The sequence below is a fragment of the Streptomyces sp. NPDC102437 genome, assembly GCF_044765565.1.
Lineage (GTDB): Bacteria > Actinomycetota > Actinomycetes > Streptomycetales > Streptomycetaceae > Streptomyces.
In genome coordinates this window covers 1-57,081 of record NZ_JBIWKI010000038.1, presented here as the reverse complement: position 1 = coordinate 57,081, position 57,081 = coordinate 1, and the positions used below count along the sequence as shown (strand labels likewise).

Genomic DNA, 57,081 nt, shown 5'->3' with positions numbered 1-57,081 from the left:
CTCGCGCTGCCCGACGACCCGCTGATCGCCGCCGCTGAGCAGACGATCCGCGAGGCGGAGGCCGAACCGGCCCCCGCCGCAGCCCCCGAGCCGGCCGTCGTCCCCGAGCCCGCCCAGGCGCAGGCCCCCGCGCAGGCCCCGGCCGAGACGGAGGCCGAGGTCACGATGCAGGTCCGGCTCCCGGTGGTGCCGGAGTCCGCGGAAGCCCCCCGGGCCAAAACCCCCGACTCGTACACCATCGGCCCCGACCGCCACGAGCGCACCGCGGACGGCGCCCCGGAGCCGCACCCCGCCGCCCCGGCGCACACCCCCGTGGCCGACGCCCTGCCCGGCCCCCGGCAGCCGGAGCAGCACCCTCAGCCCCCGCCCCGGGCCGAGCCCCAGCAGCCCGCCGAACGCGTCACCGACAAGGGGCTGCCCAAGCGCACCCCCAAGGTCGTCAAGCCCACCACAGCACCCACCGCCGAGCGCAAGGGCAGCCTGGACAAGGAGGCGCTGCGCCGCCGGCTCGGCGGCTTCCACCAGGGCGCGAAGGACGGCCGCCGGGACGTCGAGGCGGAGATCGCCGAGAGCACGCTCCCGGTAGCCCCCGTACCCGGTGCACGCCCCGCACAGACCGAACACCGTGAGGCGGCCGGCCTCCATGGCGGCCGGACCGATCGGACCGACGAGTCGGGGGACACAGTCGAGGAGGCACGCAGTTGACTGCGCCCAGCACATTCGGGCTGAGTACCGAGGCCCGTAACCTTCACTGGTTGCTGAGCAATCTCGTGGAGGAGGTGCCAGGGGTCCACTCGGTCACCGTCGTCTCGTCCGACGGGCTGATGCTGCTCTCCTCCGACCCCGGCCATCTGATCGCCCGGACCGACGGCCAGGGCGGCCCCAGGGGCTCCAGCGCCGACCTGGCGACGATCGTCTCCGGTATCGGCAGCCTCACCATCGGCGCCGCCAAGCTGATGGACGGCGGCGGCGTCAAGCAGACGATGGTCGCCATGGACGAAGGCAGCGTCTTCGTCATGTCGATCAGCGACGGCTCGCTCCTCGGCGTGCACGCCACCCCGGACTGCGACATGAGCGTCATCGCCTATCACATGGCGCTCTTCGTCGGCCGGGCCGGACACGTACTCACCCCCGAACTCCGCAGTGAACTGCGCAAATCGATGGAGAGCACCCAGTGAAGCCCGCTGCTGAAACCGCCCGCAGGCTCCCCGTCCGCGGGTCCGACCGAAGGCCCGCACGGGTCCGTCCGTACTCGCTCACCGGCGGACGTACCCGTTTCGGCCACGTCCTGCTCGTCGAGACGTTCGTCGCCGCGCTCGAAGCGCCCGAGGAACGCCGCGAGCTGACCAACGGCAACCTGGGCCGCATCATGCCGGAGCTCCAGGCCATCGTCGAAATCTGCCGTCGGATGCGTACCGTCGCGGAGATCTCGGCCCTGTTGAAGATGCCGCTCGGCGTGGTCCGGGTACTGCTCAGCGACTTGGCCGACCAAGGAAAGATCCGCGTGTACGGGACCGGTCACGGCACCGGCCAGCCCGACCACGCACTGCTCGAAAGGGTGCTCAATGGACTCCGCCGTCTCTGAGTCGCCGCTCTTCGCCCCGCGTCAGCCGGGCGCCAAGGACCAGGCCGAGGAGTCGCTCCAGGCCTGGCAGCTGGATCACACCAGGGCTCCCATCGCCACGAAGATCGTGGTCGCGGGAGGCTTCGGCGTGGGCAAGACGACCTTCGTGGGGTCGGTCTCCGAGATCACCCCGCTGAAGACCGAAGCGATGATGACCCAGGCCAGCGAGGAGACCGACGATCTCTCCGCGACGCCCGACAAGGTCACCACGACCGTCGCGATGGACTTCGGCCGGCTCACGCTCGACGACGACCTCGTGCTGTACGTGTTCGGCACACCGGGCCAGCAGCGCTTCTGGTTCATGTGGGACGACCTGGTGCGCGGCGCGATCGGCGCCGTGGTGATGGCCGACACCCGTCGGCTCGCCGACTGCTTCCCCGCACTCGACTACTTCGAGAGCTGCGGTCTGCCGTACATCGTGGCCGTCAACCACTTCGAGGGAACGCCCGGATTCGAGGCCGAAGATGTCCGGGAGGCCCTGACCGTCCCCTCGCACGTACCTGTTGTGATCATGGACGCGCGCAACAGGATCACCGTCGTCGAGTCGTTGCTGGCCCTGGTCGGCCACGCACTGGACGCCACCCCCGCCTAGCGTATTTCGTTTGGATCAGGCCGGATCAGGGCGCGGCACCGGGTGCACGCGAGCCCGGTGTGATCCAAACGAGAGGCCCTGGGCCGGGCCGTCGGACTGCCGCCTGCCGCGCGGCGTCCGGGGCACGCACGCTCGCGGCGTTGCCGAAAGGCCCCAGTAACTCCTTCCCCGAGTTCTCAACTGCGTTCGAGCAGGGGAGACCCCGTCCGAGGACCTTCCGGCGCCTTGCGACCGCAGGCACCGCACGCCGCCCGGCCGCCCTTCGGGCGACGGCGGCAGTCCGACGACCCGACCTAGCCACATACAACGGAGAACCGCGATGCGGAAGATACTCATAGTCGGAGCCGGCCAGTCCGGACTCCAGCTTGCCCTCGGACTGCAGTCCAAGGGGTACGAAGTCACCCTGATGTCCAACCGCACCGCCGACGAGGTCCGCTCCGGCCGGGTCATGTCGACGCAGTGCATGTTCCACACCGCGCTCCAGCACGAGCGTGACTACCAGCTCAACTTCTGGGAGTCCCAGGCCCCGCGCATCGAGGGCCTCGGCCTCTCCGTCGCGGCTCCGGACTCCTCGCGCGCCGTCGACTGGGTCGGCAAGCTGGACGGCTTCGCCCAGTCCGTCGACCAGCGCGTGAAGATGGCCGGCTGGATGGAGACGTTCGCCCAGCGCGGCGGACAGCTCGTCATCCACGGTGCGGCCGTCTCGGACCTGGACTACTTCTCCCGCACCTACGACCTGGTGATGGTCTCCGCGGGCAAGGGCGAGCTGGTCTCCATGTTCGGCCGGGACGCCTCCCGTTCGCCGTTCGACGCCCCGCAGCGCGCGCTGGCCGTCGCGTACGTCCACGGCATGGGCCCGCGCCCGGAGCACCCCGACTTCGACGCGGTCCGCTGCAACCTGGTCCCCGGCGTCGGTGAGCTCTTCGTGATGCCGACCCTGACCACGTCCGGCCGCGCCGACATCCTGTTCTGGGAGGGCGTCCCGGGCGGCCCGCTCGACGTCTTCAAGGGCATCAAGGACCCCTCCGAGCACCTGGCGAAGACGCTGGAGCTCATGGAGCGGTTCACGCCGTGGGAGTACGCCCGCGCCACCAAGGTCGAACTGACCGACGCCAACGGCACTCTGGCGGGCCGATACGCGCCGACCGTCCGCAAGCCGATCGGCCGGCTGCCCGGCGGCGGTCTGGTCCTCGGCGTCGCGGACGTCGTCGTCGCCAACGACCCGATCACCGGCCAGGGCTCCAACTCGGCCTCCAAGTGCGCCAACGCGTACCTGGACTCGATCATCGAGCACGGTGACCGGGAGTTCGACGCGGACTGGATGCAGGCCACCTTCGACCGCTACTGGGAGACCGCCCAGCACGTCACGAAGTGGACGAACGCCATGCTCGGCGTTCCGCCGGAGCACGTGCTGAACCTGATCGGCGCCGCCGGTCAGCTCCAGCCGGTCGCCGACCGCTTCGCCAACGGCTTCAACAACCCGGCGGACTTCGAGAACTTCTTCTTCGACCCGGAGAAGACGAACGCGTACCTGGCCGAGGTCTCCGGCGCGGCGTAAGCGCCCGACAGCCGCGGCAGGGCCGGGTGCCGTCGGACATCCGACCGGACCCGGCCCTGCCGGCGCTCCGTTCCGCGCCGTCTACTTCCTGGAGGCCGAGGAGGCCGAAGGGGCCGACGAGGAGCTGTACCCCGCGTCCGAGCCCGCCGAGACCCCTTGCGGGAGCCGCGGCGGCTTGTACGAGGACAGCGGCGCGTTCCGCGGGTCGGGCCGTACGGCGCCGAGCAGCGGATTCGACCCGACTGGCGAGACCTTCACCTTCGAGCCCGGCCGGGGCGCCTGCACCACCAGGCCGTTGCCGATGTACAGCGCCACATGGGTGGCCTTCGGGAAGTAGATCACCAGGTCACCGGGGCGCAGCGCGTTCACCGGGACCTTCCGCAGCTGCCGCCACTGCTCCTGCGAGGTCCGAGGAATGACCTGGCCGGCCTTCGCCCAGGCCCGCGAGGTGAGCCCCGAGCAGTCGAACGAGTCGGGCCCCTCCGCGCCCCACACGTAAGGTTTGCCGACCTGCGCGATCGCGTACTTCACCGCCTCCCCGCCCGCTTCGGACGGCGGCCGGGTCGAGGACAGGGCCCCCGAGGCGGCCAGGGCGCCCTGCGCCTTCTTCACGTTCCGCTGTTCGAGCCGGGACAGCTCGGTGAGCTGCGAGCCGGAGAGCTTGGCCAGCATCGACTCGACGGCCTTCAGCCGCGCCCGGACCGTGTCCCGCTGCTTCTTCTGCTTCGCGGCCAGCACCTGCTGCCGGTCGAGTACCTTGCGGGACTCGGTGGCCAGTTCGTCGGCACGCTTCTCGGCCCCGGTGAGCCGCTTCACCCTCGCCGCCCGTGCGGTCGCCGCACGCCGGATCACATGTTCCTGGTCCAGCAGGTGTTCGGGATCCCGGGACAACAGGAGCCGCATGTACGCGGAGAAGTCGGACCGCCCCTGATACTGCTCCCGGGCGAGCTGTCCGGCCTCGTCGTGGCTGTCGGCCAGCGCGGTCCGGGCGGTGACGAGCTCGGCGTCGAGCTTCTTCGCCTGCGCCGCGCGCTTCTTCAGTTCCGCGTTGGTCCCGTTGTACGTCTCGGTGGCCTCCTCGGCCTGCTGGTACAGCTTCCGCAGCTCGGACAGGAGCTGCGCGACGCTCCTGTTCGCACCCGCGGCCGGGCCCGGGGCCGGCGCCGCGGCGGCCGCCGGCGAGGCCGCGACGACTGCGGTCAGGGCCGCGGCACAGACCGAACGCAGGACTCCGCCCGACACGACATCACCTCCGATGACGGGGCGACCATGGGGCTACCCCATAAGTGAGCGCAACGTGACAATACGTTCACTCGGTCCCGGAAGATGCAAGAACTGCGTGGCGTGGCGGTGGCCGGGTTCGCCCGGACGCTCCACAAGGCGTCCCCAGGGCCTCTCGTTTGGACCATGCCGGGCTCGCGTGCCTGATCCGGCCTGATCCGAACGAAAGACCCTAAGGGCTGTCCCGTGATCCCTGGTGGATCAGCGTGCGGCGTCAGGCGCGGTGCACCGCAAGGCGGAGGGACGCCCGAATACTGGGTGTATTCGGGCGTTCCGACAACGCGGCGAGGTGCCGTGGCTGTCGTCGCACGCCCGCCCGGGATTACGGGACAGCCCTTAGGCGACCGGGAACGCGTAGAAGATCCGGTCGCGCTGTACGACGGCGGTCCGGCCGGAGGTCAGTACCCGGTACGGGGCGGTGACCGTGGGGCCCTTCGGGTCCTGGGTGCCGATGTCCTGGAACTTCCACAGTCGCCGGCCGTCCTCGGCCGCGAACACGGTGACCTGGGAGCCGTCCGAGGCCAGCAGCGTGCGGCCGGTCGTGCTGAGGGTGACGGCGGGCGCGGCGGTGCCGATCGCGGCCTCCGTCGAGCGGCGCCAGCGCAGCCGCCCGGTCTCCCGCTCGACCGCGCCGACTTCCTGGTTGCGGTTGGTGGTGTGCAGCACGGCGCCGGTGGCCACGGGGGTGCCGTACGGGGTCCCGCTGGTGCCGTTCAGCGTCCACTTCGGCTTGCCGGCCGGGGTCTCGAACGCCTGGAGGTCGTCGCCCACCGCCGCGTACAGGAGGCCCTGGTCGTCGCCCATGGCCGCCGCGTCCGGGGCGACGGTGCCGAACTGCTTGGTCCACAGCGCCTTGCCGGTCCTGCGGTCGAAGCTACGGAAGACGGCCTTGCCCTTGGCGGCCCTGACGTCGCCGGGGGTGAGGGTGGCCGGGCTCTGACGTACCACCAGGTCGTTCTCGCCGACCGCGATCAGCCGGTGGACGGGGGTGCCGGGGGCGCGTCCCGCGGGCACCGGGGCCCGCCACAACTGCTCGCGCCGCACGATGTCGTACGCGAAGAGATAGGCCCTGACCACCTGCTTGTCCTTGCCGCGCTTCTTGCCCTTCTTCGGCGGCGGGGCCTTGACGGTGACCGTCTCGGAGCCGGTGAACCAGATCACCGGCCCGGACGCGCCGACGAATGCCGGGGCGGACAGCTTCGGCGTCTGGGGGGACAGTGCCGCGTGTTCCACCCGGTGCGCGGGCTTCCCGTCCTTCGGCGACAACCAGAGGAAGCCGGAGGGGGTGGCGACGAAGCAGAGGTCCTTGCCGGCGGGGAGCGCGGCCTCTCCGCCGGCGGCGTCCGCGTTCTGCCAGGCCCGGCGCCCGGTGCGCAGGTCCACGGCGGTAGCGCCGTTCTTGCCGGTCAGCACGAGCAGCCGGTCGTTCCAGACGGCGGCGGTGAGCGGTGCCGGTTCCGCCGCCGGATGCGTGTACACCCAGCGCGGCTGCGGCGGCAGGCCCGCCACAGCGGGGCCGCCGTGGCTCGGCGCGGGCTTGGGGTCGTCGCTCGTCCCGTCACCTCCGCCCAGCGCGAGGGCACCGCCTCCGCCGGCGATCAGTCCGGCGGCCCCGGCGGCGAGCCCGATGAGCAGGGTGCGCCGGCCGGCGGCGGGGGAGGCGGGCCGTGCGGCGGAGAGCGCGGAGCGCCCTGCGGGGATCGGCAGTGGGGCCGGAGCGACCATCGGCGGGGGCACGGCGGGCACCCCGCCGGGGAGCGCCGAGGCAGGTCCGGCGGGTCCGGAGGGGAGGGGCCCCGGGGCGGGGTCGGCCGGGCGGCCGGTGAGCTCGGGCGGGACGGAGAGCTGGGTCGTCGGCCGGTCGGTCCCGGGGGCCCGGCGCGCGAGGTTCCCGAACTGGGCGGTCCGCGTGTCCGGGAGCGGGAGCGGCTCGACGGCCTCGGCCCCGTCGGCCGGTGCGCCCGGCGGGCTGTCCACCGGCTCGCCGGGCGGGGCGTCCACCGGGGCGTCTGCCGGGGCCACGGTACCTTCGGCCGATTCGGCGGGCGGCCCGTCCACCCCGGCCGCGACCGTCTCCCGGGCCCACGCCCCCTGCTCCGCCACCGCGGCCGCCAGCGCCTCCGGCAGCCAGCCGCCCTTCGCCAGGCCCGCCGCGCCCTCCAGGGCGAGTTCGGTCGCCACCGCCGCGGCGCTCGGCCGGTCGGCCGGGTCCTTCTCCAGGCAGCGGGCGATCAGGTCGCGCAACTCCTCAGGAACCGCGCCGAGTTCGGGTGCGGTGCGGGCGATCCGCTCGGCGCCCTCGGCGGCCGGGCCGTCGGCGAGCGGGGTCGTGCCGGTCGCCGCGTACGCCAGCAGCAGGCCCAGCACGAAGAGGTCGGAAGCCGGTCCGGGCTCCTCGCCCGTGACCTGTTCCGGGGTCAGATAGCCGAGTCGTACGGACAACTGGCCGCCGGACCGGGCCTCGGCGGCAGCCGCCGCGCCCAGCGGGCCGAACGCGGTGAGGCGCGGCCCCTCCCCGGCCAGCAGCACCGTCCGGGGGGCCAGGCCCTGGAGCACGGCTCCGGTGGCGTGGACCCGGGAGAGGGTCTCGGCGATCCCCGCGCCCAGTATCCGCACGGCACGCTCGGGAAGCGGTCCGGTGGCCTCGATCGCCTCGGCGAGCGTCAGCGCGGGTACGTACGGTCCCGCCGTCCACAGCAGGTCCTCGTCCGTGGCCTCGTCCGTGGCGTCTTCCGGGCCGACCGGCTGCGGCTGGACCCAGCCGCCGGTCAGCCGGTCCGCGGTGCGGGCCTCCGCCTGGAAACGGCGCCGGAAGGCGGGCAGCGCGGCAAGTTCGGGGCGGGCGGCGGTGATCACCACCGCGTCCGGCGAGGCCGCGACGTGCGCTAGGTACTGCACGGCGCTCGCGGTCTCGCGTACCCGTGCAAGCACGGTGTACGGGCCGAAGCGGCGTGGATCGTCCTGACGCAGCGCCTCCATGGCGCACCCCCTCGCTGACCGTGCCTGAGCACCAGAGCGTCGATCTTAGACCGAGTGACCGGTGCCCCGACGGACCGCATACCCTCAGTCCCGCTTCGACCAGGGCCACTTGGGGCTGTGCCGCTCTCGGCCGCCGGGGGCGTACTCGTACACCCAGCCGCGCGGCAGCCCCAGCCGCTTGCTGTGGCCGGCCGGTACCCTGCGGTACGCGTACACGGTGGCGGGAGCGCCGTCGGCGGCCGGTACCGGGACCTCGTACCACTTGGGCGGATGGCCGGTCGGGCCGACGAGTACGGGCAGTACCCGGCCGTCCAGGGGGCCGCCGGTGAAGGCGGTGTTCTCGCTTCGCACCGCCCCAGTCTGACCGATCAGCCGTCCTCGGGCAGCAGATGGGCCGCCTCGCCGAGGACCGGCACCAGCCGCTCGGCCAGCCGTCCGGCCGGACCCGCGGCGGTCTCCAGCGGCAGCAGTGCCGCCACCGCCGACGCGGTCTCCGGGTCCGTCGCCGCGGTGGCCGCCAGCAGCACCATCAACTGGTCGACCAGCCAGTCGCGCAGCTCGGCCGCGGCAGGCTGCTTCCCCTCGTCCAGCCAGATCAGCGACGCCGCCTCGACGGCCGCGATCCAGGTGCGCACCATCATCCGCAGCCTCGGGCCGGCCGCCTCGCCGCTGCCCAGGTGCAGCAGGATCTGCTCGGCCGCCGCGCGCCGCACCTCGTCGACGATCGCCGACGTACGGGAGGTCTCGACGACGCAGCCGCCGCGCAGCAGCGCGCTGAAACCGGTGTCGTGCTCGTCGACGAAGGCGAGGTAGCGGTCGAGCACCCGGGTCACCCGCTCGGTGGGCGGGCCCACCGGCGGCTCGGTGAAGCACAGGATCAGCTGCTCGGCGGCGGACCTCAGCGCCGCCTCGTACAACTGCTGCCGCCCGCCCGGGAAGTATCGGTACACGAGCGGACGGGACACCCCGGCGACCGTCGCGACCTCGTCGAGCGAGACCTCGTCGGGGGCCCGGTGGGCGAAGAGGGTGAGGGCCGCGCCGAGGAGCTGGGCGCGGCGCTCCTCGACGCCTAGCCTTCGGTACGCGCGGGCCGGCGGCGCGGTGGCGGCAGCAGGGGTCATATGCCGAAGCCTAGGCCCTTTCCCTCGTACCGGACCGGATCAGACCAGCAGCCCGGAGCTCTTCCACAGCCTGCGTCCCACACCGTTCAGCACACCGATGTCGTCGAAGAAGTCCGTCAGCCGCTTCGCGCCCGACTGCATGACCTCCGCCCGGTGGCCGCTCGCCTTCACCTGGGCGACCGCCTCGTGGCGGTCCAGGCCGACGTTCTCGTAAACCTGGGGGTTGATGAAGCAGACGGAGAAGACGCGGGCCGCTTCGCCGCAGCTCACCCGGGTCAGCTCGCGCTCCCAGCGCGGGGCGGTCACCATCTGGCGGCGCAGCTCCTCGCGGGCGTAGCGGACGTGCCGCGCCTCCTCGACCACATGGATGCGGGTCACGCCGCGTATCAGCGTCTGGACGCGCTCGTCCGGGAAGGTCAGCCGCTGCATCCAGTCCAGGATCTCCTCGCCGAGCAGGGTCGCGGCGAACGAACCGGGAGTGGTGGAGATGGTCTTCAGCACCCGCGCGAGGTTGTGATAGACGCGCGGCACCGGGTAGTCGGGCGAACCGCCCCACTTGATCATGCGGCCGAACATCATCGAGTGCCGGCACTCGTCGGCGATCTCGGTGAGCGCGTAGCGGACGTGATTGCTGGTCACCGGCCGGTCGTAGATGTGCCGGACCAGCAGCTGCATGAGGATGATCTCGAACCAGATGCCCAGCGAGGCGAGCGAGGCCGCCTCGTGCCTGGACAGCTCCATCCGCTGCTCCTCGGACATCTTCCGCCACAGCGGGGTGTCGTAGAGCGAGACCAGCTCGGGCGGCCAGAACCACTTGCCGTCCTCGACCGGCGCGTCCCAGTCGAGTTCCCTGTCCGGGTCGAAGGAGTGCTTGGCCGAGGAGTCGAGCAGCCGCTCGGCGATCTGTTCGCGGTCCCGGAGCGGGCCGAGTGCGTCGCGAAGCAGCTGGACGTCGCGTTCGCTCACTGTGGTCATGCTGGGGGCACCTCGCACATGGGTTACCGGCGGTCACTCCTTATGAGACTCCTCGTCAGCAGAGCCGTCAATCCCTTGCGTGCGACTTGTTGACCCGGTGTCTACCAACGTGTGAACCTGCCAACTGACGCAACCGCCAAGGGAATTGCCGGAACACGCCAGGCGAAGGAGCCGTCCGTGTCGACTCACGACCTCTACACCACCGCCCCCGCAGCGCCGTCGTGGCAGGTGCCCGCCTCCGGCGCCGCCCGCTTCAGCTGGGACTACGACGACGGCCGCGAACGCCTGCTCGCCCTCTACCAGAAGGGCAAGGACAAGCAGTGGGACGGCAACAAGCGCATCGACTGGTCCCTGGAGGTCGACCCCACCGACCCGCTCGGCACCCCCGACGAGGTCCTCACCCTGTACGGCACCCCGCACTGGGCGAAGATGACCGAGAAGGACCGGGGCGAGCTGCGCAAGCACTACACCTCCTGGCAGTTCAGCCAGTTCCTCCACGGCGAGCAGGGCGCCATGATCTGCGCGGCCCGGATCGTGGAGTCCGTCCCCGACATGGACGCGAAGTTCTACTCCGCGACCCAGACCATGGACGAGGCGCGGCACGCGGAGATATACGGCCGGTTCCTGCACGAGAAGGTCGGGATGCTCTACCCGATCAACGACAACCTCCAGGGCCTGCTCGACGACACCCTGCGCGACTCCCGCTGGGACATGCCCTACCTCGGCATGCAGGTCCTCATCGAGGGCCTCGCGCTGGCCGCGTTCGGCATGATCCGCGACACCACGACCAAGCCGCTGCCCAAGCAGATCCTCGCGTACGTCATGCAGGACGAGGCCCGGCACGTCGCGTTCGGGCGGATGGCGCTGCGCGACTACTACAAGCAGCTGAGCGACGCCGAACTGCGCGAGCGCGAGGAGTTCGTCATCGAGGGCTGCTACCTGATGCGGGACCGGCTCAGCGGCGTCGAGGTGCTGGAGAACTTCGGCATCGCCAAGCAGGAGGCCAAGGACCTCTCCGAGCACTCGGAGTTCCTCCAGCTCTTCCGGAAGCTGCTGTTCAGCCGGATAGTGCCGTGCGTCAAGGACATCGGCCTGTGGGGCGAACGGCTCCAGAAGGCCTACGTCGACATGGGCGTCTTCGACCTCGGCGACTCCAACCTGGACCTGCTGATGACCCAGGACGAGGAGATAGCCGAGCAGCTGGACCGGGACCGCTTCGCGGCGGAGGAGCAGGCCAGGGTCGCCGAGGTCGAGGAGGCGATAGCCCAGGGCGCACCCGGCGAGTGACCGGAAGCGGCGCCTTCGCGGGGGCCGGTCGTATGTACGCCATCGGTCCGGGCGGGGGAGTATGCCGGGCATGACGACCTCGACCACGTACCCCGCCGCAGGCCCCGCGGCCGCCCGCCGGAGCCTCGAAGGACTGTCCCTGGGCGACGCGTTCGGCGAGCGGTGGTTCCCGCTCTTCCGCGAGCCCCGCCGGGCGTTCCACGAGATCAAGGCGCGTCGCACCCCCGAGGAGCCGGTCTGGCACTGGACCGACGACACCGCGCTCGCACGGACCCTGATGCGCGTCGTCGAGGAGCACGGCCGGGTCGAGCAGGACCGCCTCGCGCTCTGCTTCGCTCTCGCCTTCGAGGCGGACCCGGCCCGCGGCTACGGCCACGGCATGCACATCCTGCTGCCCGAACTGCTGACCTCGCCGGCCGACTGGCGCACCCTGGCGCCCGAGCTCTTCGAGGGCGGCAGCCTCGGCAACGGCGCGGCGATGCGGGTCGCACCGCTCGGCGCCCACTTCCACCAGGACGTCGAACTCGCCGCCGCGCAGGCCGCACTCCAGGCGGCCGTCACCCACGCGCACCCGGAGGGGATCGCGGGTGCGGTGGCGGTCGCCGTCGCGGCGGCGCTCTCGGTGCGCGGAGAGTTCACCCTGGCCGCCGTCGCCGCCCGGACCCCGGAGGGGCTCGTACGGGACGGGCTGCGCCGGGCCGTGGACGTACCCTTCGCCACCGAGCCGTGGAAGGCGGCCGATCTGCTGGGCAACGGACAGCGGATCCGCGCCGACGACACCGTCCCGTTCGCCCTGTGGACGGCGGCCCGGCACCCGGAGGACCTGGAGGCGGCGCTCTGGGCGACGGCCGAGGGCCTCGGCGATGTCGACACCACCTGCGCCATCACCGGCGGCGTCGTAGGCGCGGTCACCGGGGTCGACGGGGTGCCCGAGACCTGGCTGAAGCGCCGCGAACCGCTGGGCTGAGGCCGCGCGCCCGCGTACGACCCGGTCAGCCCTTCGCGGTCAGCGCGTCCTCCACCGCACCGGCCACCCCGAGCAGCGGGACATCGGCTCCGCGCTCCGCGACCAGTTGGAGCCCGACCGGGCAGCCGTCCGCCGTGAACCCGGCGGGCACACTGGCCGCCGGGTGGCCGCTCAGGTTGAAGGCCCAGGTCAGCGCGGTCGAGTAGAGCTCGCCCGGACCGTCGTGACCGTGCGGGCGGTTGGGCGTGACCGGCGTGAGCAGCAGCGGCGTACGCGCGAACAGGGCGTCCAGCACCGTGTCGTTCGCGTGCCTGATCTCCTCGGCGCGCGGCGACGGCGACCCGCCCCGGACCGACAACCACGCCTCGCACGGGTCGAGCAGCTCGCACGTACGGTCCACCAGCCGCACCACCCCGGCCGCCACCAGCCGCTCCACCGCGCCCCGGACGACCGCCGCGACCTCCGGGTCGACATCCGCGTACCCGAGACCGGGGCTGAAGACGGCCGGTACGGGGAGGGCGGGCGGCACCGGCTCGTACACGTCCAGGACAGTGCGCAGACAGGTCCGGGCCCCGGCCACCGACCGGGTCAGCACCCCGGCGGAGGCCAGCCCGGTGCGGTCGGGGGAGGGCAGCAGACCGTTCGTCGTCTTCAGGCCGAACACCCCGCACCACGCCGCCGGGATCCGCACCGAACCCGCCCCGTCGCTGCCGGTCGCCAGCCCCACGAGACCCGCCGCGACCGCGACCGCCGAACCCGCCGACGAGCCTCCGGGGGTGCGGTCGGGGCGCCACGGATTGACCGTACGGCCGTGGGCGCCGAGGCCCCAGGTCTGCCAGGGGGTGCCGGGTCCGGGCACCGACGTCGCGCCGACCGGCACCGCACCGGCCGCGATCAGCCGCCGGGCCGCGTACGACCGGATGCCGGTACGCCCCTTGACCGCGAACGGCATCCCGGCCAGCGGCAGTTCACGGGCCCGCCCGGCGTCGGCGAGCGCCCGCTCGGGCCACACCTCGATGAAGGCGCACAGGCGGGGATCCTCCCGCGCGATGCGCTCCAGCGCCCGTCGCACCGCCCCGGCCTCATCCATCCGGTCAGTCTCGCAGGGCCGCCTCCATGACGGAACGGGCGATCGGGGCCGCGCTGCCGCCGCCGCTGATGTCCGCCCGGTTCGCGGCCGCGTCCTCGACGACCACCGCGACCGCGACCGCGGGCTGGGCGGAATCCGGCGCCTGCGCCCAGGAGATGAACCAGGCGTACGGCAGGCCCGAGTTGTCGACGCCGTGCTGTGCGGTGCCGGTCTTGCCGCCGACCGTCACCCCGTCGATCGCGGCGTTGGACCCGGTGCCGTACTCCACGACATCCACCATCATCTCCCGCAACTGCATCGCCGTGCGCGGGTTCATCGCCCGGTGGTAGGTGCGCGAACCGGTCTGGTGGACGGTCGAGCCGCTGCGGGTGGTCGTGCGGTCGACCAGGTGCGGGTACCTGAGATCACCGCCGTTGGCCACGGCGGACGCCACCATCGCCATCTGGAGCGGGGTCGCTGTCGTGTCGAACTGCCCGATCGACGAGAGAGCCAGCTGGTCCTTGGTCATGTCGGTGTCGAAGTTGCTCTTCGCCACCCCCGAGGGGATCCTCAGCCCGGTGTCGTTGAAGCCGAACTTCCGCACCGCGTCGACCATGCCTTCGAGTCCGACCCGCACCCCCAGTTCCGCCATCACGGTGTTGCAGGAGACCCGGATCGCCTCGGCGAGCGAGGCGTTCTCGCAGCCCCGTGCCTCGTTGGGCAGCGTGGTCGACGTCCCCGGCAGCACATACGGGGACGGGGTGTCCGTCTCCGCGTCCGGATCGGTGACGACCCTCGCGTCGAGCGCCGCCGCCGCGGTCACGATCTTGAAGGTGGAGCCCGGCGGATAGGTCTGCCGGATCGCCCGGTTGAGCATCGGCAGGCTCTTCGCCGAGTTGAGCCGCGCCCAGGCGTCGGTGACGGACGAACCGGTGCCCGAGATCTGCCCGGGATCGTACGAGGGGGTCGAGACCAGCGCCAGGATCTTCCCGGTGGACGGTTCGACGGCCGCGACCGCGCCCCGCCGGCCGCCGAGCCCCTCGTACGCGGCGCGCTGCATCGAGTCCTTGATGGTCGTGACGACGTCGCCGCCGGGCTGTTGGCTGCGGGTGATCTCGTTCCACAGCGGGAACGGGGCGAGCATCGAGTCGGTGCCGGAGAGGATGGAGTCCTCGGCGTTCTCGATCAGGGTCGTGCCGTACGTCTGCGAGGCGTAGCCCGTCACCGGCGCGTACAGCGGGCCGTTGACGTAGGTGCGCTCGTACCTGAGCTGTTCGCCGGTGTTCTTCGACCCGGTCACGGACCTGCCGCCGATCAGGATTTTGCCGCGCGGCTGGTCGTAACGGGCGATGGTGAGGCGGCGGTTGGCGGGGTTGTTGTCCAGGCTGTCGGCGTCGAGGACCTGGATGCGGGCGGCGTTCAGCAGCAGCGCCACGAGCAGCACCAGCAGGAGCCCGGCGGCCCGCCGGATGTAGCGGATCACCGCTCGTCCCGCGCGACCGGTGCGATGATCCCGGTCTCCGCCTGGCCGGGCTGGGGTCTGCGGGCCTGATCGCTGACCCGGATCAGCAGCGCCACGATGATCCAGTTGGTGACGACGGACGAACCGCCCTGGGCGAGGAAGGGCATCGCCATGCCGGTCAGCGGGATCAGCCCCATCACCCCGCCCGCGATCACGAACACCTGGAGCGCCAGGATCGAGGCGAGACCGATCGCGAGGAGGCGCCCGAAGGGGTCGCGCAGGGCGAGTCCGGCCCGGTAGCCGCGTGCCACCAGCAGCGCGTACAGCAGGAAGATCGCGGTCAGCCCGGTCAGTCCGAGCTCCTCGCCCGCGGTCGCCAGGATGAAGTCGGACTTGGCGGCGAAGCCGATGAGGATGGAGTGGCCGAGGCCGAGTCCGGTGCCCAGCATCCCGCCCGCGGCGAACGCGAACAGTGACTGGGCCAGCTGGCCGGGGCCCTGGCCGGCTTCGATGGAGGCGAACGGGTCGAGCCAGTCCTGGACCCGGCTGTGCACATGCGGTTCGAAGGAGCCGACGACGAACGCGCCCACCGCGGCGAGCAGCAGACCCACCGCGATCCACCCGGTCCGGCCGGTGGCCACGTACAGCATGATCACGAAGAGGCCGAAGAAGAGCAGCGAGGTGCCCAGGTCGCGTTCCAGGACCAGCACGCCGACGCTCAGCAGCCAGATCGCCACGATCGGGCCGAGCACCCGGCCGGTGGGGAGCTGCAGCTTCCAGATCCGGCGGCCGGTGTAGGCGAGCGCGTTGCGGTTCGCGGCGAGGTACGCGGCGAAGAACACCGCGAGCAGGATCTTGGCGAACTCGCCCGGCTGGAAGGAGAATCCGCCGACCCGGATCCAGATCTTGGCACCGTTCACCGCGGGGAAGAAGATCGGCACGATCATCAGGACCAGTGCGGTGGCGACCGAGAGGTACGCGTACCGCTGGAGCACCCGGTGGTCGCGCAGCAGGACGACCACCGCGATGAACAGCGCCACCCCGAGCGTGGACCAGATCAGCTGGGTGGGGGCCGCCTGGTCCTTCGGCGTCTCCAGGTCGAGCCGGTAGATCAGCACCAGGCCGAGCCCGTTGAGCAGTACGGCGATGGGCAGCAGCAGCGGATCGGCGTACGGGGCACGGAAGCGGACCGCGAGATGCGCGAGGAGGGCGAGCAGCCCCAGCCCCGCGCCGTAAGCGGCCACATCGGGCGGGACCGCGTTGTTCTTGGCCAGGCCGACGGCGGCGTAGCCGTAGACGGAGATGAGGACGGCCCCGATGAGGAGCAGCAGCTCGACTCCGCGCCGCTTGGGCAGACGTAGATCGGGCGGGGGTGCGTCCGCCGTCGTTGCGGTCATGCCAGGCAACGTAGCAAGAGCTGGTGACTATTTCCCTTATGTCGTAGTAGGTATGTCCGAAGGTGCAGTGGTGGACGGCCGCCCGGTGGGCGGCGGCGGTGTGCGGGGGCGGTCGGAGTGCGCTCCGGCGGGCCGTCATTCCTCGTGACGGGGTGCGGACTTCGTGCTGGTCCCGTCGTCCGGCGCCCCGGCGTCCGGTCCGGTGTACTCGGGCAGTGTCACCCGGGCCACCGCCCCGCCGTCCGGGGCGTTGCGGAACTCCAGGCCGGCGCCGATCACGGCGGCCTGCCCGGCGGCGATGGTCAGCCCGAGGCCGTGCCCCTTGCCGCCGGCCTCGGTGCGGAACCGCTGCGGGCCGTCGGCGGGCAGATAGTCCGGGAAACCCGGGCCGTGATCGCGTACGGTCACCACCGGTCCGTCGACCGTCAGCACCACCGGGGGCCGGCCGTGCCTGTGCGCGTTGGCGATCAGGTTGCCCAGCACCCGTTCCAGGCGCCGCCGGTCGGTCACGGTGCGCAGGTGCGCGGAGCCCTCCGGGTGTTCGACACGGATAGTGGTCGCCGTCCCGGACGCGCGCACCACCCGCTCCACCAGCGGCACCAGTTCGTACACATCGAGATCGACGGCTTCCGTGCGGGCGTCGAGCCGGGAGATCTCCAGCAGATCCTCCGTCAGCGCCCGCATCGCCCGGACCCGGTCCCGCACCAGCTCGGACGGCCGCCCCGGCGGCAGCAGCTCGGCGGCGGCCGAGAGACCGGTCAGCGGGGTGCGGAGCTCGTGCGCCACATCGGCGGTGAAGCGCTGCTCGGTCTGGAGCTTGCGCTGGAGCGTGGACGCCATCGTGTCCAGTGCCCCGGCGACGATCGCGACCTCGTCCTGCGGGGGCGAGGGATCCGCGGTACGAGGGTCGCCGACGCGGGCGTCCAGGTCCCCGGCGCTGATCCGGCGGGCCACCCGGGCCGTCTGGTGCAGCCGCCGGGTGACCCGGGTGACCGAGAAGGCGCCGACCAGCACGGTGGCGCCGATGGCCAGCAGGGAGGAGCCGAGGATCGCCCCGTCGAGGCTGTCGATGGTGCGGGCGCTCTGGGTGTAGTCCACCTGCGTGGCCAGCGCGCGGCCGTCCGCCGGGCCCGCCGCCCACATGGCCGGACGCCCGTCGTACTCACCGACCAGAGTGCCGCGATCGCCGCCGGCGGCCAGGGTGCGCAGGGCGGCGGGCAGTCCCGGGGGATCGATCCCGGCGTCCGGTGGCAGCGCCTCGCCGGTCTCGTACGCGGCGGTGACGTCCGCCAGCCGGGACAGGGCCTTCTCGCGGGCCCGGTCGACGGTCTGCCGGGTCACCTCGGTGTGGACCAGCGCGCCCAGCAGTGCGGCGAGCGCACAGCACATCACGGTGAGGAAGACGGTCGATTTCCAGGTGAGCGTCGCGGCCCAGGAAGGCACCCGGAGCCGGCGCGGACGCCGCCGCGTGCGCGGCCCGCCCGCGCCGGGCCGGTTCATCGGCGCTCCGCGGAGACACCGTCGGAAGGCGTCGCGGTGGGGCTGACAGGGCTGACGGGGCCGGTGGGTGCGACGGGGGCGGCGCTGGGCGGGGCGGTCGTGAGCTGCGGGCGCGGCGCTCGGGACGACGGGATGCGCTGGATCTCGTCCTGCGTCGGCAGCATCGCCCGCTGCCGGGCGTCCCAGGACCAGACGGTGCGGTACTCGTACCCGGTGATCGCGGACGGTGCCCGCATGATCAGGTCCCGCCCGGCCAGCTCGACGCTGATCACGGCGTCCGAGGTCGACAGGATCCGGGTCACCCCGCCCGCCTCCGGCATGTAGACCCGCACCGAGAGCTGGTGGTCGGGCAGCCGGATGCCGAGCACCAGATCGTCCCTGCCGTCGCCGGTCAGATCGCGGTAGTAGGGCCGGAGCACGGGACAGGCGTCCGGTTCGGTCCGGCAGGCGTTGATCTTCCGTACGGTGCCGGCGGGCAGGTCGGCCATGCCGCTGGACCGGTTGGGCCTGGCCCGCAGACCGGCCTGCACCACCGCCACCGGATCCAGCCGGTGCACATCGCCGTCCGGCACCTTGATCCCGGGGATGCGCGCGGTCTCGCCCTCGCCGTAGTCGTACGGCGCGGCGGAGGCGGGCGGCAGCTCGGGCCAGAGGCGGGCGGGACCGACGGCGGTCGGGGTCGGTCCGGCGCTCCGCAGCCCGCCGCCGTTGCCGCAGCCGGCCGACAGCAGCGCCATACCGGCGACGGCCCCGAGGGCCGCCGCAGTGCGGCACCGCACCCCGTGACGCGGACGCATGACTCCCTCCCTTCCCGAGGCCCAGATCTCAAGACCTTATTCGGAAGGAAGTCCGTAATGCCTATTTAATACGGGCAAGAGCGTACGTTTTTCGTGCCGGCAAGGGGCCTACCGGCTCGGGTCAGCTCTGGTACGGGTTCTGTCCCTGCCCGTTCGGCGCGTACCCCGGCTGCCCCTGCGGCTGCCCGTACGGATTGCCCTGCTGCGAGGCCGCGTGCTGGGCCAGCAGCTGCTCGGCCTGCTCCTTGGGGATCTGCTGCTCACCGCCGCAGAACGTGCACTGGGTCGCGAACTTCGTCGAGAACGGGAAGAGCGGCACGAAGAAGAGCGTGAACTTCGTGACCCTCTTGCGCAGCGTGTGCGCGGCCGGGTTGCCGCACCACCCGCAGACCAGCGTCAGTATCGCCAATTGGTACAGATAGCCTCGCGTACCGAAAATGATCACGTTGCGGGTCCCTTCCCCGTATTTGCCTGAAGCGCTCGCCGGCAGAGCGCCAGCAGCTTCTCGTCCTCGTATGTGTCATGGCTGCCGTACCCGCCGTCCATCGCGTTGTGACGGCGTACGGAGGCGAGTTCGGCGAGCAGCACATGTGCCGCGTCCGACCCTGCACCAGCGGCACCCATCCGCGCCAGGCCTTCCGCCGCCCGGACGCGCACATGACGGTTCTGCTCCCAGGCCGCCAGGAGCACCGGCACGGACTCGTCGGCCCGCCCGGACACCTCCCACAGCGCGATCGCCGCGTCCACCCGCAGCCACAGCTCGTCGTGGGCCAGCAGCGCGCGCAGCCTCGGCGCTACCACCGAGCCCCGCGCCCCGAGCCGGCCCAGCGCGTCGACCGCGGCCCGCAGCTCGTGCACGCGCTCCGCCCGCAGGCCCTCGACGAGCACCGGCAGCACGGCCTCGGCGTCCCCCTCGACCGCCCACAGGGCCTTCGCGACCTCGGTCGCCGAAGTGGCCCCCGGGCTCCGCAGCAGCGCACGCAGCTCCGGCAGGACGCCGCGCGCCGCCGGCCCGAACGAGCCGAGCGCCCGCAGTGCCTCGGTACGCACCCACTCGCCCCGGTACTCCGGCGCGCCGTGCAGCACCCGCAGCACCTCGGGCAGCGCCTCGTCCGCCCGCAGCGCTGCCAGGCCGGTGAGCAGCGGGCCCGCCCGGTCATGCACCCGCTCGTCGAGCGGGACCTCGCCGAGCCGGCGGCGCAGCACCCCGGCCAGCGGGGCCGCCGCCGCCCCCAGGCAGCCGATCGCGAACCCCACGTCGTGCGGCACCTCGGGCCGCTCCAGCGCGGCGGCCAGCGCGGGCACGGCACGGGCGTCGCCCAGCCTGGCCAGCGCCTTCACCGCGCTGCCCAGCGCCGGCGGCCCGCTCGGCCAGTCCCGCACCCAGGCCCCGGGATCCGCCGCCACCCGGGCCGCCAGCGCGTCCGCGGCGGGCGCGGCGAGCCCGAAGAGCTCCTCCAGCACGTGCGCGGCGGCCTCGGCCAGCCGTGGCTCGGGGGTGGCGAGCTGCTCACCGACCAGCCGGACGAGCTCCTCGTACGAGCCCCGCCAGGTCCGGATCATCCCGCCGCACATCCGCAGCGCTTCGATCCGCTGGCAGAGGTCCGGGCTGCGCAGCTGATCCGTCAGCAGTGCCGTCCGCTCGGCGACCCGGTCGTCGAGCCCCACGTGCAGCGTACGCAGCAGGTCTGCCGTCCAGGGCCCGGTGCGCACCGGCGCCTCCTCGTCGGACAGCGCCCGCAGCCGGCTCCCCCGGGCCACCGGCTGGGCCCGCTCCTCGGCGGGCGGTTCCCCGGCGGCGTCCGGGTAGGCGTCGACGGCCGCGACCGCCTCGCCCGCGGCAGACGCACCGGCCGGCGCGTCGAGGGCGGGGGCCGTCCCGGACCGGCGTCCGGGTACCGAGCGCAGCTGCCGCAGCAGCCCCGTCACCACCCGCACGACATCGCCGGGCAGTGCGTCCGGTGCGCACCTGGCCAGCTGGGCCAGCGCGGCCAGCCGCAGCCCGGGCGGGAACCCTTCGCCCGTCAGCCGGCACAGCCAGGCCGCTGCCTCCGCGGCCAGCAGCCGGTGGCGCAGGGCGACCCGTCCCGCGGCCTCGACCAGGGCGAGCCGCACCTCCTCGTCCGGCTCGATCGGCAGGCGTTCCCGCAGTAACGCGAGGACCTTGTCCGGATGGCCGTGAAGCGCGGCGAGCGCCAGCGGCGCGCTGAGCCGTACCCCCGGGTCCTCGTCGGCCATCAGCTCGAAGAAGACCCCGGCGCCCGCCGTGACGGCGGTCGCCGCCATCGCGTAGTTGGCCGCGCCCTCGATCTCGTCCTCGTCGATCTCGGCCTCGTCGTCCTCGTCCAGATCGATACCGCCGATGCTGGTGAGCAGTTCGACGATGCTGCCCCGGTCCTGGATGCCCGGATCCACGACCAGCTCGAAGAGGAACGGAATACTGGCCAGCGTGCAGGCGTAGACGTCCCCCTGATGGTGAACCGCCCCGTACATCCCGTCCAGCGCCGCCTCGCGCTCCGCCGGATCGGTGGACGCGAGACCCCGCAGCATCGCAGGCACATCACCGGCCGGCCCATAGGCGTGCTCCATCGAGGCCCAGTCGACCTCGTCGATCCCTGCGAACACCCCATCGCCTCCCCACGCATTTCAACGAAGCAGTGTCTGCGAGGAGTGTGCACCACGGGTCGGACGCTCCGCCCTCCACATGCGGTCTTTTCCTAGCGAGCATGACAAAGGTCTGTGCCATGCGCTATCGGCGGACCGGCGAGAATCGGCCGCTTCGGGTGACGGGACGACAGCCCGGGGGAGACTGCGGGGCGACGGGCAGGGGAGAGGGCTACGGGGCGACAGGCAGGGAGAGCGCTACGGGGCGACAGGCAGGCGGCCGGCCTGGTCCGGGTCGGCCAGGGGGCCGAGCAGATCCCCGTACCGCTCCAGCCGCGCCGCCATCCCGTCCGGCAGGAAGACCAGCTCCCCGGGGGCCCGGCACCCCTCGATCTCCGCCCAGGTGACGGGCGCGGACACGGTCGGTTCGGGCCGGGCGCGCAGCGTGTAGGGGGTGGCGGTGGTCTTCGCCGCCGCGTTCTGGCTGAAGTCGACGAAGACCTTCCCCGGCCGCAGCGCCCGCTTCATGCGGTGCACGACCAGGTCCCCGAGCTCCCGCTCCGCCCGGAGGGCCAGGCCCTTCGCGTACGCCGACACCCGGGCGGAGGGCGTCGGCTCCAGCGGTACGAGCAGATGCAGCCCCTTCGACCCGGACGTCTTCCCGTACGCGCACAGCCCGTCCGCCGCCAGCCGCTCGCGCAGCCACAGCGCCACCGCACAGCACTCCACGACCGTCGCGGGAGGTCCGGGGTCCAGGTCGAACACCATCCGGTCGGCGATCCCCGGAGCACCGGCCCGCCACTGCGGAGTGTGGAACTCCACCACCAGATTCGCCGCCCACATCAACGAGGCCAGATCCTCCACGACCACCTGTCTGGCCTTCTTGTCCTCGCGGTGCGGCATCGGAGTGGTCCGTACCCAGGACGGCGTACCGGGTGGCGGATTCTTGGTGAAGAAGCGCTGCCCGTCCGGCCCGTCCGGGTAGCGCAGGAAGGAGACGGGCCGGTCGCGCAGATGGGCGAGCAGGGGCCCCGCGACGGTGGCCGCGTAGTAGTGCAGCACCTCGCTCTTGGTGGTCCCGGTGGCTGGATACAGCACCTTGTCGAGATTGCTGAGCGCCAGCCGTCGCCCCTCCACCTCTGTGATCGGCGTCATACGATAAGAATCACATGATTTAAGAACGTACTGGTATTCATGCGGACACAAGGGGTGAACGGTGAGGTCCATCTGGAACGGCGCCATCTCCTTCGGGCTGGTCAGCATCCCCATCAAGCTGGTCAACGCCACGGAGAACCACTCGATCTCCTTCCGCCAGATCCACCTCGCCGACGGGGGCCGGATCCGCTACCGGAAGGTCTGCGAGATCGACGAGGAGGAGGTCACCGCCGCCGAGATCGGGAAGGCGTACGAGGAGCCCGACGGTTCGGTGATCCCGGTCACCGACGAGGACCTCGGCTCGTTGCCGCTGCCCACGGCCAAGACGATCGAGATCGTGGCCTTCGTGCCGGCCGCCTCGATCGACCCGCTCCAGATGGACGCGGCGTACTACCTCTGCGCCAACGGAGTTCCGGCGGCCAAGCCGTACACCCTGCTCCGCGAGGCGCTGAAGCGGAGCCAGAAGGTCGCCCTGGCGAAGTACGCGCTGCGCGGCCGTGAGCGGCTGGGCATGCTGCGCGTGGTCGACGACGTGATCGCCATGCACGGCCTGCTCTGGCCGGACGAGATCCGCAGCCCGGAAGGCGTCGCCCCGGAGACCGACGTCAAGGTCCGGGAAGCCGAACTCGACCTGGCCGACGCACTGATGGACACCCTCGGCGAGGTCGACATGGACTCGCTCCACGACGACTACCGCGAGGCGGTCGAGGAGCTCATCGCCGCGAAGGCGGAGGGCCGGACGCTGGAGCCGGCTCAGGCGGAGGACTCGGGCGGCAAGGTCATCGACCTGATCGCCGCCCTGGAGAGCAGCGTCCGGGCGGCGAAGGAGGCCCGCGGCGAGGAGAAGGCGGACGCTCCCGTCGCCGGGGTCACCTCCCTCGGCGGCCGCAGGAAGTCCGGCGGCACCGGGGCGAAGAAGAAGGCCACGGCCGCCGCCAAGAAGACGGCCGCGACCACGAAGAAGAAGTCCGCACCGGCCAAGAAGACCGCGGCGCGGTCGACGGCGAAGAAGGCCACCAAGTCGACGGCGAAGAAGACCACCGCGAAGTCGGACCCGAAGCCGGCGGCGAAGAAGGCGGCTCCCCGCAAACGGGCCTCGGCCTGAGCCCCCGGCACGCCCCCTCCGCACCCCCCTGCAAACGTGGCCGACGGCCGCCCCGGAGGCAGAGCCCCGGGATGGCCGTCGGTATCGGACCTACGCCGTCGGCACCGGACCGGTGGTGGCTCAGTGCCTGCGGAACGGGAAGCGGTACGAGTTCACGTAACCGGCCGCCGGAGTCCCGACCCCCGTCACGTCGTCGTACCCCTTGACCGCCTTCAGCGAGGCGTCCTTGCCGAGGCTGCGCAGCGAGGTCAGCAGACCGTCCGCCGCGTCCACGCCGTTGGCGTAGTCGACCCGGACGACCGCGAGATCGCGGTTCGCGCCCAGCGGGTGGTCGGTGACGTCGTGGTGCGCCTTCGAGTCGTACCGGGCGTAGATCGCCGGGTTGGCGAAGCCGATCGGCAGCCCGTGCCGGGCCTGCTGCGCCAGAGCCTGGACACCGGCGATGACCGGCGCGGCCAGTGACGTACCGCCGATGCGGTACTCGTCGTAGCCGAGCGATCCGTCGGGCATCGTCTGGGTCTGGCCGACCAGGAAGCCGGTGTTCGGGTCGGCGACGGCCGCGATGTCCGGGGCTGTGCGCATCCGTTGCTTGCCGTTGGCCTGCGCGAGCGAGTCGGGCACGACACCGCGCTGGTAGAACGGCTGCTTCACGGACGAGCTGGTGCCGCCGCCCGCGCCGGAGGTGTAGGCGCCGGGGAAGCCGGCCCAGCTCTTCCCGTCGTCGGAGAGGCTCGACTTGAGCGTGCCCCAGCCGGTCTCCCACTGGTACTTGTCGTTCTTGCCGACCGCCAGCGCGGTTCCGCCGACGGAGGTCACCCAGGCGGAGTTGGACGGTACGTCGATCTGCTTCGTGCCCGTCGACGCGACGTTGTCGCCGTCGTCGCCGGAGGAGAAGTAGAAGCCGATGCCCTCGACCGCGCCCATCTTGAAGACCTGGTCGTACGCAGCGGCGACGTCCGGGGTCTCGTTGGCCTCGATGTCGCCCCAGGAGTTGGAGACGATGTCGGCGAGCCGGTTGTCGACGATCTTGTTCAGCGAGTCCAGCAGATCGGCGTCGTAGCAGGAGGCGCCGCCCACGTAGACGATGTCGGCGGAGGGTGCGACCGCGTGCACGGCCTCCACGTCGAGGGTCTCCTCGCCGTACCAGCCGGAGGCCCCGCACTCCTCGGTCCTCGTGTAGTCGTCCGGCAGCACCTGGGTCAGCTGACCGCGACGGTAGGGCGCGTCGCCGTTGCGCTTGGCGTACTCGGCGGCGTCCTTCGCGATGGTCGGCGAGGCGTACGCGTCGGTGATCGCGACGGTGACGCCCTTCCCGGTCCAGCTTCCGGCACCGTAGGCGGCGCGCAGCTGCTTGCCGGTGTACCCCTTCACGGCGAACGGCGCCTTGGACCCGTAGGCGCTGGGCAGCGACGACGCCGTCTTCGAGCCGTAGTACGTGGAGAAGGGGCCGGAGTTGCGGAACACCCCGTCCGGCGGCGGCAGGGCCTCGTCGTGGCTCGACTTGTGCGGCGCGTTGTCCAGGCCGGAGACGGCGAGCACGGCGTCGCTCAGCGCGGCGGGCACGGAGGCGGTGGAGGCCGGGGCGCGGTAGGTGCGGCCGCCCTTGCGGTAGTTGCGCAGCTGGGTGCCGAACGCCTTCTCGGCGGCGGCGACCTCACCGGTGGCCGAGACGTAGTGCTGGTTGGTGCCGGTGACGGTCAGCCCGTTCGACTTCAGCCACGTGCTGACCTGGTCGATCTGCTGCTGCGTCGCCCCGAACCGGGCCTGCGCCCGACCGGCGCTCAGGTACTTCCCGTACGAAGCGGACTGCGGGTCGGAGACGGCGGCGGCGTAGGCGGCCAGCCCCTTCGCGTCCCGTCCGGCCAGGTGGACCCGGACGCTGACCTTGCCGCTGTCGGACGTGGCTCCCAGATCCGCCCCGGTGGTGGCCCAGACAGGCTTGGTGCCCTGCAGCGCGTCCCGCCCGCTCGGCGCGGAGTCGGCGCTGGCGTTCGGTATCCCGAGGGCGAGCGCGCCGGCCAGCAGCGGCAGCGTCGCTGCCATGCTCAGCGCGGCGCGACTTCTCGCGCGGCTGGTTCTCATACAACCCCCTGCGATGTGGGTCTACGCGTGTGGATTACATGCGCCGGATGATGTGCACATGTAATGCGCCACTCTGGCGAGGAACGCCTCATGTAAGGGGCATGCACTGACCAAGAATCGACCAAGTGAACCAATGTGCGGGGCAGTTCGCCGAGAAACCCACGAAATGCCCTGCTGGGGAACCCTCGTCGGCGACCCCGCGCTGTGCGGTACGGCCTACGCCGCGACACCGGCCGGTTCGACCTCGACGAGGTGCGCGACCTGGCCCGCGCGGAGCGCCCCCCGCGGTGGATCCCCCGGGCCGTCGAGGCCGCCCGCACCGGGGACGAGCCCGCGCTCGCGCGGGTGCGCGCGGAGGTGAAGGAGCCGATGGTCGGGTACCCGGCGCCGGGGCTGCCGGTGGGGTGACGGTCCCGCCGCGGTGACCGCATTGCCCGTTCGAGCCAGGGGTGCGAGCTACGCGAGATCGCTCACGAAGGCCCGCCAAGCGCCCCGCCCGAACCCGATCACGGGCCCGTCGGGGCGCTTGCTGTCGCGGACGGGGACGAGGTGGGGGAGGTTGGTGGCGGCCTCGACGCAGTCGCCCTGGCCGCCACTGTGGCTGCTCGTCCGCCATGCCGCTCGGGTGAGGTCAGGCATGGGACCTATGGCAGGGGTCATTGCTGATGCTCCTTGGCGATGCGATGGATCAAGGCGAGCGATTCCGTCTGCGGCAGCGCCGCAGTGCGCGCGTCGTCGAAAAGGGCGCGGTAGCGGGCGACTTCGGGTTCCCGCTCCGTCCAGATGTTGCCGGTCGGTGTCTCCGACAGTGCCAGGTCGAGGGACGAAACCTGCGGAAAGCTCAGTAGCAGGTACGGGCCGAACATACCTGAATGCGCGCCGCGTTCGAACGGCAGGACCTGGACGGTGACGTTGGGGAGTTCGGCCATGACGGCCAGATGTTCCAGCTGGGTGTGCATCACGGCAGCCCCGCCCACCCGTTGCCGAAGTACGCCTTCGGCAAGCACTGCCCACAGCTCCATGGGTGCGTCGTCGGTGAGCCGCCGCTGTCTGGCCAGCCGAACCTCCACGAACTGGTCGATCTCCTGGGGTGTCTGCCAGGCCCGTGACGCCACCGTCACCGCGCGTCCGTACTCGGCTGTCTGGAGGAGTCCGGGGACCAGCTGCACTTGGTACGTGCGAATGCGGTCGCAGATCGCTTCCATCTCGATCTGGTCCCGGTAGGTGTCGCTGAGCACATCGGCGTACTGATGCCACCAGCCGTCGCGCCGACGCCGGTTGGCCCTGCGAGCCAGCGCCTCCAGACGTTCGCAAGCAGCTTGGTCCGTCACCCCGTAGGCCTTCATCAGTGCGACGAGGTCGGGCGTACGGACAGGAACGTGGCCATTTTCTATGCGGCTGATCTTGCCCTTCGTGCAGTCCAGGGCCTCCGCCGCGATGGCTGTGGTGAGGCCGGCTGCCTCGCGGAATCGCCGTAGTTCATCGCCGAGTTGGCGCCCGAGCACGGTGGATGGCTTCACGTTTGGCATAGCTACCTCCTATCAGAGCCCGGCGGGCAGCGGCTGCCGGTTCTCCCGAAAGGATGAATTCTTCCTCGCGATGCCGATTCAACGTTGCGCCAGTAGTCGTTTTCTCGGCACGCTCGTGCTGCCTGGACCGCGAAGTCGTCGCCTCGCCAGGCCACTTGAACCGAGACCTTCTGCCTTCCGGGAGAGCCATGCCGCACCCTTCCCTTTGCCAAGCCACCTTCCGGCTACCTCGCCGTCGCTCCAGCGTCCCGAAGGCCCGAGCCGTCCTCCGCGCCAGGCTCGGCGAATGGCGGGCGCGCCAGGACGCCGCCGACTGCGCCGAGTTGGTTCTCTCCGAGCTGGTCACCAACGCCCTGCGCGCACCCGCGCCCGGCGACCGGATGGTCGGCGTACGCATCGTCTGCCGCGAGCGCGGCGCTCTGCTCCGGCTGGAGGTGAGCGACGCGGGGGAGGGGCGGCCACGGATGCAACGCCCCGGCGCGCTCGACACGGCCGGCCGCGGCCTCCAACTCGTCGACGCACTGGCGGAACGGTGGGGCGTGGACGAGCGGCGGGCCGGGATCGGGAAGACGGTCTGGGCGGAACTTCTGGCCCCGGGAACTGCTTCCGTAACCCGGCCGGAGGGGATGGAGGTCGCGGCGGTGACCGTACGGCCCGGGCAGTCGGTACGGGCATGGGGCGGCTGGCACACCGTCCGGAGCGTGCGCGGCGAGCGGTACCCGTCCGGCGGTCTCGCGGTCGTCGTCGGGCTGGACGACGGCCCGGCCCTGCGGCTGCCCGCGTCGGAGCCCGTGACGGTACGGGCCGAGGGCGGCGCGACGGCGCACCCGGGCCAGGCATTCCCGCGCTGAGCACGGGGCGGGCCGGGAAACGGACGGCTGCGGGAAACGCCGATTGATCACCAGCTGCGCGACCACGCGCCTATGCTCGCCGGATGGAGCAGAGTGAAGTGGTGAAGCGGGTGGTGGGCATCCTCACGGAAGCGGGCGAGATCCGTCGGCTGCTCGAAGAGAACGTCGACCGCGACGACCTGGACACCGACCCCAGCGTGGTGACCGTACTCCTCAACGAGACCATGCCCCGGATCACCGTTCCTGAGGACGCCTCGATCGAAGAGGTCGCGACGCTCGTCGGCCGCGAGGTCGGCGGTGCGGTGGAGCAGCTGGTCGGCGCGTTCACCCTGGCCTTCGCGATGCTGGCCCAGGTGCACGACTCCGGGCAGACGGACGTGACGTCCGCCGATGTGCTCCAGGACCTGGCGCTGCGGGCCGAACAGATCGGCTCCGACGGGCCGGAGGGCGCAGGGTCGTAGGCCGCACGGACCGAAGCCGGTGGCCGGTCGGGCACTCCGCTGTGAACGGGTGCGACCGTAAATGACAACTGGCCGCACGATCTGGCGTGGTTCCACTTGCCCGTGGAAGCGCTGCGGTCAGATCTGGATGATGGTGACGCGCTTTCCGCATAGCGCGGTGAGGTCCTCCATATCCGAGGTGAGGACGCTGCTCGCAGCCCGCCTCGGGGTGACGGGCGGGTCGGCCGGCGAGTGTTCCTTCGCCACGCGGCGACCGCGCACGCGCGGCCGCTCCCCGGCAAGGGGCGGCATCAAACGCCGCCCCACGCCTCCAGCAGCTCAGCAGGCCTGTACGTCGCGTCCAGCGCTCCGCAGTCGGTCCCGCTGCGCGAGACCGCGACCACCGGTACCGGATCGGGTGTCAGCGCGGCGCGGTGACGGTGCAGCGCGGCCAGGTCGTGGCGGTCGAAGGGGGAGTTCTCCAGCCACTTCACCGAGCCGACGAACAGCAGCTCCTTGGCGATCGGGGCCCTGTCCGCTCCCACGATGTCGATCTCCACGTCATTCGTACGCGTCCAGTAGCCGCCGATGGCCGGGGCGGCCGGGAGGTTCCCGTCGGGCAGCAGGCGGGCCAGGGCCTCCCGTACCAGGGGCTCGACAGCCCGGCCGCGCCAGCTCGTCCAGTTCTCCTTGATGCGGGACAGTGTCAGATCGCCCCGGCCCCGTTCGATCTCAGGAAGGGACGGGCCGAGCAGCTTCAGCCAGAAACGCAGGTACGGGTCGGCTACCCGGTAGCGGCGGTCCTTCGACGGCCGGGTGGACAGGGGCAGCTCGCCGGCCACCATCCGTTTGTCCACGAGGGCGGTGAGGGACCGTTGCAGGGAGGCACCGGACAGGCCGCCGGCCGCGCGAGCGATGTTGGAGAACGTCCGCTCGCCGCTTCCGATCGCGGACAGCACCGTACGGGCCTGCAACTCCTTGGGGAACTCCGCGGCCAGCGAGCGCTCCGCCGAGACGAGCAGAGCGGATACCGGATCGCTGAGAGCTTCCCCGAGGAAGTCCCACAGGCTTGCCCCGCGCTTCCACTCCGTGCAGATGAGCGGCAGCCCGCCCGTGACCAGCGTGGCGTCGAAGGCCGACGCGGCGTCCAGGCCGAGCATCCGGCCCACTTCCGCCGGGTTCAGCGGTCCGAGCACCATCTCGCGGCCCCGCTGGTGGAACGGGCGCCCGTAACTGTTCAGCGCTTCCATCATCGACAGGTCGGACCCGATGAGGACGAGAAGCACCGGTTTGGTCTCCAGCACTCTGTCCCAGGCGCGCTGCAGCACACCCTCGAATGCGCCGTCCGCATCCATCAAGTACGGCAGTTCGTCCAGGACGACGACGCTCGCCCGGTCGTGGGGCAGGGCCGCCGCCAGCACGTCGAACGCGGCGTCCCAGCTCGCCGGCCGGGCTCCGGCCAGGAGGCTTGCCAGCGGCAGCGTCGAAGCGTCGGCGTCCCGGGCAAGCCTCTGGAGATCGGCCTCCGGGGATGCCCCGGTGGCGGCGTAGAAGAGGAACGGAGCGCCGGAGCGCTCGGCGAAGCGCTCGACCAGTCTGGACTTGCCCACACGGCGACGCCCCCGCAGCATCACGCATCTGCCGGGCCGCTCCCCGCCCGCGCCGGCGGCGACCTTGCCCAGTTCACGCTCCAGCGTGGCCAGCTCGACCTGTCGCCCCACGAAATCTGCCACGGACACCCTCCGGTGACATTTACGTTACTAACATCAATGATAGTAACGTTCCCGTTCTCTTTGTGGATCCGCCACACCGCACACTGTGTGCCACGACGTTCATCTCACCGATGGGTCGCCGTCGGGGGTCGGCAGCTGCATGAATGGAGCCGGCCAGCCCGTCTCCAGTGCAGTTTCCGGGGCCTCGGAGAGGTTCTCGCCCTTCGGCGTATCCGGCCGAAGGGCGATCCCGACCGGACAGGACTGGTGCCGGGTGTGCAAGGCCAGTTATGGAAAAAGGCCCCTCGATCTGGCGTGATGCCTGATCGAAGGGCCTGTTCGGCACCTTGTGCAAGGTGCCCTCGGCAGGATTCGAACCTGCGCACACGGCTCCGGAGGCCGATGCTCTATCCCCTGAGCTACGAGGGCGTATCGCTGTGTTGCTCGGCGACGGGTGAAACACTACCAGCTTCCGCGGGGTGTCCGTGAACAGGTATTTCCCGGCCTGCCGGAGGTGCGGCGCGGGGTCGGACGTAGGGCGCGTGCGGTGTGTTCCGGATGCATCCGGCCACCCCTCGCGCCACTCGTCCGGGGGCGGAAGTGGGTAAAACCCGGACGCAGCCACGGAGTCGCCCCTACTCTCGGAGTGTGTCAGGGGCGTGTGGCCGCGTGCTTGTTGTCGACGACAACAAGGTCATCCGGCATTTGATCAGGGTCAACCTCGAGCTTGAGGGCTTCGAGGTCGTGACCGCGGCCGATGGTGTCGAGTGTCTTGATCTGGTGCATCGGGTCCATCCCGATGTGATCACGCTCGATGTCGTCATGCCCAGGCTGGACGGTCTGCAGACCGCCACCAGCCTGCGCTCCGATCCGCGGACCAGACATCTGCCCGTGGCGATCATCAGCGCCTGCACGCCGTACGAGGTGGACAACGGAGTGGCCGCCGGGATCGACGCGTTTCTCGCGAAGCCCTTCGAGCCGACCGAGCTGGTGCGGCTCGTGCGGCAGTTGATGGAGCGGAAGGACCAGCCGTCGCTCGACGGCAGACGGATCGCCGGGACGGCGGAGCGCGCCGCGGGATGACCGCATGGCGAAACAGGGTCGCGGGGTGCCCCCCTTCCTCCCATACGCTTGTCCTGTGACCCCCGCCGATCTCTCCAGGACCGTGCTGCACGCCGTGCGCCGCGCGGTCGACGAGGACGCCCTGCGCGCGCCCGTGCCCGCGCGCGTGCGGGTGGAGCGGACGCGACCCGGCGGGCGTGGGGACTACGCCTGTGCCGTCGCCCTCCAGCTGGCCGGGCCCGCCGCGCTGCCGGCCAGGGACGTGGCCGAGATCCTCCGGGAACGAGTGCTGGGCGCGCCGGGGATCGGGGACGTCGAGGTCACCGGGCCGGGTTTCTTGAACTTCACGCTGGGAGCCGGGGCGCGAGGCCTCGGCGCGGTGGTGCGGAGCGTCGCCGAGCGCGGTACGGCGTACGGGCACGGGGACGCCCTCGCCGGTGCGAAGGTCTCGTTCGCACCCGTCGAGGAGGTCCGGGCCCGGGTCGTCACCGCGGCCGTCGAGCGGCTGCTCCGGGCCCAGGGCGCCGAGGTCGGGGAGCGGGCGGCGGGCGGGGAGGCGCTGCACGTGCTGCCGGTGCCGGCCGCCGACCGCGATCTCTTCGAGCGCCTCGGGAGTGACGCCGCGCGGTGGTCGCTGCTGCGGGCCGCTCCGCACGACCGGCCCCGGGGCACCGGGGGCGGTGAGCTGCTCGTACAGCAGGAGAGCAATCCGCTGTTCCGGGTGCGGTACGCGTACGCCAGGATCCGCGCGCTGGGCCGCAACGCCCGGCAGCTCGGGTTCGGTGCGGCGTACGAGGAGAGCGTGGACGTGCCCGTGCTCGGTGAGCTGCTCGCCGACCACCCCGGGGTGCTCGCCGCCGCCGCCCGGCACCGCGAGCCGGACCGGGTCGCCCGGCAGCTGGAAGCCCTCGCGCAGGCATTCTTCGAGTTCCACGACAGCGCCTCGCCGCTGCCCGTCGGTGACGAGAAACCCTCGGCCGCTCACCGTTCCCGGCTCGCTCTTGCCGAAGCCGCCGGGACGGTGCTGGCCGGCGGCCTGTCCCTGCTCGGCATCAGCGCACCCGAAGTCCTCTGAGAGATCCGAGAGAGCAGAGCAACACCATGAGCCGATCCGCACACCCCGCCGGGCCTCGTCACGCCGATGTCATGACGGAGGGGCACTACACCGCCCCGCCGGCCGATCTCAACGCCCTGGACGAGAAGGTCTGGGCCCGCACCGTCACCCGCGACGAGGGCGGCGCGGTCACCGTCGGGGGCATCGAAGTGACGCGGCTGGCCGAGGAGTTCGGCACCCCCGCCTACTTCCTCGACGAGAGCGACTTCCGGGCCCGCTGCCGCGCCTGGGCCGACGCCTTCGGGCCGGACGCCGACGTGTTCTACGCCGGGAAGGCCTTCCTGTCGCGCGCCGTCGTGCGCTGGCTCCAGGAGGAGGGGCTCAACCTCGACGTCTGCTCCGGCGGCGAGCTGACCACCGCGCTGGATGCCGGGATGCCGGCCGAGCGCATCGCCTTCCACGGCAACAACAAGAGCGTCGCGGAGATCGAGCGGGCCGTCGAGGCCGGCGTCGGCCGGATCGTGCTCGACTCCTTCCAGGAGATCGCCCGGGTCGCCCACGTCGCGCAGCGGCTCGGCAAGCGGCAGCGCGTACAGATCCGGGTGACCGTCGGCGTCGAGGCGCACACCCACGAGTTCATCGCCACCGCGCACGAGGACCAGAAGTTCGGGATCGCGCTGGCCGGGGGACAGGCGGCCGAGGCGGTGCGCCGGGCGCTCACCCTCGACGGCCTGGAGCTCATCGGCATCCACTCGCACATCGGCTCGCAGATCTTCGACATGGCCGGCTTCGAGGTCTCCGCCCGCCGCGTGGTCCAGCTGCTCGCCGAGGTACGTGACGAGCACGGGGTGGAGCTGCCCGAGATCGACCTCGGCGGCGGGCTCGGCATCGCGTACACCTCCGAGGACGACCCGCGCGAGCCGCACGAGATCGCCAAGGCGCTCGGCGACATCGTGACCCGCGAGTGCGAGGCCGCCGGGCTCGCCACCCCGCGGATCTCCGTCGAGCCGGGGCGTGCCATCGTCGGCCCGACCGCCTTCACGCTGTACGAGGTCGGCACCATCAAGCCCCTGGACGGGCTGCGTACGTACGTCAGCGTCGACGGCGGCATGTCGGACAACATCCGCACCGCGCTGTACGACGCCGAGTACACCGTCGCGCTCGCCTCGCGCACCTCCGACGCCGAGCCGATGCTCGTCCGCGTCGTCGGCAAGCACTGCGAGAGCGGCGACATCGTGGTCAAGGACGCGTTCCTGCCGTCCGACCTCGCCCCCGGCGATCTGATCGCCGTGCCCGCCACCGGTGCGTACTGCCGTTCCATGGCGAGCAACTACAACCACGCCCTGCGTCCGCCGGTCGTCGCCGTGCGCGACGGACAGGCTCGTGTCATCGTCAGGCGCGAGACGGAGGAAGATCTCCTGCGTCTCGATGTCGGCTGATGAAATAGATGTCTCAGGATCCGGACGGGTGGCAGAAACTCCCGTCCGGTGAGTGAGACTGGTCCACACATCAGATGTAAAGGAAACGAGGTCGGATGATGCGTACGCGTCCGCTGAAGGTGGCGCTGCTGGGCTGTGGAGTGGTCGGCTCAGAGGTGGCGCGCATCATGACGACGCACGCCGACGACCTCGCCGCGCGCATCGGCGCGCCGGTGGAGCTCGCCGGTGTCGCCGTGCGCCGGCCCTCCAAGGTGCGCGAGGGCATCGACCCCGCACTGATCACCACCGATGCGACGGCCCTGGTCAAACGGGGCGACATCGACGTCGTCATCGAGGTCATCGGCGGCATCGAGCCCGCCCGCACGCTCATCACCACCGCCTTCGAGCACGGCGCGAGCGTCGTCTCCGCCAACAAGGCGCTGCTGGCCGAGGACGGCGCCGTGCTGCACGCCGCCGCCGAGCAGCACGGCCGGGACCTCTACTACGAGGCCGCCGTGGCCGGTGCCATCCCGCTCGTACGGCCACTGCGCGAGTCGCTCGCCGGTGACAAGGTCAACCGGGTCCTCGGCATCGTGAACGGCACGACCAACTTCATCCTCGACAAGATGGACACGAGCGGAGCCGGGTACTCCGAAGCGCTCGACGAGGCCACCGCCCTCGGATACGCCGAGGCCGACCCGACCGCCGACGTGGAGGGCTTCGACGCCGCCGCCAAGGCCGCGATCCTCGCCGGCATCGCCTTCCACACCCGGGTGCGGATCGGCGACGTGCACCGCGAGGGCATCACCGAGGTCACCGCCGCCGACATCGCCTCCGCCCGCCGCATGGGCTGCACCGTCAAGCTCCTCGCCATCTGCGAGCGAGCCGCCGACGGGCAGTCGGTCACCGCCCGGGTCCACCCCGCGATGATCCCGCTGAGCCACCCACTGGCCTCCGTCCGCGAGGCGTACAACGCGGTCTTCGTCGAGGCGGAGGCCGCCGGACAGCTCATGTTCTACGGCCCCGGCGCCGGCGGCTCGCCGACCGCCTCCGCGGTCCTCGGCGACCTGGTCGCGGTCTGCCGCAACAAGCTCAACGAGGCCACCGGCCCCGGTGAGTCCGCGTACACGCGCCTGCCGGTCAGCCCCATGGGCGACGTGGTCACGCGGTACCACATCAGTCTCGACGTGGCCGACAAGCCTGGCGTGCTCGCCCAGGTCGCGACGGTCTTCGCCGAAAAGGGCGTATCGATCGATACGGTACGCCAGCAAGGTCGACCGGACGGAGGCGGCGAGGCATCCCTCGTCGTCGTCACCCACCGCGCGTCCGACGCCGCCCTCTCGGCGACCGTCGAGGCGCTGCGCAAGCTCGACACCGTGCGCGGTGTCGCCAGCATCATGCGTGTTGAAGGGGAGTAAGGACCCATGACCAGCAAGGGCACCCACCAGTGGCGCGGCATCATCGAGGAGTACCGGGACCGCCTCCCGGTCACGAGCACGACGCCGGTCGTCACGCTTCGTGAGGGCGGTACGCCGCTCGTACCCGCCCAGGTCCTCTCCGAGCGCACGGGCTGCGAGGTCCACCTCAAGGTGGAGGGCGCCAACCCCACCGGTTCCTTCAAGGACCGCGGCATGACGATGGCCATCACCCGGGCCAAGGAGGAGGGCGCGAAGGCGGTCATCTGTGCCTCCACCGGCAACACCTCCGCCTCCGCCGCCGCATACGCGGTGCGGGCCGGCATGGTCTGCGCCGTCCTCGTGCCGCAGGGCAAGATCGCGCTCGGCAAGATGGGCCAGGCGCTGGTGCACGGCGCCAGGATCCTCCAGGTCGACGGCAACTTCGACGACTGCCTGACGCTGGCCCGCTCGCTCTCGGACAACTACCCCGTGGCACTGGTCAATTCGGTCAACCCGGTCCGTATCGAGGGCCAGAAGACCGCCGCGTTCGAGATCGTCGACGCGCTCGGCGACGCCCCGGACATCCACGTCCTCCCCGTCGGCAACGCGGGCAACATCACCGCGTACTGGAAGGGGTACAAGGAGTACGCGGGCGACGGCCTCGCCACGCACACCCCGCGCATGTGGGGCTTCCAGGCCTCCGGCTCCGCGCCCATCGTGCGCGGAGAGATCGTCAAGGACCCGTCGACCGTCGCCACCGCGATCCGGATCGGCAACCCGGCCTCCTGGCAGTACGCGCTGGATGCCCGGGACGAATCGGGCGGTTTCATCGATGAGGTGACGGACCGACAGATTCTGTCCGCCTACCGGCTGTTGGCCTCCCAGGAGGGCGTCTTCGTCGAGCCCGCCTCGGCCGCCTCCGTCGCCGGCCTGCTGAAGGCCGCCGAGGAGGGCAAGGTCGACCGCGGCCAGAAGATCGTCTGCACGGTCACCGGCAACGGCCTCAAGGACCCCGACTGGGCCGTCGCGGGCGCACCGCAGCCGGTCACGGTCCCGGTCGACGCGGCCACCGCCGCCGAGAAGCTGGGCCTGGTCTAGAGCCCGCTCAGGGCCCGGGCAAGAGCCCAGCTCAACCGCCCCTTTTCGGGTCGGAGAGCGCATAGGAGGCGTGCGACACGCATCGTGCGCCTCCTGTGCGCCCTATGTCGCCACAGAACCTTCCTTCGATAAGCTGTACCCAACCCGCACCGCCGCATCTGCCGCGGTGCATGGGCCGTTGTGGCCGTCAGGTTCCCCGGAATTCCACTCCCCGCCGCGCCACGACCTCCCGCCACCACGAAACCGCTTCACCACCCCCCGCTGCCTCACAAGGAGAGTCCTCCAACCGATGGCCGGTCCCGCTTTCCGAGCCGCCGCCGTCCGGGTGCGCGTCCCCGCGACCAGCGCCAATCTGGGCCCCGGTTTCGACGCCTTCGGCCTGTCGCTGGGGCTGTACGACGACGTCGTCGTCCGCGTCGCCGACTCCGGACTGCACATCGACATCGCGGGTGAGGGTGCGGACACGCTGCCCCGCGACGAGCGCCACCTCCTCGTACGCTCCCTGCGCACGGCCTTCGACCTGCTCGGCGGGCAGCCCAGGGGCCTGGAGATCGTCTGCGCCAACCGCATCCCGCACGGACGCGGCCTCGGCTCCTCCTCGGCCGCCATCTGCGCCGGAATCATCGCCGCCCGAGCAGTGACGACCGGCGGCGACGCCCGGCTCGACGAAGCGGCGCTGCTGGAGCTCGCCACCGAGATCGAGGGCCACCCCGACAACGTCGCGGCATGCCTGCTCGGCGGGTTCACCCTCGCGTGGATGGACGGCGGCACGGCACGCGCGATCAGGATGGATCCCGCAGAATCCATCGTTCCGGTGGTTTTCGTACCCGGCAAGCCGGTCCTCACCGAGACCGCCCGCGGACTGCTCCCGCGCACGGTCCCGCACGTCGACGCCGCCTTCAACGCAGGCCGTGCCGCGCTCCTCGTCGAGGCCCTCACCAGGCGCCCCGAGCTGCTGCTCACCGCCACCGAGGACCGGCTCCACCAGGAGTACCGCGCCCCGGCGATGCCCGAGAGCGTGGAACTCGTCAACCGACTGCGCGCGGACGGCGTCCCCGCGGTCATCTCCGGTGCCGGGCCGACCGTGCTCGCACTGGCCGAGGACGGTGCGGCCGACAAGGTCGCACAGCTGGCGGGCGAGGGGTGGGCGGCCAATCGCCTCGCTCTCGACGCCCCGGGCGCGAGTGTGCTGCCGCTCGCACCGTAGCCGAGAAGTGATTGCCGGTGAGTGAGAGGGGGAATGTTTGTTGGAGCCGGTAGTGTTAACCTCAAGTCTGCAACCGACGTCTATGTGGCGCGTTGCTTCGTGTCCCTTTCCGGGACCACCAATTCTTCCGGGAGCCTCCCCAACTGCCTGAGCAGCCTGCCTGAGCAGTTTCGTGCACGCTCCGGAACCGGCACGACACCCCTCGCTTGTCCAGGAGTGGGCCGAGCAGGGGGATGCTCGCGCCGGGCCCATGCACACCTTCATCTCTCCGCCGTACCCGGCGGACCACCGCCCCGGCACGGTCCGCAAGAAAGACCGCAGTCGGACAGCACAACCGGTCGCCGAGCCAGAAGGCCGACGTCCGCTCCAGGGAAGGACCCTTCGTGAGCGACACCACCGATCTGATGGGCGTGACTGCCGACAAGAACGTCGACAGCGCCGCGCCCGCCGAAGGTGCTGCCACTGGCACCACCGCACGGCGCCGCCGCTCCGGCACCGGCCTTGACGGCATGGTCCTGGCCGAGCTGCAGCAGGTCGCGTCCGGCCTCGGCATCAAGGGCACTGCGCGGATGCGCAAGGGCCAGCTGATCGAGGTCATCAAGGAGGCGCAGGCCGGTAGCTCCGCCGCGCCCAAGGCCGCCGCGCCCGCCGCGACGTCCGAGACCAAGCCGAAGCGCCGTGCCACCTCCAAGGCACGCACCGGGGACGAGCCTGCCGCCGAGGCGCCCGCCGAGAAGGCCGCGGCCCAGCAGCAGATCGACATCCCCGGCCAGCCGGCCAGCGACGACCAGCCGGCGGGCGAGCGCCGTCGGCGCCGTGCGACCGCGCAGGCGGGCAGCCCGGAGACCAAGGCGGACAGCAAGCCCGCCGAGGCCAAGGCGGACACACAGGCCGAGCCCAAGGGCGACGACCGCGCCGAGGCCAAGGCCGAAGCCGCCGCCGACACGGCCGAGGGCCGCCGCGGCGACCGCCAGGACCGCGGTCAGCGCGGCGACCGGGGTGACCGTCAGGAGCGTGGCGAGCGCGGGGAGCGCCGCGACCGTCAGCGCGACCGCCGGGGCAAGGGCGACGAGCAGGGCGGTGGCCAGGGCCAGCAGGGCGGCCAGCGCCAGCAGCGCCAGGGCCAGCAGCAGGGCGGCGGCCCGCAGGACGACGGTTACGACGACGAGGCCGGTGGCCGCCGTGGCCGTCGCGGCCGCTACCGCGACCGCCGTGGCCGCCGTGGCCGCGAGGACTTCGCCAGCGAGGTCCCTGTCTCCGACGACGACGTCCTGATCCCCGTCGCGGGCATCCTGGACATCCTGGACAACTACGCGTTCATCCGGACCTCCGGCTACCTGCCGGGCCCGAACGACGTGTACGTCTCGCTCGCCCAGGTCCGCAAGAACGGCCTGCGCAAGGGTGACCACGTCACCGGTGCGGTGCGCCAGCCCAAGGACGGCGAGCGCCGGGAGAAGTTCAACGCCCTGGTCCGCCTCGACTCGGTGAACGGCATGGCGCCCGAAACCGGCCGCGGCCGCCCGGAGTTCCAGAAGCTGACCCCGCTCTACCCGCAGGACCGGCTCCGTCTGGAGACCGACTCCAACGTCCTGACGACGCGGATCATCGACCTGGTCGCCCCGATCGGCAAGGGCCAGCGAGGGCTGATCGTGGCCCCGCCGAAGACCGGCAAGACCATGATCCTGCAGGCGATCGCCAACGCGATCACCGTCAACAGCCCCGAGTGCCACCTGATGGTCGTCCTGGTCGACGAGCGTCCGGAAGAGGTCACCGACATGCAGCGGTCGGTGAAGGGCGAGGTCATCTCCTCGACCTTCGACCGCCCCGCCGAGGACCACACCACCGTCGCCGAGCTGGCCATCGAGCGCGCCAAGCGTCTCGTCGAGCTGGGTCACGACGTGGTCGTCCTGCTGGACTCCATCACCCGTCTGGGACGCGCGTACAACCTCGCGGCCCCCGCCTCCGGCCGCATCCTGTCCGGTGGTGTCGACTCGACCGCGCTGTACCCGCCGAAGCGCTTCTTCGGTGCCGCGCGCAACATCGAGGACGGCGGTTCGCTGACCATCCTGGCCACCGCGCTCGTCGAGACCGGCTCGCGCATGGACGAGGTGATCTTCGAGGAGTTCAAGGGCACCGGCAACATGGAGCTCAAGCTCGACCGGAAGCTCTCGGACAAGCGCATCTTCCCGGCGGTGGACGTCGACGCGTCCAGCACCCGCAAGGAGGAAATCCTCCTGGGCAGCGAGGAGTTGGCGATCGTCTGGAAGCTGCGCCGAGTGCTGCACGCGCTCGACCAGCAGCAGGCGATCGAGCTCCTCCTGGACCGGATGAAGAAGACCCAGTCCAACGCGGAGTTCCTGCTCCAGATCCAGAAGACGACGCCGGCCCCGGGCAACGGCAACGACTGACGTCGCCCCGGACCGGCCGAACCACAGGGCCGCCCCCGTCACTTCGGTGACGGGGGCGGCCCTGCGTCATGGGCGGCGCGAGTGTGACGCAGCCGAGCCGGCGCCCGTGGTCGTTTCGAGACCTTTGCCACATGCCGGGCCCCCGCGGGCAGCGCGGCGATGGCTGTGCCGGCCAAGAAACCGCAGGTGAGCGCGGGATCACCGGCTGTTGGGTCGGGTTGTTGTCCGTTTCGTCCCTCACGCGGAAACGACAGGTGGCTGTGCAACCCTTCTTCGTGCCACGGCGTGGTACGCGGTACCGACATGTCGACGTTGCAATGCCCGAACACCGCTGCTTGGGGGCCGGACAGGGCCGAGCCGGGAAAAGCTGACGACCGAAGGAGACCCATGACCGAGCAGAACGGGAGCGGGGGCCGAATACGCCCCACCGGCAAGCGCCGGAAGAAGCCCTCCCGTCGCCGCAGGGCGACCGTGGTCGCCGCCTGGACCCTGGCCGGCGCGGTCGTCGTCGGTGGTGCCGGACTGGGATACGCCTACTTCAAGCTCAACGGCAATCTCAAGGCCGTCGACATCAACGCGGCGCTCGGAAAGAACCGCCCCGACAACATCGACAACGGCTCCCAGGACATTCTCGTGCTCGGCTCGGACTCCCGGTCCGGCGCGAACTCCGAGTACGGCGCCGACGAGGGCACGGCCCGTTCCGACACCGCGATGGTCGTGCACATCAACAAGGGCCACAAGACGGCCTCCGTGGTCTCCATCCCGCGCGACACCCTCGTCACCCGCCCCGACTGCACCAGCGACACGAACGGGCAGACCGTCGCGGGCCAGCAGCGCGCGATGTTCAACACGGCGTACGAGGTCGGCGGGCCGGCCTGTGCGGTCAAGACCGTCGAAGCCATGTCCGGCATCCGCATGGACCACTACCTCGAAGTCGACTTCACCGGATTCAAGAAGCTCATCGACGAACTGGGCGGCGTCGAGATCACCACCACCGCGGCGATCGACGACCCCAAGAGCCATCTGAAGCTCGAACCCGGCACCCACACCCTGGACGGCGAGCAGTCGCTGGGCCTGGTCCGTACCCGCAAGAGCGTCGGCGACGGCAGCGACCTCGGCCGCATCCAGCTCCAGCAGGCGTTCATCAAGGCGCTGATGGAGCAGGTCAAGACCGTCGGGGTGTTCTCGAACCCGAAGACCCTGTACGACCTCGCGGACACGGCCACCAAGACCATCACCACCGACTCCGACCTCGGCTCGGTCACGGAACTCACGTCCTTCGCCAACGGCCTCAAGGGGCTCGGTTCGAAGAACGTCCACATGGTCACCCTGCCCGTCGAGTACGACCCGGCCGACCCGAACCGCGTCGTACCGCTGGAGGAGTCCGCGCGGCAGGTCTGGTCCGCGCTCGCACACGACAAGGCCATCCCCGCCTCCGCCACCGAGAAGTCGGCGGGCGACAAGGGCGCCGCCGGCAGCGTCGTGCGGTGACCGCGCGGTGAGCGGACGGGCCGGGAATAGTTGCGGCCAGCCCCCGGTTTTGGGAGATACGGCCGGTCCTGGCAGACTGGTACGTCGGCCCCGGTTCACGGACGCGCAATCCGCGCGTACGACCCGGCGCCCTCCCGAACCTAGGAGAAACCCTTGAAGCGCGACATCCACCCCGAGTACGTCGAGACGCAGGTCAGCTGCACCTGTGGCGCGTCGTTCACGACCCGGAGCACCATCGACAACGGCACCATCCGTGCCGACGTCTGCTCCGAGTGCCACCCGTTCTACACGGGCAAGCAGAAGATCCTCGACACCGGTGGCCGCGTGGCCCGCTTCGAGGCCCGCTTCGGCAAGGCTGCCGGCTCCGCCAGCAAGTAGCGAGCCACTGCGCCGGTTCTCGACGCCCTCTTGCGGGGGCGTCGGGACCGGCGTTTTTTCCGGCCGGGGGTACGCGGCCCCGTTCCGTACCCCCGCCCGGCCGGCATCACGCCGTCCAGCAGGCACGCACGAGTGAAGAAACCAGGAGCCCGAAGATGTTCGAGGCGGTCGAGGAACTGATCGGCGAGCAGACCGATCTGGAGAAGAAGCTCGCGGACCCGGCGGTCCATGCCGACCAGGCAAACGCGCGCAAGCTGAACAAGCGCTACGCCGAGCTGGCCCCGATCGTCGCGACGTACCGCTCCTGGAAGCAGACCGGCGACGACATCGAGACGGCCCGCGAGCTCGCCGCCGACGACCCCGACTTCGCCGCCGAGGTCAAGGACCTGGAGAAGCAGCGCGAAGAGCTCACCGAGAAGCTCCGCCTCCTCCTGGTCCCGCGCGACCCCAGCGACGACAAGGACGTGCTCCTGGAGATCAAGGCCGGTGCGGGCGGCGACGAGTCCGCGCTGTTCGCCGGCGATCTGCTGCGCATGTACCTGCGTTACGCCGAGCGCGTCGGCTGGAAGACCGAGATCATCGACTCCACCGAGTCCGAGCTCGGCGGCTACAAGGACGTCCAGGTCGCCGTGAAGACCAAGGGCGGCAACGGCGCCACCGAGCCCGGCCAGGGCGTGTGGGCCCGGCTGAAGTACGAGGGCGGCGTGCACCGCGTGCAGCGCGTCCCGTCCACCGAGTCGCAGGGCCGCATCCACACCTCCGCCGCCGGTGTGCTCGTCACGCCCGAGGCCGAGGAGGTCGACGTCGAGATCCACGCCAACGACCTCCGCATCGACGTCTACCGCTCCTCGGGCCCCGGCGGCCAGTCCGTCAACACCACGGACTCCGCCGTCCGCATCACCCATCTGCCGACCGGCGTCGTCGCCTCCTGCCAGAACGAGAAGAGCCAGCTCCAGAACAAGGAGCAGGCCATGCGCATCCTGCGTTCGCGACTGCTCGCCGCCGCCCAGGAAGCCGCCGAGCAGGAGGCTTCGGACGTACGGCGCAGCCAGGTGCGCACGGTCGACCGTTCCGAGAAGATCCGTACGTACAACTTCCCGGAAAACCGGATCTCGGACCACCGAGTCGGCTTCAAGGCGTACAACTTGGACCAGGTGCTCGACGGCGACCTGGATTCCGTGATCCAGGCATGTGTCGACGCCGACTCCGCGGCCAAGCTCGCCGCCGCTTAAGCAAAGCCCGCCCAGCCCGTAAACCGTACGGAGAACCGCGATGAACCTGCTGCTCGCCGAGGTGGCCCAGGCCACCCAGCGGCTGGCCGACGCCGGTGTGCCCTCGCCGCGATTCGACGCGGAGGAACTCGCCGCGTTCGTCCACGGCGTCAAGCGGGGCGAGCTGCACCGGGTGCCGGACGCGGACTTCGACGCCCGCTACTGGGAGGCCATCGCCCGCCGCGAGGCCCGCGAACCGCTCCAGCACATCACCGGCCGCGCCTTCTTCCGCTACCTGGAGCTCCAGGTAGGACCCGGTGTCTTCGTCCCCCGCCCGGAGACCGAATCGGTCGTCGGCTGGGCGATAGACGCGGTGCGCGCGATGGACGTCGTCGAGCCGACCGTCGTCGACCTGTGCAGCGGATCGGGCGCCATCGCCCTGGCCATGGCCCAGGAGGTGCCGCGCTCGCGGGTGCACGCGGTCGAACTCTCCGACGACGCCATCGAGTGGACGAGGAAGAACGCCGACGGCTCCCGGGTCACCGTCCACCAGGGGGACGCGCTGACCGCCCTCCCCGAACTGGACGGCCAGGTCGACCTGGTCATCTCCAACCCGCCGTACATCCCGCTCACCGAATGGGAGTACGTGGCGCCCGAGGCCCGCGACCACGACCCGGAGATGGCCCTCTTCTCCGGCGAGGACGGCCTCGACACCATCCGCGGCATCGAACGCACCGCGCACCGCCTGCTGCGCCCCGGCGGCCTCGTCGTCATCGAGCACGCCGACACCCAGGGCGGCCAGGTGCCGTGGATCTTCACCGAGGAGCGCGGCTGGGCGGACGCGGCCGACCACCCCGACCTGAACAACCGGCCCCGGTTCGCCACGGCCCGCAAGGCCATGCCGTGACCGGCGGCCACCACCCGCACGACCCGTACCCGCGACACCCGTACACGCTTGAGGAGGCCGGCTGATGGCACGGCGATACGACTGCAACGACGCGACCGACCGTACGACGGGTCTGCGTGAGGCCGCGTCGGCCGTCCGCCGCGGCGAACTGGTCGTGCTGCCCACCGACACCGTGTACGGCATCGGTGCGGACGCTTTCAGCTCCGAGGGCGTCGCCGACCTGCTGGATGCCAAGGGCCGCGGCCGCAACATGCCGACCCCCGTCCTGATCGGCTCCCCGAACACCCTGCACGGCCTGGTCACCGATTTCTCCGAGCAGGCCTGGGAGCTCGTCGACGCCTTCTGGCCCGGCGCCCTCACGCTCGTAGCCAAGCACCAGCCGTCGCTCCAGTGGGACCTCGGGGACACCCGTGGCACCGTCGCCATCCGGATGCCGCTGCACCCGGTCGCCATCGAGCTGCTCACGGAGGTCGGCCCGATGGCCGTCTCCAGCGCCAACCTCACCGGCCACCCGTCCCCGGAGGACTGCGACGCGGCCCAGGAGATGCTCGGCGACTCCGTCTCCGTCTACCTGGACGGCGGCCCCACGCCCGGCATCGTGCCCTCGTCGATCGTCGACGTGACCGGCAAGATCCCCGTGCTGCTGCGGGCCGGCGCGCTCTCCGTCGAGGAGCTCCGCAAGGTGGTACCCGACCTCGAGGTGGCCAATTGACCGCCCCTGAGGGGCGTGGCATAGCGGGGCGGGCCGACACTTTCCGCATCCTCCACGTCAGCACCGGCAACGTCTGCCGCTCGCCCATCACCGAGCGGCTGACCCGCCATGCCCTGGTGGACCGCCTCGGCGATCCGCTCAGCGGCGGACTGATCGTGGAGAGCGCGGGCACCTGGGGCCACGAAGGCGCCCCCATGGAGACCAACGCCGAGACGGTCCTCGCCGACTTCGGCGCCGACACCACCGGCTTCGTCGGCCGGGAACTGCTCGACGAGCACGTGATCCGCGCCGACCTGGTGCTGACCGCCACCCGCGACCACCGCGCGCAGGTGATCTCGATGGGTCACTCGGCTGGCCTGCGCACGTTCACCCTCAAGGAATTCACCCGGCTGGTCCGGGCGATAGACCCGGCCACGCTCCCCGATCCGCTGGACGAGGGCGTCGTCGAGCGCGCCCGCGCGCTGGTCCGCGCCGCCGCCGCGCTGCGCGGCTGGCTGCTGGCCCCCACCGCCGAGGCGGACGAGGTGTACGACCCGTACGGCGCCCCGATCACGTTCTTCCGCTCCGTCGGCGACGAGATCAACCAGGCCCTCGACCCGGTCGTCACCGCGCTGACGGGCGTCGCGACCCACCGCTGAGGCCGCGGCCCTGCCGCCCGCCCGACGGCCGGAGGCCGGCGCGGCGCGCCGAGGCCCGGGAGGCCCGCCGGGGCCGAGCGGTGCGAGGGGCGCGGCGGGAATGGTGCTCAACCAGGCACTCGACCCGGTCGTCACGGCGCTCACCGGCGTATCCGCGCAGCGCTGACGGGCAGGCCGTCCACGCCACTCTGACGGGCGTACGCACCGTCCGGGCGCCGGAGGGGCCGGGCGGGTGCACGACGGCGCCGCACAGCGGGCAGGAGGCCCGTCGCGGGCCTACATTGGATCTGACGCCAGCGCACCCCTCTCCAGGCCCGGAGCCCATCGATGCCGGTCACCAGCACTCCAGCCGCACCGCCCTCCGCCCCGCAGGCCGCCCTGCCGCAGGACTTCGGTGCCCTGCTCCGGGAGGATCCGGAGATCGCCGCCGTGCTGCTGGGGGAGCTGCACCGCCAGTCCAGCACCCTGCAGCTGACCGCCGCCGAGAACTTCACCTCGCCAGCGGTCCTCGCCGCCCTCGGCTCCCCCCTCGCCAACAAGTACGCCGAGGGCTATCCCGGCGCCCGCCACCACGGCGGCTGCGAACAGGCCGACGCCGCCGAACGCATCGCCTGCCGCCGCGCCACCTCGCTCTTCGGCGCCGAGCACGCCAACGTCCAGGCGCACTCCGGCTCCTCCGCGGTCCTCGCCGCCTACGCCGCCCTGCTCCGTCCCGGCGACACGGTGCTCGCGATGGGACTCCCGTACGGCGGTCACCTCACTCACGGTTCGCCCGCCAACTTCTCCGGCCGCTGGTTCGAGTTCATCGGCTACGGCGTGGACCCGGAGAGCGGCCTGATCGACTACGAGCAGGTCCGCGCGCTGGCCCGTGCCCACCGCCCCAAGGCGATCGTGAGCGGCTCCATCTCGTACCCCCGCCATCCCGACCACGAGCTGTTCCGGGAGATCGCCGACGAGGTGGGCGCGTATCTCATCGCCGACTCCGCGCACCCGATGGGGCTGATCGCCGGAGGAGCGGCGCCGAGCCCGGTGCCGTACGCCGATGTGGTCTGCGCGACCACGCACAAGGTGCTGCGCGGGCCGCGCGGCGGGATGATCCTGTGCGGCGCGGAGCTGGCGGAGCGGATCGACCGGGCGGTCTTCCCGTTCACCCAGGGCGGTGCCCAGATGCACACCGTCGCCGCCAAGGCCGTCGCGTTCGGTGAGGCGGCCACCCCGGCGTTCACGACGTACGCGCACCGGGTGGTGGCCCATGCCCGGGTACTGGCGGCCGGTCTGGAGGCGGAGGGCTTCGAGGTCACCACCGGCGGCACGGACACCCACCTGATCGTCGCGGATCCGGCCCCGCTGGGCGTCGACGGGCGGACCGCCCGTGCCCGGCTGGCGGCGGCCGGCCTGGTGCTGGACACCTGCGCCCTGCCGTACGGGGACGCCCGGGGCATCCGGCTGGGCACCGCGGCCGTCACCACCCAGGGAATGGACGACGCGGACATGGCCCGGCTGGCGGTGCTCTTCGGAACGGCGGTGCGTGAGGAGGCCGATGTCCGCGCGGAGGTGCGCGAACTGGCGGAGAGTCATCCGCCTTACCCGGGGTAGCCGTCCGATGCGGAACCGATGGACCCGATCGCTGTGTCCTCGGTCATGAGGCCCGTGCAGCGCGGCCGTCCCTGATGCCGGGACGGTTTAGGGTGTGGGCTGAGATGGCCGGCGAAATCTATGGGGCAGCCCGTGCGTGATTACCTGCTGACGCTCTGTGTCACGGCTGCGGTGACCTATCTGCTGACCGGTCCGGTGCGTAAGTTCGCCATCGCGATCGGGGCGATGCCCGCGATCCGTGCGCGTGACGTCCACCGAGAACCGACACCGAGGCTCGGCGGCATCGCCATGTTCGGCGGGCTGTGCGCCGGACTGATCGTCGCGGCCCATCTCCACAACCTTGAATGGGTCTTCCAGCTCTCCACCGAGCCGCGGGCGCTGCTCTCCGGAGCCGCGCTGATCTGGCTGATCGGTGTCCTGGACGACAAGTTCGAGCTCGACGCCCTGATCAAGCTCGGCGGGCAGATGATCGCCGCCGCCGTCATGGTCCTCCAGGGTCTGACGATCCTGTGGCTGCCGATCCCCGGTGTCGGCACCGTCGCGCTCACCCAGTGGCAGGGCACGCTGCTCACGGTCGCCCTGGTCGTCATCACCATCAACGCGGTCAACTTCGTCGACGGTCTGGACGGTCTCGCGGCAGGCATGGTGTGCATCGCCGCCGCCGCGTTCTTCCTGTACACCTACCGGCTCTGGTACGGGCACATGATCGAGGCGGCGGCCCCGGCGACGCTCTTCGCGGTGATCCTGATGGGCATGTGCCTGGGATTCCTGCCGCACAACATGCATCCCGCGCGGATCTTCATGGGCGACTCGGGTTCGATGCTGATCGGTCTGGTGCTCGCGGCCGGGGCGATCTCGGTGACGGGCCTGGTCGACCCCGACGCGATGAAGCTCTTCGCCGGCAGTGAGCGCGAGGCGACCCACGCGATGCTGCCGGTCTTCATCCCGCTGCTGCTGCCGCTGACGATCATCGCGATCCCGGCCGCGGACCTGGTGCTGGCGATCGTGCGGCGTACCTGGAACGGGCAGTCGCCGTTCGCGGCGGACCGCGGTCATCTGCACCACCGGCTGCTGGAGATCGGCCACTCGCACAGCAGGTCCGTGCTGATCATGTACTTCTGGTCGGCCCTGATCGCCTTCGGCGCGGTCGGCTACTCCGTGCACTCGACGTCCCTGTGGATCGTGCTGGTGATCATGGGGATGAGCGCGCTGGGTCTCGTACTGCTGCTGCTGCCCCGCTTCACGCCGAGGGCCCCGTACTGGGCGGAACGCTTCGTACCGCCCCGCTACCGCCGGATCCGGGACAAGGGCGAGGCGGCGGAAGGGACAGCCCTCTCGTCCGGGGGCGGGGTCCAACAGGGGCCCCTGGAGGCGCCGATGGGGCAGAAGGAGCCCGAGTCACAGGAGCGCACCCCGGTGGTCGTCGGTGTGTCCGGCGTCAACGGGGCGACAGCCATCGGCCCCCGTTCGCGTTTTTCGGACAGAGACAGGGCTGAATCCGCACGCTGAGAATTCGGGCACCGCGGGGCAATACCAGACAAGTAATTGAGTTGTCTTGCTCACATGCGCGAATTCACTCTCACGTGTGACTGTAAGCACACTTTCTTGGTAAAGACCTCATCAAATAGTTTGTGATACCGTTCACGAAGCCCGGTGACGGAGTCGAAGGACTTGAGTAGCGCGGTCCATTGGCCCGAGGCATCGACTCGGACCGGGCCTACGCTCGTCCATGACGACACACTGCCCACCCCCTGCAAGCGGAGCTGCCGCCATGCCGTCCAACGACGTCCGGACTCTCCTTCAAGCCGCCGTACCCACCGCTGCCGCCGGCGTCGTCGCCGTTGCTGTCAGCGCTGGTGTCGCGGGCGGCAAGGGAGCCCTCGGCGCGGGTGTTGCGACGATCGTGGTGATCCTCTTCATGGGAATCGGCCTGCTGGTCCTGCAGCGGACCGCGCGGTCATTGCCCCACCTGTTCCAGGCGATGGGGCTGATGCTGTACACGGCTCAGCTTCTCCTGTTGTTCATCTTCGTCGCCGCTTTCAAGAACACGACGATGTTCAATCCGAAGGCGTTCGCGATCACTCTGGTCGCGATGACCCTCGTGTGGATCGGTGCACAGACCCGTGCACACATGAAGGCCAAGATCCTTTACGTCGAACCCGAGTCCGACAAGACGGAAAAGCCCAAGAACACGGGCTCGAAGTCGTGAAGGGTAGGGGCGGGATAAGTGCAGGTTCAAGACCCTGCTATCGTCCGGTTCCAACTGCGGCACTGCGGGCGCGGGCATGTGAGCTGACGCCTGCTCGATCGCGAGGCTCAATGCCTGACTGCCGCTCACACATCCGTAACACCAGTCCAGTGCCGAACCGCGGCTGCGCGCCGCGCCGACACAACGAGGTTGCCGTACCTATGCGCCACGCTGAAGGAGCCCGCGGTGAGTGCTGACCCGACGCAGGTGCTCGCCTTCGAGACCGATTGCCACATCTTCTCCGGTTGTGGTTTCCCGGGTCCCGGCCTGCACTCTTTCCTGTTCGAGCCGATCTTCGGTGACGCGGACAGCAACATCTACTTCAACAAGACGATGCTGCTGGCGCTCCTCGGCACGGTCATCATCGTCGGCTTCTTCTGGGCCGCCTTCCGTAAGCCGAAGGTCGTTCCGGGCAAGCTGCAGATGGTGGCCGAGGCCGGCTACGACTTCGTCCGCCGGGGGATCGTCTACGAGACGCTCGGCAAGCGCGAGGGCGAGAAGTACGTCCCGCTGATGGTGTCGATCTTCTTCTTCGTGTGGATGATGAACCTCTGGTCGATCATCCCGCTCGCCCAGTTCCCGGTGACGTCGGTCATCGCCTACCCCGCCGGGCTGGCCCTGATCGTCTACGTCCTCTGGATGAGCATCACCTTCAAGCGCCACGGTTTCGTCGGCGGCTTCAAGAACCTGACGGGCTACGACAAGTCGCTCGGCCCGGTGCTCCCGATGGTCATGGTCATCGAGTTCTTCTCGAACGTCATCGTCCGGCCCTTCACGCACGCGGTCCGACTCTTCGCGAACATGTTCGCCGGTCACACGCTGCTGCTGCTCTTCACCATCGCCAGCTGGTACCTGCTCAACGGCATCGGTATCGCCTACGCGGGCGTCTCGTTCGTGATGGTCATCGTGATGACGGCCTTCGAGCTCTTCATCCAGGCTGTTCAGGCGTACGTCTTCGTGCTCCTGGCGTGCAGCTTCATCCAGGGCGCTGTCGCCGAGCACCACTGATCGCGCCTCCCATACCCCCAGTCGTCCGGTGGCCAACCCCCACCGGTCCGTGAAAGAGAAGGAAGAACTGGCATGTCCCAGACCCTTGCCGCCGTCACCGGTTCCCTCAGCTCCGTCGGATACGGCCTGGCTGCCATCGGCCCCGGCGTCGGCGTCGGCATCATCTTCGGTAACGGCACGCAGGCTCTCGCCCGTCAGCCCGAGGCTGCCGGTCTGATCCGCGCCAACCAGATCCTCGGCTTCGCCTTCTGTGAGGCGCTCGCCCTCATCGGTCTGGTCATGCCGTTCGTCTACAGCTGACGAACCGCGACTAGTCCGTTCCGACGAAAGGCACTGATGTGAACCCCCTGGTTCAGCTCGCGGCCTCCGAGGTGGAGAACCCCCTCGTTCCGCCGATCCCTGAGCTCGTCATCGGTCTGATCGCCTTCGTCATCGTCTTCGGCTTCCTCGCCAAGAAGCTCCTTCCGAACATCAACAAGGTTCTGGAAGAGCGTCGCGAGGCCATCGAAGGCGGTATCGAGAAGGCCGATGCGGCCCAGACCGAGGCCCAGAGCGTCCTTGAGCAGTACAAGGCCCAGCTCGCCGAGGCCCGCCACGAAGCCGCGCGCCTGCGCCAGGAGGCGCAGGAGCAGGGCGTTGTGATCCTGCAGGAGATGCGGGCGGAAGGCCAGCGGCAGCGCGAGGAGATCATCGCTGCCGGTCACGCCCAGATCGAGGCCGACCGCAAGGCCGCGGCCTCCGCGCTGCGTCAGGACGTGGGCAAGCTCGCCACCGACCTGGCCGGCAAGCTCGTCGGCGAGTCCCTCGAGGACCACGCCCGGCAGAGCGGCACCGTCGACCGTTTCCTCGACGAGCTCGAGGCGAAGGCCGAGGCTGTCCGATGAACGGCGCGAGCCGCGAGGCACTGGCTGCCGCGCGTGAGTCGCTCGACGCGCTGACCGACAACACGTCGGTCGACGCGGCGAAGCTCGCCGAGGAGCTGGCCGCCGTGACGGCGCTGCTCCAGCGCGAGGTCTCACTGCGGCGGGTCCTGACCGACCCGTCGCAGGCCGGCGAGGCCCGGGCGGAGCTGGCCGGACGGCTGCTGCGCGGTCAGGTGGGCGGCGAGACCGTCGACCTGGTCTCCGGCATGGTCCGCTCCCGCTGGTCGCAGTCGCGCGACCTGGTCGACTCGGCCGAGGAACTGGCGAACATCGCAGACCTCACCGCCGCCCAGCGCGACGGAGACCTCGACGACGTCGAGGACGAGCTGTTCCGGTTCGGCCGGATCGTCGCCTCCGACAAGGAGCTGCGCGCCGCGCTCACCAGCCGGTCCGCGTCCACCGCCGCCAAGGGGCAGCTGCTGCGCAGCCTGCTCGGCGGCAAGGCGCGGCCCGCCACCGAGCGCGTCGTCACGCGCCTTGTCACCCAGCCGCGTGGACGTAGCCTGGAAGCGGGACTCGAGTCCCTCTCCAAGCTCGCCGCGGAGCGCCGGGACCGCATGGTCGCCGTGGTCACCTCGGCCGTGCCGCTCAGTGATCGGCAGAAGCAGCGCCTCGGCGCCGCACTGGCGAAGATCTACGGCCGTCCGATGCACCTGAACCTCGACGTGGACCCCACGGTCCTCGGTGGGATCGCGGTGCGGGTCGGCGACGAGGTCATCAACGGCACCATCTCGGAGCGCCTCGAAGAGGCGACCCGGCGCATGGCCGGCTGACCGACGCAGCGCAGCAACAGAACAGAGCAAGACCAGCGGCCCGGTTGGGCCGTGCAGAAATTGCAGAAGATTCCTGGGGGTCGGCCCCCAGACCCCCTTAAGAAACTTCGGGCCCAACAAGGAGAGCAGGGAACCCAGATGGCGGAGCTCACGATCCGGCCGGAGGAGATCCGGGACGCGCTGGAGAACTTTGTCCAGTCGTACAAGCCGGACGCGGCCTCGCGCGAGGAGGTCGGTACGGTCAGCGTTGCCGGCGACGGCATCGCGAAGGTCGAGGGTCTTCCCTCGGCCATGGCGAACGAGCTGCTGAAGTTCGAGGACGGCACCCTCGGTCTCGCCCTCAACCTCGAGGAGCGCGAGATCGGTGCCATCGTCCTCGGCGAGTTCAGCGGCATCGAAGAGGGCCAGCCGGTGCAGCGCACCGGTGAGGTGCTCTCCGTCGGCGTCGGCGAGGGTTACCTCGGCCGCGTCGTCGACCCGCTCGGCAACCCGATCGACGGTCTCGGCGAGATCGCGACCGACAGCCGCCGCGCCCTCGAGCTGCAGGCCCCTGGCGTCATGGTCCGTAAGTCGGTGCACGAGCCGATGCAGACCGGCTACAAGGCCGTCGACGCCATGGTGCCGATCGGCCGCGGCCAGCGTCAGCTGATCATTGGTGACCGTCAGACGGGTAAGACCGCTCTGGCCGTCGACACGATCATCAACCAGCGCGACAACTGGCGCACGGGCGACGTGAACAAGCAGGTGCGCTGCATCTACGTCGCCATCGGTCAGAAGGGCTCCACCATCGCCTCCGTGCGCGGTGCCCTCGAAGAGGCCGGCGCGCTCGAGTACACGACCATCGTCGCCGCCCCGGCGTCCGACCCGGCCGGCTTCAAGTACCTTGCGCCGTACACCGGTTCGGCCATCGGCCAGCACTGGATGTACCAGGGCAAGCACGTCCTGATCATCTTCGACGACCTCTCGAAGCAGGCCGACGCCTACCGCGCCGTGTCGCTTCTGCTGCGCCGTCCGCCGGGCCGTGAGGCCTACCCGGGCGACGTCTTCTACCTCCACTCGCGTCTGCTGGAGCGCTGCGCGAAGCTCTCCGACGACATGGGTGCCGGTTCGATGACGGGCCTCCCGATCGTCGAGACCAAGGCGAACGACGTGTCGGCGTTCATCCCGACCAACGTCATCTCCATCACCGACGGCCAGTGCTTCCTGGAGTCCGACCTGTTCAACGCCGGCCAGCGCCCGGCCCTGAACGTCGGTATCTCGGTCTCCCGCGTCGGTGGCTCCGCCCAGCACAAGGCGATGCGCCAGGTGTCCGGCCGTCTCCGCGTGGACCTCGCCCAGTACCGCGAGCTGGAGGCGTTCGCCGCCTTCGGTTCCGACCTGGACGCGGCCTCGAAGGCGTCGCTGGAGCGCGGTAAGCGCATGGTCGAGCTGCTGAAGCAGCCGCAGTACTCCCCGTACCCGGTCGAGGAGCAGGTCGTCTCCATCTGGGCCGGCACCACCGGCAAGATGGACGACGTCCCGGTCGAGGACATCCGTCGCTTCGAGAGCGAGCTGCTGGAGTACCTGCGCCGTGAGCGCAAGGACCTCCTGACCAGCATCGCCGAGGGCGCCAAGATGTCGGACGACACGCTGCAGTCGGTCGCCGACGCCGTCGCCGCCTTCAAGCAGCAGTTCGAGACCTCGGACGGCAAGCTCCTGGGCGAGGGCTGATCGATGGGCGCTCAGCTTCGCGTTTACAAGCGCCGCATCCGCTCCGTCACCGCCACGAAGAAGATCACCAAGGCGATGGAGATGATCGCCGCCTCGCGCATCGTCAAGGCACAGCGCCAGGTGGCGGCGTCGACGCCGTACGCGACCGAGCTCACCCGTGCGGTGACCGCGGTGGCGACCGGCTCCACCACCAAGCACCCGCTGACCACCGAGGCCGAGACCCCGGCACGGGCCGCGATCCTGCTCATCACGAGCGACCGCGGTCTGGCTGGCGGTTACTCCTCCAACGCCATCAAGGCCGCGGAGCGACTGACCGAGCGGCTCCGGGGCGAGGGCAAGGAGGTCGTCACCTATGTGATCGGCCGCAAGGGTGTCGCCTACTACGGCTTCCGTGAGCGCAAGCTCGCGGACTCGTGGACCGGCTTCACCGACAGCCCGACGTACGCGGATGCGAAGCGGGCTGCGGCCCCGCTGATCGAGGCGGTCACCCAGGAGACCGCCGAGGGCGGCGTGGACGAGCTGCACATCGTCTTCACGGAGTTCGTGTCGATGATGACGCAGAACCCGGTCGACGACCGGATGCTGCCGCTCAGCCTCGATGCCACGAAGGAAGACGCCGGCAAGGGAGAGATCCTGCCGCTGTTCGACTTCGAGCCGTCGGCGGAGGACGTCCTCGACGCCCTGCTTCCGCGGTACGTCGAGAGCCGGATCTACAACGCGCTGCTGCAGGCCGCTGCTTCCGAGCACGCCGCCCGCCGCCGCGCGATGAAGTCGGCCACCGACAACGCCGGTGAGCTCATCAAGACGCTCTCCCGGCTTGCCAACGCGGCCCGCCAGGCCGAAATCACCCAGGAAATCAGCGAGATCGTCGGTGGTGCCAGTGCGCTGGCCGACGCGACCGCGGGGAGTGACAAGTAATGACGACCACAGTTGAGACGGCCGTTGCCACGGGCCGCGTCGCCCGGGTCATCGGCCCGGTCGTCGACGTGGAGTTCCCCGTCGACGCGATGCCGGACATCTACAACGCGCTGACCGTCGAGGTGGCCGACCCGGCCGAGGACGGCAAGCTCAAGACGCTGACCCTGGAGGTCGCCCAGCACCTGGGCGACGGCCTGGTCCGCGCGATCTCGATGCAGCCCACCGACGGTCTGGTCCGCCAGGCCGCGGTGACCGACACGGGCACCGGCATCACGGTCCCCGTCGGCGACATCACCAAGGGCAAGGTGTTCAACACCCTCGGTGAGATCCTGAACAAGCCCGAGGCGAACGCCGAGGTCACCGAGCGCTGGCCGATCCACCGCAAGGCGCCCAACTTCGACCAGCTCGAGTCCAAGACCGAGATGTTCGAGACCGGCGTCAAGGTCATCGACCTGCTCACCCCGTACGTCAAGGGTGGAAAGATCGGTCTGTTCGGTGGTGCCGGTGTCGGCAAGACCGTTCTGATCCAGGAAATGATCTACCGCGTGGCCAACAACCACGACGGTGTGTCGGTGTTCGCCGGTGTCGGTGAGCGCACCCGTGAGGGCAACGACCTCATCGAGGAAATGGCCGACTCGGGCGTCATCGACAAGACGGCGCTTGTCTTCGGTCAGATGGACGAGCCGCCGGGCACGCGTCTTCGCGTCGCGCTGGCCGGTCTGACCATGGCGGAGTACTTCCGCGATGTGCAGAAGCAGGACGTGCTCTTCTTCATCGACAACATCTTCCGGTACACCCAGGCCGGCTCCGAGGTGTCCACCCTGCTCGGCCGTATGCCGTCCGCGGTCGGTTACCAGCCGAACCTGGCCGACGAGATGGGTCTGCTGCAGGAGCGCATCACGTCGACCCGCGGTCACTCGATCACCTCGATGCAGGCGATCTACGTCCCCGCGGACGACCTGACCGACCCGGCCCCGGCCACCACCTTCGCCCACCTCGACGCGACGACGGTTCTCTCCCGTCCGATCTCCGAGAAGGGCATCTACCCGGCCGTGGACCCGCTGGACTCCACGTCCCGCATCCTGGACCCCCGCTACATCGCGGAGGACCACTACGCGGCGGCCATGCGTGTCAAGGGGATCCTCCAGAAGTACAAGGACCTCCAGGACATCATCGCGATCCTCGGTATCGACGAGCTGGGCGAGGAGGACAAGCTCGTTGTCCACCGTGCCCGTCGTGTCGAGCGCTTCCTGTCGCAGAACACCCACGTCGCCAAGCAGTTCACCGGCGTGGACGGTTCGGACGTGCCGCTCGACGAGTCGATCGCCGCGTTCAACGCGATCTGCGACGGCGAGTACGACCACTTCCCCGAGCAGGCGTTCTTCATGTGCGGTGGCATCGAGGACCTGAAGGCCAACGCCAAGGAGCTCGGCGTCTCCTGAGCCCCTGGCTCACCGAGGGGGGCGGGTGTGTCCCGTCCCCCTCACCACGCCCCGTAGAATTGACCCAACACCCGGCTCGAACGGCCGGGTGGTGACCCGAGGAGCCACCCTTGGCTGCTGAGCTGCACGTCGAGCTGGTCGCCGCGGACCGCAGTGTCTGGTCCGGCGAGGCCACCCTGGTCGTCGCGCGCACCACGTCCGGCGACATCGGCGTCATGCCCGGTCACCAGCCGCTTCTGGGTGTGCTGGAATCGGGCCCGGTGACGATCCGTACGAGCGACGACCGGACTGTGGTCGCCGCTGTGCACGGCGGTTTCATTTCGTTCGCGGACGACAAGCTCTCGCTGCTCGCCGAGATCGCGGAGCTGGCGGACGAGATCGATGTCCAGCGCGCCGAGCGTGCGCTGGAGCGCGCGAAGTCGGACACGGACGCTGCCTCCGAGCGGCGCGCCGAAGTCCGACTGCGTGCGGTGGCGGTGCGCTAGCGCCCCGCTACCACGTAGCTTTACCCTCAGCCGCGGCCCGAGCTGGAGACCACTCCAGACCGTGTCGCGGCTGAGGCGATGCAGGTGCGGTTGTATCTGGCGGTATCCGTTACTCGACGACGCGAGGAGGTCGGTGGAGATGTTCCTCGCGCTGTGGGTGGGCGGGCTGCTCGTCGCACTGGTCCTGATCGGACTCTTCTTCTTCGGTCTGCGCCGGCGGCTGATTCAGCGCTCCGGCGGGACCTTCGACTGCAGCCTGCGATGGAACGTGTCCGAGGAGCCCGACCTCTCGGGCAAGGGCTGGGTCTACGGGGTCGCCCGGTACAGCGAGGACCGGATCAACTGGTTCCGCGTCTTTTCCTACGCTCCTCGACCCCGCCGGGTCCTGGAGCGTTCCGCGATCGAGGTGGTCGCCCGGCGGCTGCCCGAGGGCGAGGAGGAGCTGGCGCTGCTCTCCGACGCCGTGGTGCTCGGCTGTCTCCACGGGGAGACCCGCCTGGAGCTGGCCATGAGCGACGACGCGCTGACCGGATTCCTCGCCTGGCTGGAGGCGGCTCCGCCCGGCCAGCGGGTCAACGTGGCTTAGGGCCGGCCGGCAGCACTCTGCACGGCCCAGAAGACGGAAGAACCGGGGAGGCGGGGGGCGGACCCGTCTCCCCGGCTGCTTTCCGGGGTGGTGCGTGGTGCTGGTGGGGGGTTGTCTCAGACCGTGAGGGCTACTTCAGGCCGCTGTTGATGGCGCCGACGAGTTCACCGCCCGCGGTGTCGCCGCTGAACTCCCAGAAGAAGGCGCCTCCCAGGCCCTGGTTCTTCGCCCAGTTCATCTTGGTGGCGATGGTGGCCGGGGTGTCGTAGCTCCACCAGTTGGTGCCGCAGTGGGCGTAGGCGGTGCCGGCGACGGTGCCGGTGG

Annotated in this window: 54 protein-coding genes and 1 tRNA gene (1 of these 55 only partly in view); 36 read left to right on the top strand and 19 right to left on the bottom strand. The window is 70.7% G+C overall.

Features of this window, described 5'->3' with window-relative positions; genetic code table 11:
- From ACIRJP_RS33325 to ACIRJP_RS33305, 5 genes are all read left to right on the top strand, one after another.
- Positions 1-705, top strand: the 3' portion of a protein-coding gene (locus ACIRJP_RS33325) for a nitrate- and nitrite sensing domain-containing protein (protein WP_404182355.1). It extends 2,211 nt beyond the left edge of the window; only the last 705 of its 2,916 coding nucleotides appear in the window; the start codon falls outside the window, past its left edge; the stop codon is at positions 703-705.
- A complete protein-coding gene (locus ACIRJP_RS33320) occupies positions 702-1,178 on the top strand; it encodes a roadblock/LC7 domain-containing protein (RefSeq protein WP_404182352.1) in 477 nt (158 codons plus the stop codon). The genes ACIRJP_RS33325 and ACIRJP_RS33320 overlap by 4 nt, the downstream gene beginning before the upstream one ends.
- Positions 1,175-1,585, top strand: a complete 411-nt coding sequence (locus ACIRJP_RS33315) for a DUF742 domain-containing protein (protein ID WP_404182349.1) — start codon at positions 1,175-1,177, stop codon at positions 1,583-1,585. Before ACIRJP_RS33320 ends, ACIRJP_RS33315 begins: the two co-directional genes overlap by 4 nt.
- Entirely contained in the window at positions 1,566-2,216 is a 651-nt protein-coding gene (locus tag ACIRJP_RS33310) for an ATP/GTP-binding protein (RefSeq protein WP_266729720.1), read from the top strand. The genes ACIRJP_RS33315 and ACIRJP_RS33310 overlap by 20 nt, the downstream gene beginning before the upstream one ends.
- A gap of 319 nt (positions 2,217-2,535) precedes the next feature.
- On the top strand, positions 2,536-3,774 hold the full coding sequence (locus tag ACIRJP_RS33305) for a styrene monooxygenase/indole monooxygenase family protein (protein ID WP_404182346.1): 1,239 nt from the start codon (positions 2,536-2,538) through the stop codon (positions 3,772-3,774).
- 81 nt (positions 3,775-3,855) lie between these two features.
- Here the strand turns inward: ACIRJP_RS33305 and ACIRJP_RS33300 are convergent, their stop codons facing one another.
- From ACIRJP_RS33300 to ACIRJP_RS33280, 5 genes are all read right to left on the bottom strand, one after another.
- Entirely contained in the window at positions 3,856-5,016 is a 1,161-nt protein-coding gene (locus ACIRJP_RS33300) for an NlpC/P60 family protein (RefSeq protein ID WP_404182343.1), read from the bottom strand.
- 375 nt (positions 5,017-5,391) lie between these two features.
- Positions 5,392-8,034 carry a PQQ-binding-like beta-propeller repeat protein gene (locus ACIRJP_RS33295; RefSeq protein WP_404182340.1) on the bottom strand — a complete coding sequence of 881 codons (2,643 nt, stop codon included), beginning with the start codon at positions 8,032-8,034 and terminating at the stop codon, positions 5,392-5,394.
- A gap of 84 nt (positions 8,035-8,118) precedes the next feature.
- Positions 8,119-8,385 carry a hypothetical protein gene (locus ACIRJP_RS33290; RefSeq protein WP_404182337.1) on the bottom strand — a complete coding sequence of 89 codons (267 nt, stop codon included), beginning with the start codon at positions 8,383-8,385 and terminating at the stop codon, positions 8,119-8,121.
- 17 nt (positions 8,386-8,402) lie between these two features.
- Positions 8,403-9,155 (bottom strand): TetR/AcrR family transcriptional regulator, encoded by a 753-nt coding sequence (locus ACIRJP_RS33285; RefSeq protein WP_404182334.1) that lies wholly within the window; start codon positions 9,153-9,155, stop codon positions 8,403-8,405.
- Between the two features lie 39 nt (positions 9,156-9,194).
- Positions 9,195-10,130, bottom strand: a complete 936-nt coding sequence (locus ACIRJP_RS33280; protein WP_404182331.1) for a diiron oxygenase — start codon at positions 10,128-10,130, stop codon at positions 9,195-9,197.
- 177 nt (positions 10,131-10,307) lie between these two features.
- Here ACIRJP_RS33280 and ACIRJP_RS33275 point away from each other — a divergent pair, with 177 nt between their 5' ends.
- Both ACIRJP_RS33275 and ACIRJP_RS33270 read left to right on the top strand, forming a co-directional pair.
- Positions 10,308-11,417: a ferritin-like domain-containing protein gene (locus ACIRJP_RS33275; protein WP_404182328.1), complete on the top strand. Its 1,110-nt coding sequence runs from the start codon at positions 10,308-10,310 to the stop codon at positions 11,415-11,417.
- A 70-nt stretch (positions 11,418-11,487) separates the two neighbouring features.
- Entirely contained in the window at positions 11,488-12,384 is an 897-nt protein-coding gene (locus ACIRJP_RS33270; RefSeq protein WP_404182325.1) for an ADP-ribosylglycohydrolase family protein, read from the top strand.
- A gap of 25 nt (positions 12,385-12,409) precedes the next feature.
- Here ACIRJP_RS33270 and ACIRJP_RS33265 read toward each other — a convergent pair whose 3' ends face one another.
- From ACIRJP_RS33265 to ligD, 8 genes are all read right to left on the bottom strand, one after another.
- Positions 12,410-13,474 (bottom strand): amidase family protein, encoded by a 1,065-nt coding sequence (locus ACIRJP_RS33265; protein WP_404182322.1) that lies wholly within the window; start codon positions 13,472-13,474, stop codon positions 12,410-12,412.
- A 4-nt stretch (positions 13,475-13,478) separates the two neighbouring features.
- The gene (locus ACIRJP_RS33260) at positions 13,479-14,936 is read right to left on the bottom strand and encodes a peptidoglycan D,D-transpeptidase FtsI family protein (protein WP_404182319.1); all 1,458 of its coding nucleotides are present in this window, start codon (positions 14,934-14,936) and stop codon (positions 13,479-13,481) included.
- Positions 14,933-16,312 (bottom strand): FtsW/RodA/SpoVE family cell cycle protein, encoded by a 1,380-nt coding sequence (locus ACIRJP_RS33255; protein ID WP_404182316.1) that lies wholly within the window; start codon positions 16,310-16,312, stop codon positions 14,933-14,935. Before ACIRJP_RS33255 ends, ACIRJP_RS33260 begins: the two co-directional genes overlap by 4 nt.
- Positions 16,313-16,447: 135 nt before the next feature.
- A complete protein-coding gene (locus tag ACIRJP_RS33250; RefSeq protein ID WP_404182313.1) occupies positions 16,448-17,812 on the bottom strand; it encodes an ATP-binding protein in 1,365 nt (454 codons plus the stop codon).
- Positions 17,809-18,609, bottom strand: a complete 801-nt coding sequence (locus ACIRJP_RS33245) for a hypothetical protein (protein WP_404182310.1) — start codon at positions 18,607-18,609, stop codon at positions 17,809-17,811. Before ACIRJP_RS33245 ends, ACIRJP_RS33250 begins: the two co-directional genes overlap by 4 nt.
- Before the next feature lie 121 nt (positions 18,610-18,730).
- A complete protein-coding gene (locus ACIRJP_RS33240; protein WP_351260828.1) occupies positions 18,731-19,054 on the bottom strand; it encodes a zinc-ribbon domain-containing protein in 324 nt (107 codons plus the stop codon).
- On the bottom strand, positions 19,051-21,234 hold the full coding sequence (locus ACIRJP_RS33235) for a HEAT repeat domain-containing protein (RefSeq protein WP_404182307.1): 2,184 nt from the start codon (positions 21,232-21,234) through the stop codon (positions 19,051-19,053). The genes ACIRJP_RS33240 and ACIRJP_RS33235 overlap by 4 nt, the downstream gene beginning before the upstream one ends.
- Positions 21,235-21,471: 237 nt before the next feature.
- Positions 21,472-22,368: a non-homologous end-joining DNA ligase gene (gene ligD / locus ACIRJP_RS33230; RefSeq protein ID WP_404182304.1), complete on the bottom strand. Its 897-nt coding sequence runs from the start codon at positions 22,366-22,368 to the stop codon at positions 21,472-21,474.
- 61 nt (positions 22,369-22,429) lie between these two features.
- Here ligD and ACIRJP_RS33225 point away from each other — a divergent pair, with 61 nt between their 5' ends.
- Positions 22,430-23,473: a Ku protein gene (locus ACIRJP_RS33225; RefSeq protein WP_404182301.1), complete on the top strand. Its 1,044-nt coding sequence runs from the start codon at positions 22,430-22,432 to the stop codon at positions 23,471-23,473.
- 120 nt (positions 23,474-23,593) lie between these two features.
- Here ACIRJP_RS33225 and ACIRJP_RS33220 read toward each other — a convergent pair whose 3' ends face one another.
- The gene (locus ACIRJP_RS33220; RefSeq protein ID WP_404182298.1) at positions 23,594-25,555 is read right to left on the bottom strand and encodes a protease pro-enzyme activation domain-containing protein; all 1,962 of its coding nucleotides are present in this window, start codon (positions 25,553-25,555) and stop codon (positions 23,594-23,596) included.
- 204 nt (positions 25,556-25,759) lie between these two features.
- On the opposite strand from ACIRJP_RS33220, the gene ACIRJP_RS33215 reads away from it, so the two are divergent.
- The gene (locus ACIRJP_RS33215; protein WP_404182295.1) at positions 25,760-25,963 is read left to right on the top strand and encodes a hypothetical protein; all 204 of its coding nucleotides are present in this window, start codon (positions 25,760-25,762) and stop codon (positions 25,961-25,963) included.
- Positions 25,964-26,011: 48 nt separating this feature from the next.
- Here ACIRJP_RS33215 and ACIRJP_RS33210 read toward each other — a convergent pair whose 3' ends face one another.
- Entirely contained in the window at positions 26,012-26,215 is a 204-nt protein-coding gene (locus ACIRJP_RS33210; RefSeq protein ID WP_404182292.1) for a DUF397 domain-containing protein, read from the bottom strand.
- Positions 26,212-27,084: a helix-turn-helix domain-containing protein gene (locus tag ACIRJP_RS33205; RefSeq protein WP_404182289.1), complete on the bottom strand. Its 873-nt coding sequence runs from the start codon at positions 27,082-27,084 to the stop codon at positions 26,212-26,214. Before ACIRJP_RS33205 ends, ACIRJP_RS33210 begins: the two co-directional genes overlap by 4 nt.
- A gap of 188 nt (positions 27,085-27,272) precedes the next feature.
- Here ACIRJP_RS33205 and ACIRJP_RS33200 point away from each other — a divergent pair, with 188 nt between their 5' ends.
- Together ACIRJP_RS33200 and ACIRJP_RS33195 are read left to right on the top strand one after the other, a co-directional pair.
- Positions 27,273-27,935: an ATP-binding protein gene (locus ACIRJP_RS33200; RefSeq protein ID WP_404182286.1), complete on the top strand. Its 663-nt coding sequence runs from the start codon at positions 27,273-27,275 to the stop codon at positions 27,933-27,935.
- Between the two features lie 83 nt (positions 27,936-28,018).
- Positions 28,019-28,396: a hypothetical protein gene (locus ACIRJP_RS33195; RefSeq protein WP_404182283.1), complete on the top strand. Its 378-nt coding sequence runs from the start codon at positions 28,019-28,021 to the stop codon at positions 28,394-28,396.
- Positions 28,397-28,686: 290 nt separating this feature from the next.
- Here ACIRJP_RS33195 and ACIRJP_RS33190 read toward each other — a convergent pair whose 3' ends face one another.
- Complete coding sequence (locus ACIRJP_RS33190; protein ID WP_404182280.1) at positions 28,687-30,108, bottom strand: ATP-binding protein; 1,422 nt, start codon at positions 30,106-30,108, stop codon at positions 28,687-28,689.
- A gap of 336 nt (positions 30,109-30,444) precedes the next feature.
- Positions 30,445-30,516: transfer RNA gene (locus ACIRJP_RS33185), tRNA-Arg, on the bottom strand.
- 240 nt (positions 30,517-30,756) lie between these two features.
- On the opposite strand from ACIRJP_RS33185, the gene ACIRJP_RS33180 reads away from it, so the two are divergent.
- From ACIRJP_RS33180 to ACIRJP_RS33060, 25 genes are all read left to right on the top strand, one after another.
- Positions 30,757-31,170 carry a response regulator gene (locus ACIRJP_RS33180; RefSeq protein ID WP_404182277.1) on the top strand — a complete coding sequence of 138 codons (414 nt, stop codon included), beginning with the start codon at positions 30,757-30,759 and terminating at the stop codon, positions 31,168-31,170.
- A gap of 55 nt (positions 31,171-31,225) precedes the next feature.
- Positions 31,226-32,224: an ArgS-related anticodon-binding protein NrtL gene (gene nrtL / locus ACIRJP_RS33175; RefSeq protein WP_404182274.1), complete on the top strand. Its 999-nt coding sequence runs from the start codon at positions 31,226-31,228 to the stop codon at positions 32,222-32,224.
- Positions 32,225-32,250: 26 nt separating this feature from the next.
- A complete protein-coding gene (gene lysA, locus ACIRJP_RS33170; protein ID WP_404182271.1) occupies positions 32,251-33,642 on the top strand; it encodes a diaminopimelate decarboxylase in 1,392 nt (463 codons plus the stop codon).
- A 95-nt stretch (positions 33,643-33,737) separates the two neighbouring features.
- The gene (locus tag ACIRJP_RS33165; protein WP_404182268.1) at positions 33,738-35,039 is read left to right on the top strand and encodes a homoserine dehydrogenase; all 1,302 of its coding nucleotides are present in this window, start codon (positions 33,738-33,740) and stop codon (positions 35,037-35,039) included.
- 6 nt (positions 35,040-35,045) lie between these two features.
- Complete coding sequence (gene thrC / locus ACIRJP_RS33160; protein WP_266729683.1) at positions 35,046-36,116, top strand: threonine synthase; 1,071 nt, start codon at positions 35,046-35,048, stop codon at positions 36,114-36,116.
- A 289-nt stretch (positions 36,117-36,405) separates the two neighbouring features.
- Positions 36,406-37,323 carry a homoserine kinase gene (gene thrB, locus ACIRJP_RS33155; RefSeq protein ID WP_404182264.1) on the top strand — a complete coding sequence of 306 codons (918 nt, stop codon included), beginning with the start codon at positions 36,406-36,408 and terminating at the stop codon, positions 37,321-37,323.
- A 383-nt stretch (positions 37,324-37,706) separates the two neighbouring features.
- Entirely contained in the window at positions 37,707-39,731 is a 2,025-nt protein-coding gene (gene rho / locus ACIRJP_RS33150) for a transcription termination factor Rho (protein WP_404182261.1), read from the top strand.
- A gap of 387 nt (positions 39,732-40,118) precedes the next feature.
- The gene (locus ACIRJP_RS33145) at positions 40,119-41,222 is read left to right on the top strand and encodes an LCP family protein (protein WP_404182258.1); all 1,104 of its coding nucleotides are present in this window, start codon (positions 40,119-40,121) and stop codon (positions 41,220-41,222) included.
- 153 nt (positions 41,223-41,375) lie between these two features.
- Entirely contained in the window at positions 41,376-41,600 is a 225-nt protein-coding gene (rpmE, locus tag ACIRJP_RS33140) for a 50S ribosomal protein L31 (protein WP_003966263.1), read from the top strand.
- Positions 41,601-41,755: 155 nt separating this feature from the next.
- Positions 41,756-42,832, top strand: a complete 1,077-nt coding sequence (gene prfA / locus ACIRJP_RS33135) for a peptide chain release factor 1 (RefSeq protein ID WP_356088300.1) — start codon at positions 41,756-41,758, stop codon at positions 42,830-42,832.
- Between the two features lie 40 nt (positions 42,833-42,872).
- On the top strand, positions 42,873-43,718 hold the full coding sequence (prmC, locus tag ACIRJP_RS33130) for a peptide chain release factor N(5)-glutamine methyltransferase (RefSeq protein WP_326767849.1): 846 nt from the start codon (positions 42,873-42,875) through the stop codon (positions 43,716-43,718).
- Positions 43,719-43,782: 64 nt separating this feature from the next.
- Positions 43,783-44,430: an L-threonylcarbamoyladenylate synthase gene (locus ACIRJP_RS33125; protein WP_356088299.1), complete on the top strand. Its 648-nt coding sequence runs from the start codon at positions 43,783-43,785 to the stop codon at positions 44,428-44,430.
- On the top strand, positions 44,427-45,068 hold the full coding sequence (locus ACIRJP_RS33120; RefSeq protein WP_404182252.1) for a protein-tyrosine-phosphatase: 642 nt from the start codon (positions 44,427-44,429) through the stop codon (positions 45,066-45,068). Before ACIRJP_RS33125 ends, ACIRJP_RS33120 begins: the two co-directional genes overlap by 4 nt.
- A 327-nt stretch (positions 45,069-45,395) precedes the next feature.
- A complete protein-coding gene (glyA, locus tag ACIRJP_RS33115) occupies positions 45,396-46,664 on the top strand; it encodes a serine hydroxymethyltransferase (RefSeq protein WP_404182249.1) in 1,269 nt (422 codons plus the stop codon).
- A gap of 120 nt (positions 46,665-46,784) precedes the next feature.
- Positions 46,785-48,173, top strand: coding sequence for an MraY family glycosyltransferase (locus ACIRJP_RS33110; protein ID WP_404182246.1), 1,389 nt, complete (start codon positions 46,785-46,787; stop codon positions 48,171-48,173).
- A 262-nt stretch (positions 48,174-48,435) separates the two neighbouring features.
- The gene (locus ACIRJP_RS33105; protein ID WP_404182243.1) at positions 48,436-48,873 is read left to right on the top strand and encodes a hypothetical protein; all 438 of its coding nucleotides are present in this window, start codon (positions 48,436-48,438) and stop codon (positions 48,871-48,873) included.
- Positions 48,874-49,083: 210 nt separating this feature from the next.
- Positions 49,084-49,920: a F0F1 ATP synthase subunit A gene (gene atpB, locus ACIRJP_RS33100; protein ID WP_358946359.1), complete on the top strand. Its 837-nt coding sequence runs from the start codon at positions 49,084-49,086 to the stop codon at positions 49,918-49,920.
- A gap of 72 nt (positions 49,921-49,992) precedes the next feature.
- Positions 49,993-50,220, top strand: a complete 228-nt coding sequence (gene atpE, locus ACIRJP_RS33095; RefSeq protein WP_030386954.1) for an ATP synthase F0 subunit C — start codon at positions 49,993-49,995, stop codon at positions 50,218-50,220.
- A gap of 38 nt (positions 50,221-50,258) precedes the next feature.
- Positions 50,259-50,804 (top strand): F0F1 ATP synthase subunit B, encoded by a 546-nt coding sequence (locus tag ACIRJP_RS33090; RefSeq protein WP_404182240.1) that lies wholly within the window; start codon positions 50,259-50,261, stop codon positions 50,802-50,804.
- The gene (locus ACIRJP_RS33085) at positions 50,801-51,616 is read left to right on the top strand and encodes a F0F1 ATP synthase subunit delta (protein ID WP_404182237.1); all 816 of its coding nucleotides are present in this window, start codon (positions 50,801-50,803) and stop codon (positions 51,614-51,616) included. Before ACIRJP_RS33090 ends, ACIRJP_RS33085 begins: the two co-directional genes overlap by 4 nt.
- Before the next feature lie 138 nt (positions 51,617-51,754).
- On the top strand, positions 51,755-53,326 hold the full coding sequence (gene atpA / locus ACIRJP_RS33080) for a F0F1 ATP synthase subunit alpha (RefSeq protein ID WP_360927011.1): 1,572 nt from the start codon (positions 51,755-51,757) through the stop codon (positions 53,324-53,326).
- Positions 53,327-53,329: 3 nt separating this feature from the next.
- Positions 53,330-54,244 carry a F0F1 ATP synthase subunit gamma gene (locus ACIRJP_RS33075; RefSeq protein WP_351260794.1) on the top strand — a complete coding sequence of 305 codons (915 nt, stop codon included), beginning with the start codon at positions 53,330-53,332 and terminating at the stop codon, positions 54,242-54,244.
- Complete coding sequence (atpD, locus tag ACIRJP_RS33070; protein WP_356088294.1) at positions 54,244-55,686, top strand: F0F1 ATP synthase subunit beta; 1,443 nt, start codon at positions 54,244-54,246, stop codon at positions 55,684-55,686. The genes ACIRJP_RS33075 and atpD overlap by 1 nt, the downstream gene beginning before the upstream one ends.
- 110 nt (positions 55,687-55,796) lie before the next feature.
- Positions 55,797-56,171, top strand: coding sequence for a F0F1 ATP synthase subunit epsilon (locus tag ACIRJP_RS33065; RefSeq protein WP_404182233.1), 375 nt, complete (start codon positions 55,797-55,799; stop codon positions 56,169-56,171).
- Positions 56,172-56,310: 139 nt separating this feature from the next.
- Entirely contained in the window at positions 56,311-56,757 is a 447-nt protein-coding gene (locus ACIRJP_RS33060) for a DUF2550 domain-containing protein (RefSeq protein ID WP_266733551.1), read from the top strand.
- A gap of 130 nt (positions 56,758-56,887) precedes the next feature.
- Here ACIRJP_RS33060 and ACIRJP_RS33055 read toward each other — a convergent pair.
- Positions 56,888-57,081: glycosyl hydrolase family 18 protein (locus tag ACIRJP_RS33055; protein ID WP_404182231.1), on the bottom strand; the 194-nt coding region annotated here is incomplete at its 5' end.

Excerpts from the sequence above, each read along its gene's own strand:
- ACIRJP_RS33310 (WP_266729720.1), top strand. The coding sequence starts at position 1,566 with ATGGACTCCGCCGTCTCTGAGTCGCCGCTCTTCGCCCCGCGTCAGCCG.
- ACIRJP_RS33305 (WP_404182346.1), top strand. The coding sequence starts at position 2,536 with ATGCGGAAGATACTCATAGTCGGAGCCGGCCAGTCCGGACTCCAGCTT.
- ACIRJP_RS33295 (WP_404182340.1), bottom strand. The coding sequence starts at position 8,034 with ATGGAGGCGCTGCGTCAGGACGATCCACGCCGCTTCGGCCCGTACACC.
- ACIRJP_RS33285 (WP_404182334.1), bottom strand. The coding sequence starts at position 9,155 with ATGACCCCTGCTGCCGCCACCGCGCCGCCGGCCCGCGCGTACCGAAGG.
- ACIRJP_RS33280 (WP_404182331.1), bottom strand. The coding sequence starts at position 10,130 with ATGACCACAGTGAGCGAACGCGACGTCCAGCTGCTTCGCGACGCACTC.
- ACIRJP_RS33270 (WP_404182325.1), top strand. The coding sequence starts at position 11,488 with ATGACGACCTCGACCACGTACCCCGCCGCAGGCCCCGCGGCCGCCCGC.
- ACIRJP_RS33265 (WP_404182322.1), bottom strand. The coding sequence starts at position 13,474 with ATGGATGAGGCCGGGGCGGTGCGACGGGCGCTGGAGCGCATCGCGCGG.
- ACIRJP_RS33255 (WP_404182316.1), bottom strand. The coding sequence starts at position 16,312 with ATGACCGCAACGACGGCGGACGCACCCCCGCCCGATCTACGTCTGCCC.
- ACIRJP_RS33250 (WP_404182313.1), bottom strand. The coding sequence starts at position 17,812 with ATGAACCGGCCCGGCGCGGGCGGGCCGCGCACGCGGCGGCGTCCGCGC.
- ACIRJP_RS33245 (WP_404182310.1), bottom strand. The coding sequence starts at position 18,609 with ATGCGTCCGCGTCACGGGGTGCGGTGCCGCACTGCGGCGGCCCTCGGG.
- ligD (WP_404182304.1), bottom strand. The coding sequence starts at position 22,368 with ATGACGCCGATCACAGAGGTGGAGGGGCGACGGCTGGCGCTCAGCAAT.
- ACIRJP_RS33220 (WP_404182298.1), bottom strand. The coding sequence starts at position 25,555 with ATGAGAACCAGCCGCGCGAGAAGTCGCGCCGCGCTGAGCATGGCAGCG.
- ACIRJP_RS33210 (WP_404182292.1), bottom strand. The coding sequence starts at position 26,215 with ATGACCCCTGCCATAGGTCCCATGCCTGACCTCACCCGAGCGGCATGG.
- ACIRJP_RS33205 (WP_404182289.1), bottom strand. The coding sequence starts at position 27,084 with ATGCCAAACGTGAAGCCATCCACCGTGCTCGGGCGCCAACTCGGCGAT.
- ACIRJP_RS33200 (WP_404182286.1), top strand. The coding sequence starts at position 27,273 with ATGCCGCACCCTTCCCTTTGCCAAGCCACCTTCCGGCTACCTCGCCGT.
- ACIRJP_RS33195 (WP_404182283.1), top strand. The coding sequence starts at position 28,019 with ATGGAGCAGAGTGAAGTGGTGAAGCGGGTGGTGGGCATCCTCACGGAA.
- lysA (WP_404182271.1), top strand. The coding sequence starts at position 32,251 with ATGAGCCGATCCGCACACCCCGCCGGGCCTCGTCACGCCGATGTCATG.
- ACIRJP_RS33165 (WP_404182268.1), top strand. The coding sequence starts at position 33,738 with ATGATGCGTACGCGTCCGCTGAAGGTGGCGCTGCTGGGCTGTGGAGTG.
- thrC (WP_266729683.1), top strand. The coding sequence starts at position 35,046 with ATGACCAGCAAGGGCACCCACCAGTGGCGCGGCATCATCGAGGAGTAC.
- thrB (WP_404182264.1), top strand. The coding sequence starts at position 36,406 with ATGGCCGGTCCCGCTTTCCGAGCCGCCGCCGTCCGGGTGCGCGTCCCC.
- ACIRJP_RS33145 (WP_404182258.1), top strand. The coding sequence starts at position 40,119 with ATGACCGAGCAGAACGGGAGCGGGGGCCGAATACGCCCCACCGGCAAG.
- prfA (WP_356088300.1), top strand. The coding sequence starts at position 41,756 with ATGTTCGAGGCGGTCGAGGAACTGATCGGCGAGCAGACCGATCTGGAG.
- prmC (WP_326767849.1), top strand. The coding sequence starts at position 42,873 with ATGAACCTGCTGCTCGCCGAGGTGGCCCAGGCCACCCAGCGGCTGGCC.
- ACIRJP_RS33125 (WP_356088299.1), top strand. The coding sequence starts at position 43,783 with ATGGCACGGCGATACGACTGCAACGACGCGACCGACCGTACGACGGGT.
- glyA (WP_404182249.1), top strand. The coding sequence starts at position 45,396 with ATGCCGGTCACCAGCACTCCAGCCGCACCGCCCTCCGCCCCGCAGGCC.
- ACIRJP_RS33110 (WP_404182246.1), top strand. The coding sequence starts at position 46,785 with ATGGGGCAGCCCGTGCGTGATTACCTGCTGACGCTCTGTGTCACGGCT.
- ACIRJP_RS33105 (WP_404182243.1), top strand. The coding sequence starts at position 48,436 with ATGCCGTCCAACGACGTCCGGACTCTCCTTCAAGCCGCCGTACCCACC.
- atpE (WP_030386954.1), top strand. The coding sequence starts at position 49,993 with ATGTCCCAGACCCTTGCCGCCGTCACCGGTTCCCTCAGCTCCGTCGGA.
- ACIRJP_RS33085 (WP_404182237.1), top strand. The coding sequence starts at position 50,801 with ATGAACGGCGCGAGCCGCGAGGCACTGGCTGCCGCGCGTGAGTCGCTC.
- atpA (WP_360927011.1), top strand. The coding sequence starts at position 51,755 with ATGGCGGAGCTCACGATCCGGCCGGAGGAGATCCGGGACGCGCTGGAG.
- ACIRJP_RS33075 (WP_351260794.1), top strand. The coding sequence starts at position 53,330 with ATGGGCGCTCAGCTTCGCGTTTACAAGCGCCGCATCCGCTCCGTCACC.
- atpD (WP_356088294.1), top strand. The coding sequence starts at position 54,244 with ATGACGACCACAGTTGAGACGGCCGTTGCCACGGGCCGCGTCGCCCGG.
- ACIRJP_RS33060 (WP_266733551.1), top strand. The coding sequence starts at position 56,311 with ATGTTCCTCGCGCTGTGGGTGGGCGGGCTGCTCGTCGCACTGGTCCTG.